This is a genomic window from Bacillus sp. AFS041924 (assembly GCF_002577195.1).
In the GTDB taxonomy this organism is placed as follows: Bacteria; Bacillota; Bacilli; order Bacillales; family Bacillaceae_G; genus Gottfriedia.
Window position 1 is genome coordinate 1 of the sequence record NZ_NULG01000002.1, and the last position, 57,671, is coordinate 57,671.

Here is a 57,671-nt window from a genome sequence, read left to right on the forward strand (position 1 = left end):
TTTATATTTCAACACTTTGAGCGTGTTTAAATAACACGCTTCTTTTTTATGGTTAGACTGTGCTATTTTTAAACGGTATGATAAAGATACTTACAAAATATATGTTCAGAATGGTCGTGGGAGAATGGACGATAAATATTATGATGATTTACTAAATATAAAAACTGAAGGTGATCAAAAAGGATTTAATGAATCATTTCATTATCATCGATATGAGCCAACACCTTATAGTGCTCTAGAACAATTATTTAATCAATACACTATTTCAAGCAATGATCGAATAGTTGACTTCGGATGTGGAAAAGGGAGACTAAACTTCTATATTAATAGCTTATTTAATGTTACTGTAGTTGGCATTGAGATGAATGAAAGTTATTTTGATGAGGCTATTGAGAATAAAAAGAATTACATAAAGAAAAAAAAGATGAGTGAAGCCAAAATCTTGTTTTATTGCTGCTTGGCCGAAGATTATCAAATTAATACACTGGATAATCGTTTCTATTTTTTTAATCCATTTTCAATCCAAATTTTTATGAATATCATTAAGAATATTTTAATTTCAGTCGAGCGATCAAAACGAGAAGTTGAAATTATTTTGTATTATAGTTCTGATGACTATGTTTACTTTTTGGAAAAACAAACCGCCTTTGAATTAAAGCAAGAGATTAAATTGCAAGCTGCTTATAAAAAAAATCAATATGAAAGATTTTTAATCTATCGATTAACTTACTAAATTTTTTAGATTCAAGGATTTATTTGCCTTTATGGAGAATTTTTACAGTAGTGTAAATTAAATTGTCGGAAGGAAGCGTACGCATTGTATAACAAAAACATTAATCCCTTTTTTGAATCATTTAAAAATACAAATCAACAATTAGCAGGTCACGGATTTAGAAATGTTCAAATACTAAAAGATGCACTAAATGACTTTAGTGGTAATGAAGAAAGTGATCAGTACGGAGCAGGTAATTTTATTGAAGATTTTCAAGTGAAAATGGCAGAGTTTTTAGGAAAGGAATCAGCAGTATTTTTTCCTAGTGGTACAATGGCTCAGCAAATCGCATTACGAATTTGGTGTGACCAAAAAGGAATTAATAAAGTCGCTTACCATCCTTTGTCACATCTAGAAATTCATGAAGAAGATGGATTGAAGAAGCTACATAATATACAGCCTATTTTACTAGCAGATAAAAGTCGTGTTATTGAGCTAGAAGATGTTTTAGCAATGGGTGAAGAAATCTCTTGTTTATTGCTAGAATTACCACAAAGAGAAATTGGTGGCCAATTACCAACGTATGAAACATTAGAATCAATTTCCTCATACTGTCGTGAAAAGGGGATAAAATTGCATTTAGATGGTGCTAGATTAATGGAAATTCTCCCATACTATAAAAAGACAGCTACTGAAGTTTGTAGCTTATTTGATAGTGTGTATATGTCATTTTATAAGGGAATTGGGGGGATTGCAGGAGCGATTCTGGCTGGCGATGCTAATTTTATAAATGAATCAAAAATTTGGAAAAGACGACATGGCGGAGATTTAATTAGTCTTTATCCTTATATAATTAGTGCTGATTATAATTTTAATCAAAGAGCAAATAGGATGGAACAATATTATAAGAATGCAGTAGAGTTAGCCGAATTGTTTAATAGCTGTTACGTAATTCATACAGTCCCTACTGTTCCTGTTTCCAATATGTTTCATGTACATTATAATGCACCGATTGAAAAGATTAAACATATCATCCAATCTATTCAGGAGGAAACAAAAATTGGCATTACTGGTAACTTAAGACCAGTTAATGAGGAAGTTTGTTATTGCGAAATTAGTATTGGAGATCAGTATTCAACAATCTCTAAAGAGGCTCTCCACGGTTTATTTAAGAAATTAAATGATGAAATGAAATCACTTTAAAATCCAAATAAAAATAAAAAGGAGTTTGAATTACATGCAGAAAATTACCACGTTTTTAATGTTTGAAGGACAAGCAGAAGAGGCAATGAATTTTTATATGTCTTTATTTAAAGATTCAGAGGTTTTAAATATCACACGCTATGGAGCAGATATGGGTGAGTTTGAAGGGAAAGTTATACATGCTACTTTCACATTAAATGGCCAACAATTTATGTGTATTGATAGTACTGTTAAACACAAATTTACGTTTACACCAGCTGTTTCATTATATGTGACTTGTGAAACAAATGAAGAAATCGAAAATGCATACGAAAAATTAAGTCAAGGTGGAGCAGTATTAATGCCTCTACAGTCATATCCATTCAGTGAAAAATTCGTATGGGTGAGTGATAAATATGGTGTATCTTGGCAATTAACTCTTGTGAAAAAATAAATAATAAGAACAAAAATCGTGTCGTTACTATGACACGATTTTTTTATACTCTTAACAAATCAGATAATATTTTTATAATTTCAAGTTTAAAAACAGAAGATTTATTGCAAACTTTTACTATATGAATTTTTATAAAGGTGAGAGTTTGATATGAATGAAGTAAATATGATTTGTGAGAATGAATTTGATCTACAATTAATGAATAAATACGCAAGTTTAATGGCGTTAGGAAATGGTTACTTAGGTTTGCGCTCTTGTCATGAGGAGGATTATGAAGGGCAAACTAGAGGGATGTATGTAGCAGGAATTTACAATCAGTTATCTCCAAGCCAAATGACAAAGATTGTAAATCTTCCTGATTTAGTTGGAATGGAAATTGAAATCAATGGTGATATTTTTTCAAATGAGAGCGGGCAATTTGAATTTTATGATCGTAAATTAAATATGCTGACCGGCGAATTAATCAGAGAAGTAATTTGGAAGAATAAAGACGGAAATCGTTTCCACTTTTTGTTTCAGCGTTTCGTTTCAAAGGATGATTTACATTTATTTGCTTCAAAAGTGACTGTTACAGCTTTAGATTGTAATGCCTTAATTAAAATAAAAACGGGCATTAATGCGGAGTGTGTCAGTCAAGAGAAGAATGAACTAACAGAAGAACTAGTAAAAATACTCGATAAAAGAATTATGCACGGTGTTTATCAAACAACTGAGAGTAACCATAAAATTGCGATTGCAACATCTTGTATTTCACCAGATCAGAGTGAAGTTTCATTTTTTGCGCTAAATAATCAGCTTCTGACTTCTATTACACAAGAGCTTGTCGTTGAAAAATCCGTTAAGTTTGAAAAAATTAGCTCAATATTTACTTCGAATGATATGTTACGCGAAGAACCAGCTGCAGCTAGTGTTAATACTGTACAGAAATATTTATCAGAGGGCTACGATAAATTGAGAGATAGTACGACAATCAAGTGGCAGGATTTTTGGAAACAAAAAAGAATCGAAATTACTTCGAAGGACAAGGCAGATCAACTAGGCATAGATTTTTCTTTGTACCATATTGAAGCAATGACTCCTATTCATGATGATCGTATGAGTATAGGCTCGAGGGGGTTAACTGGTGAAGGCAATAATGGTTTAATATTTTGGAATACGGAGATGTTTATTTCACCATTTCACTTATTTACTGAACCAGAAATTTCTAAAAAATTACTTAGATATCGGTATCATCATATTCAGGAAGCGAAAGCAAATGCATCCTTATCTGGTTATGAGGGGGCATTATTTCCTTGGGCAAGTGCTTTTACTGGAAAAGAAGAATCACTTAAAAGTAGAGAGAACAGTAAGCGCTCTAATATCGTTCAAAACGCAAAATTGGCCAAAGCGTGTGAGCACGTTGTAGCAGATATTGCATTTTCAGTTGTTCAATACTATGAAAATACGTTAGATGAAAGCTTTATGGCTAGTGATGGTCTTGAACTACTTAAAGAAACAGCGAGATTTTGGGTTAGTCGCACGACCGATAAAGGTGGTGATTTGTTTATTAAAAATGTCATTGGACCAGATGAATTCACAGAACTAGTAGATAATAACGCGTATACGAATTACATGGCTTTTTTTAATGTGCAGAATGCGATGAATTTTATGGATAAATACAATGATCAAGATGCAGAATTAGCCCAAAAATGCAAAGATTTTCTAAAACAATTGTATTTACCACAACCTAATGATGAAAATATCATTCCACAAGATGATACATTTTTAAGCAAACCTGAAATTGACTTAACGGAATATAGACAATCCATTACAAGTCGGGAAATTTTATTAGATTATTCGCTTGAGGATTTAAATGAGTTACAAGTATTAAAACAAGCTGATGTCGTTTTGTTGCTCTATCTTTTCCCAGATTTATTTTCAACTGAAATCGTTAAAAAGAATTTGGAATACTATGAAGAGCGTACTGTTCATGATACTCCTATTAGTAAATCAATTCACGCAATTGTTGCTGCAAGATGTGACTATCCAGAGGAAGCTTACCAATTATTTCAAGAAGGATGTTTAATCGATTTAGGGCCGAATCCAAAATCATCAGATGAAGGAATTCACGCTGCCTCTATGGGAGTTAATTGGTTAGTAACAATTTTTGGTTTTGCAAATATTTCAATGGACATAAATCGTCTAAAGATTGATCCGAAATTACCTAAGAATTGGGAGAAAATAGCTTTTCCTTTCTTATGGCAAGGATCAAGACTTGAGATCACAATTGCCAAACGTACAATTACCATCACAAAGGAATCAGGGCCCCCTGTATCAGTAGAAATTAATGGTGAAACATATAATGTAACAGAAAAGATAAAAGTTTCTCTATAAGTGATAGAGAAGGAATAGATTATTGTTATAAAAATAGGCTCTGTTAATATTAATTGTTAATTTTAGTTAAATTCTGGACTAATTGAAATGTAAGGTACGAAGACTCCTATGGGAAATGCGGGAAACTTGAGACCCCTAAAGGCTTGCTTAAGGAGACTCAAGTCACGCCCTATGGAAAGCGAAGTACCTGGAATGGAAAATCAACATTCTTTTTTAACAGGGCCTAAAAATAAAAAAACAAAACAGCAGTCTTTCATTAAGACAATGTTTTGTTTTTTTATTTATCAAAATCTACTCTTCATACAATTCCAAAGGTAACCCATCAGGATCATGGAAAAATGTAAATCTTTTATTTGTTATCTCATCCATTCGAATTGGTTCTACATATACACCATTTTGCTTTAAAAATTGAATGCTTTCTTCAATATTAGTTACAGTAAATGCTAAATGACGTAAACCAACTGCTTCAGGATTAGTTTGTCTCTTTGGAGGGTTAGGAAATGAAAATAACTCAATTTGTCCATTATTTCCAACTCTTAAGTCCAGTTTATACGAGTCTCGATCCTCTCGATACGTTTCCTTAATTACCTGACAACCTAATAAATCTATGTAAAAATGCTTAGACAATTCATAATTAGCGCAAATAATAGCGACATGGTGGATACTCTTAATCTCCATCTTAAAACTCCTTCTTACTTCTAACTTATTCAAACTTTTCCTAGTTTACCATGATTAGTATATTTTTGAAAAAGGAATAGGCTTGGCAGTATAGTTCATAGGTTTAAGTGGAAAAATGAAAGTTGAACTGTAAATAGATCTTCAAAAAAAATAATGGGAATCATCTCCCATTAAGTTTTATCAATTTATCTTCTTCTCTTTTTATCGTCTTTTGCTAAAATTTGTACTTTTTTAATAACCTCTAGTTCAACTAATACATTTACGTGCTTATCATTTATTTGATTAACACTTAATACTTTACCTTTGCGACCTTTAATGAAAATAGCATCACCTTCAGAGGGAACATTTTTGAGCAGTTGGTTTAATAGTTCAACGTTTTTCTCAATATAATGAACTACAATCATATAGCTTCAACTCCTCTAATCTTTCTTATCTTTATACAATATTTAAAATGAAATAAAATAAGAACAAATTTTAGCTGATTATTTAACAATAAAGATTCATATATTAAACAATATTGGATGAATGTTTTACTTAAAAAACTAATAAATACTTTCTATTTCAAAAATTATTTAATACAATTTAAGAAAATAGCAGATTGTGAGGGAGCCAATGCATAAGAAAATTTTATCTATAATTGTGATAAGTATGCTTCTTGTAGGATGTCAGCGTGGCGATAAGTCTGTAAAAACTGTTAAAAATGAAGATAAAAATCCTTCGAATGAACATGTGATTGATAAAGGAGAAATTGATACGATTTATGCTCCTTTAAATGGGTTACCAATCAGCCAAGCAAGCGAACAAAGACCCGTTGCTGTCATGGTTAATAATTATCATTTAGCTAGACCACAAAGTGGATTAAGTAATGCTGACGTTGTTTATGAAATTTTAGCAGAAGGTGATATTACAAGATTTCTAGCAATTTTTCAAAGCAATATACCTGATAAAATTGGTCCTGTACGAAGTGCTAGAGATTATTACATTGATTTAGCAAATGGATATCATGCATTATTTATCTGTCACGGAAATAGCCCTAAAGCAAAACAAATGATGGATTCTGGGATGATTGACGCTTTAAACGGACTGATTTATGATGGTACATTATTTAAAAGAGATAAAACGAGAAAAGCACCTCATAATTCTTATATTTTAAAAGAAGGTATAGAAAAAGGTGTTACTCAAAGACATTACTCATACACTGAAAAAGTAACTCCATTAGACTTTACGCAGACAGACTTGGTTTTTGATAGCTCATGGAAAAATACATCTGAGGTTTCTATAAGATACTCTCATGACGCTAGAAATAATGTAACTTATAAGTATTCAAATTCAACAAAACAATTTCAGCGAATTCAAAACGGAATTGTAGCAAAGGATGCCTTAAACGGCAAAGAGCTCCAAATTAAGAATATTGTAATCGTTGAAGCTAGCCATAAAGTGATCGATAAAACAGGCCGACGTGCAATTGATATCGAACATGGTGGAAAAGGCTATTATATTGTTGATGGAAAATACATGGATATTCAATGGAAAAACGTAGATGGGAGAGTCATTCCGTTTAGACTAGATGGAACTGAAATAAAGCTTTCTCCAGGTCAAACTTGGATAAACTTTGTCCCAGCATTAAAGGATGTAACAATCAAATAGAGCGATTTTATAGCAGATAATTGTTTAAGTTATCTGCTTTTTAATTTGAATGAAAAAGTCGAACAGTTTGTGAACATCGCTTGAATAATGAGGAAAGTGGCTTAATTAAATGGAGAAGTGGCTCAATTAATGAGGAAAGTGGCTTAATTATGATGAGAGCGGCTCCATTAATAGTAAATGTCGCATAACAATTCTATGTTTGACCAAAAAAATCTACGATGTTACGATAAAAATTATTATTCGTTTATTTCTAGCATGAAGGGGGGAGTGAATGTGGCTGAAAAATTTGAAAACATAGGATTAGTAGAAGATCGGTATAAAAATCTAAAAGCGGACTGTGAGAGCTGCTTTGGCTTATGCTGTGTTGCATTACCATTTGCTGCTTCGGCTGACTTTGCTAATGATAAAATTGCTGGAAAACCATGTTATAATTTACAATCTGACTATCGATGTGGAGTTCATAATAATTTAAGAGAATTAGGTTTCAAGGGATGTACTGTTTTTGATTGCTTTGGTGCGGGACAAAAAGTATCACAAGTAACCTTCAATGGAAACGATTGGCGACAAAATCCTGAATTAGCCAATGAGATGTATGAAGTATTTCCGAAAATGAAGCAGCTTCATGAAATGCTTTGGTATTTAAATGAAAGTCTGATACTTACTGCTGCAAGTGAGATTCATCATGACATAAAAACAATATTAGAAGAAACTGAAAGATTAACACAAATGGATGCTAAGTTCATATTAAACTTAGACATTATACTACACCGTACAAAAGTTAACTCTGTACTTTTACGTGCAAGTGAACAATCAAGGGCAGAGGCTTTAAATAAATTTAAAAACAATAAGAAGTTGCGAGATGCTAATTTGAGTGGAGCGGATCTTACGGGCTGTATCTTTCTAACTCAAGCTCAAATTAACTCAGCAAAGGGAGATTATCATACGAAAATACCAGTGACACTTAGAAGACCGTCACATTGGTGAAACAAAAAAAATGAACCTTTTTTTAATGGTTCATTTTTAATTTGTTCACATACCAGGTCATAGCAATGAAATAACTGATAAAAGGAGAGGTTCCATAGCCGATAATCGGTACTGGGAAGTTTCCAAAAAAGCTTGAAAGAATGCAAATTGCTAAATAAGTCCCTAGACTATACGATAACAATTTTGCATTATTTGGAGGAACAAAGAAAAATGGCATTAGTAAAATTAAAAGTGAGATGATTGCAATGACTAGCCATCCAACTCCCATATCCTTTACTAAACTTAAGATGTCTTCAACATATGGCACTGGTGCAAGTTTATCTAAATGAGACCAGCTAAAGACTATTAAAATAATAAAGATAATCAGTACTAGTAATTGAGTTTTTTTATATTTTTTTACACCTAATAATAAAAACGCAATCGCAAACGTAAAAGCAGTTAGTTGTGATGCATCCGGTTGAAAATATAGTAATAGTGCAAAACATAGTATGAAACTAAAATTGATCCTAATTGCATTAGACTTCATTAAATTTGATAGTTGTATAATTAATAATGGGACGAATGCAATGGCAATATTAAGCCTTATAGGGCCAATGGCCAACCAGCGGTGTACACCATGTAATCCTTCATCAAAGAAGGTTAATAAAAGTAATATGAATATGCATGTAATTACAATGATATTTGTTTTAGTCTTTATAGTTTTTGGACCTCGTAACAAAACTAAAAAAGAGACTATTCCTCCTACAATTGAAATAACAATATTTTGTCCGTATATAGATGGGGATACTTGATTATTAATCATAGCAAATACGCCAATGATCATAGCGGGTAAAGTTAATAAGAGTGGTAGTAGATTTATTTTTTTTGAATTTAGCATCTTGTTCTAAACGGCCTTCCATTACGAAAAATTATCTTGTTCTGATGATGTTACATAGCTTCTCTAATCCATCGGATAAGTCAATTTCGCTAACAAGCGAATAACTAATACGAAATGAAGAAACATCTGTTTTATTATTATAACAAGCCACACCAGGCAAAAATGAAATATTTTCTTTATTAGCTTTTCTTAATAACTCAAAAATATCTAGATTGGATTCATGAAATGTCAGCCACAAATTAAAGCCACCATCAGGAATCCGGCAATATAGTTGATCACTAAGTGATGATAGTATGTCAACACTTGTATCACGTCGGATTTGTAGAGCAATGCGTAGTTTTTCAACGTGATTCCGCATTCGATCGGTTCGTAAAAATGGTAAAATCGCCTTTTGAGTTAGTAAAGGGCTTCCTACGTCCATTGAAGCTTTTATCGCTAGTAGCCATTCTAAGACTGGTCCATTTGCCAGCAATGCAGCAATTCTAATACCGGGTGCTAACGTTTTACTGAATCCTTTCATGTAGATGACATGATCTGATTGATCGTAATATTTAATCGGGAAATATTGAATTGATTGATCAAAATAAATATCACTAAATGAATCGTCTTCAAGAATAAAGAAATGATACTGTTGTGCTAGTTGAATTAATTCTTTTCTTCGATCATTACTCATTGAGATTCCTGTTGGGTTTTGAAAGGCAGGGTTAACATAAATTAATTTTGGCATAAATTTAATGCACAAGTCTTCTATTAAATCTGATCGAATTCCTTCTTCATCCATCTCGACTGGTATTATATGAATCCCTTTATTTATAAAAATATCAAGTGCACCACCGTAGCATGGACTTTCTACGATAATTGAATCGCCAGGTTTTAATAATGCTTGAGCTACTAAATCAATTCCTTGCTGCACTCCGCTTGTAATGATTAGATGATTAGCGCTACAGCGTATTTTTTGAAATTCAAATAAGTGATTAATAATTTCCGTTCTTAGTTCGAAATCTCCTTGAACAGGTCCGTAAGTTGTTAAAATAGAGGCATCATCTCTTAATAGCTTTTGCATTTCGTCTGCTAAAAATTTATTAGGAAGTAGACGTGGGTAGACAACTGCTTTCGAAAAATCATATTTTAGCTGTTCTCTATTTATTAAATATTGGGACCGGACAATATTGATTCCTAAAGTCTGTTGCCAGTTAGAACTTGAATCTACTTGCACCATTTTATTCACTTTCTTTTTTATAAATACTCCTTTACCTTGTTCTACCGTGACATAGCCTTGTGACTCTAACCATTTATACGCCTTTCTAACTGTTAAAACGCTTATTGAAAGTTCATCAGCCAAAATCCGTATTGATGGTAATTTCTCGTTAGGCATAAGTAGACCACTTTGAATGCTACCTGCAATCTGGGTACTTATTTGTAGATAGATTGGAACTGTTGATTTTTTATGGACTTGAATTTTCATCATTTCACCACTAGTTTTTAAGTAATAAGTTATTAAAAAAAAGATCAATCGTCAATGGGGAAAACAGCTAACTGTTATATGCTCTATTATACTGTTATACTCCGACTTTAATATAATACTTTTATCAAAGGGGTGATGAAATGATTATTATTAATTATTTGGTTATTTGTATTATTTTCGGTACAACTTTTCTTGCAATAAAATTTGGCATTGAGTCAGGGGTTTCACCTTTATTTTCAGCCGGAATTCGATTTACTATTGCTGGACTGATTGTCATATTATATTTTCTTCTTAAAGGGCAAAACGTGAAGAAATTTATTTTGTCAAAACGACTAATGTATATTGGATTTTGCTTAACTTTTATGACATTTTCAACACTATATTGGGCTGAACAGTATATAACATCAGGGTTAGCTGCAGTTTTGTCTGCAACTGGTCCTATGATGATTTTACTTTTTCAATTAAGACGTAATAATAAGGGAATTGAACGTAAACAGTTAATAGCGTTAGTAATGGCTTTTGCTGGTGTGATATTCGTTTGTTTACCTGGGATTAGCCAGCATATCTCTTACTTATGGGTGGTAGGTTGTATCGCAGTATTAATAGGGGAAGCATTTTACGGATTAGGTTCTATTACTTCAAAGGAAGTCTTAACTGATTTTAATCGTATATCGCCATTTTTAATCAATGCTTTTCAAATGCTATATGGTGGAATATTTCTTCTTCTTTTTTCATTTGTAATAGAAAAACCGAAAATTTCAATTTTAAGTTCTTGGGATGCACAGTGGCCTATATTGTACCTTATTATTATAGGTTCAATTGGGGGACATGGTTTGTACAGTTGGTTATTAGCGAAAACGAACCCAGTCTTTCCATCAACATGGCTTTATGTATCCCCATTAATTGCAAGTGTATTAGGCTATTTCGTAATGGACGAACCAATTAAACCAATCATGGCAATTGGTGGAATATTAATCTTATCTGGTGTATTCATTGCAAATTGGTCTACTTTTTCTATGTATAGAAAGCAAGGGATGCTTTTAAAAAAAGAAGTGGAAGTTTCAAAGTAAGGTTTGCACCTTGGTGTGTAGTTTCTAGCGACCGCCTATTTGTGAGAAATACGAACAAAATATGTACTTTGTTCATAAACCTGTGAACTTGGTGCATAAAGTATTATTTTTTGTTCATAAACTGTAGATTTTTGTTTATAAGGCAGCGGCTTTTGTTCATAAAATGCTTGCCCGTTGAATATGGCTTCTTTAAGTAGTGGTAATCCTCTACATTTTTAAATGAACAAACAAAGAAAATCCACAAGGAAATTGAATATCTTGTGGATTTTTAAGCATTTTAATTTGGTTTTTGGACAAATGCCCATATGTAACCGTCTGGATCTCGTAAGCAAAATTCCTTATAGCCCCAAGGTTGAATAATAGGTTCTGTGATCACTTTTTCTCCATTTGAGAAATCTAATGGAGTCAATTCTTTTTCTATTATGTTTTCAAAAAGTGGCTCAACTTCTTTTACTACTAATTGAAAGACTGCATCAGTATTTGATTGTACATCAGTAGGATGGAGCATTATTTCGCCATCACCAACTTTGAACCAAAACATACCCTCGTGTTCCCTTAAATATTCAAATCCAACTTTTTCATACCAGTTCTTAGAAGAGTTTGTATCTTTGCAAAAAATTACAATATCTAAAACTCCGTTCATTTTAACTCATCTCCTTTAACTATTTACTCTATTACCTATTCTTTGTGGACAATACCCTGACCTTTTTTTATTTAGGCTCTGTTATAAAAGATTGTTGATTTTCTTATTCAAGTAAAGCAGTGCTTATATACAGTATCAACTCTAAAAAGATTGATAGAATGCACCTTTTATTTTTGTTTACATGAAAGCATTGATAAGTGGTTAAGGACTTGACTTGGAGCCTCTGTGGGCATGATTAGTTTTAAAGGCTGAAGCAGATGTTTCAGTTGGCGTACAAGCCTATCATACCCACCTCTCCAAATAAAGTCCTATCGTTGTTTACGTTAATAACTATAATTACTTACTGAATATAATAAGTAAACAAAGTTAGAAATAAGCTGATTTTGTTTCGTTATTTACTATGAATACGGTCAAAAATCATACTGTATATAATGGCAGAATAGTTCAACAAGGATAATGGTTATACGTGGTAAAATATAAAAGGAATGTTTGTTTAACTTACAAGGGGGTGTTAAAGTGCAAGATAACAAAGAAACTCCTGATCGAAAAAGAGAGAGATTAAGACAAAAAGAATTAAAAAGAAATCCGACAGTTAGTCTGAACGATGCTTTTAATAGAGCAAACAGTGGCAGTCTTGTGGATTTATTAGGTAGTATAGGTTGGAAAGGTACGGGGTTACTTATTCTTGTACTTATAATGGGAGTTATAATTGCTTCAATTTTCTTTAAGTAACGGGGGCTATAATTTCACAACAATTGGGACTGTTAGCGGCAGACCTTTTTTCAATACCGTTATACAACTTACACATTGATTTAGTTATACAAAATGATCGACGATTTGTCGGTCATTATTTATTCAACATAATGGCAGGTTAGTTCAAGAAGGAAAATCTTTACTCAAAGCGAATTTATTATAAATTCAATTGCCCATTTAGCATTGGTAAATGGGGGAAAAGGCGGATGTTCGAGTGATAAATATGTAGATACACTAATTACGCTATTCAATAACATTCCTGAACCAGACACACTAAAAAGGCTTAAAAAGCCTATTGAAAATATATTCGATAAAGGCAATTACAAAAAAGTACATATCACTTTTGGATACCCATATTTAAGACCAATATTAGAAGAATCTTTTTTCAAAATGGATTCTTTTTATTTTCCGTAAAATAAAGGCTTATTCAATATCTCGTTCTAACTATATTTTAAACCAACATGTACACCTTTTATTTATTCTTCTCCAGACTAATTTTCAATAGATTATGAAACTTTCTAACTATTTTACAATTATAATCAAACCGTTTATAACCTCCCTTCGTTTCCTTTAATAGTACTAATAAAAATCATGTATGAAATGGAGGAAGAATTATGAAGAAGACCGTGTTCCTATCAGCTCTACTGCTCTTTGTCATTATGGCTACAGGATTGTCAGCCTATGCAAAAATGGACCGAAAGCCAGCGTTCCAGGCGACACCAAATTCTAGCCAAAGTGATCATGTCATCCGGGTGTACGGACCAGGCGGACCACTTGGACCGATTAAGGAAGCTGCTGAACATTTTTCAGCTGAAACGGGAATCAAGGTGGAAGTAACAGCCGGACCAGAGGGCAATTGGATCGGCCAGGCAAAGCAAGATGCAGATATTATTTTCGGTGGCTCCGAGTATATGCTGCAGGACTTCATCTTTAACCACCCCGAAATGATCGACACTAAATCACGTACGGAGCTTTACCCGCGTGCCGTAGGAATATTGGTGAGGAAAGGAAATCCTAAGAAGATTGAAAGTCTGGAGGATTTGACGAAAAAAGGAGTAAAAATTATCGATGTGAATGGGGCCGGCCAGCTTGGCCTGTGGGAAGACCTGGCAGGCAGAAAAGGGCTGATTGAAGGCATTTCCCAAAATATTATCCTTTCTGTAAAGTCTAGTGCCGAAGCCATTGAACGATGGAAATCGAATTCCAGCCTGGACGCCTGGATTACCTATGAATCGTGGCGTTACCGGCTCCAGGATGTGACCGACCTGGTCGAACTGCCCGAAGAAGAAAAGCTCTATCGTGGAACGCCAATCGCCCTAACGAAAATCACCGATCAGAAAAAAGAGGCACAGCAATTTATTGATTATTTAAGAACGGAAGAATCTCACCAAATCTTTCAAAAATGGGGCTGGAAGTAAGGATGAGCCTTAAATCTAAAAAACTGGAAGGAAAGTTTGTGAAGAAATGTACTTAAACTAACGGGGTGCATTAGTTGAACAACGAATGGCTGCTTCGGCGGTCTTTTTTAACGAACTAAATGGCAGGTTAGTTTAAGTGCAAAGATTTACAAATTGAGTAGGATAGAATGAAATGTGGTAACCAAGCCACTCATATTAGACTGTAAATCACTATTGATAATATTTGCATTCGTGCTAAGATTTTAGGTACTAAACAGTATTTTAATAAAAAACTAAATACTTCTATTAAAAGATAGCAAGCAATTAATTTAAAAAAGAAGTTTGTTGTCTTTATTTAATTCTGCCTAAAAAAGTAACAAAACCTACTGTAAGTATAATTTTGAAGTAGTGGTTTGACAGTTTCGTTCATATCAGTTGAACAAGAAACGATGTTGTTTTATGTCCCGTGGTCAGGATACGCTAAGCTCATTTTTCATGATAAAGTCTTATTCGGTATGAAGGGCGATAGCATAACGTTGTTTGTCAATGACCGTTACTAGCGACAACATGGAAACTATAATAAGTAAATAAACAATTGAAATAATGATGAAAGACTAGCCGTAAGTTTGGGCTAGTCTTTTTCATGATTATAAGGTTTAACTTCTATTAGAAAAGTTAGAAGGCGAAGAAATACCAGTATTGGCACGGATTCTTCGTATCATGAATAGTTTTGATGCAATAACATTGACCGCTATTATCGTGAAAAAATAGACTTTATTGGTACGTTGGAAGAAATTGAACAATGTTCTAGTAACTTTATGATCCTTACTTTTCTGACCAATTCATTATATTACAGAATAGAAATGATGATGTTATTGAATAAAAAAGTTCTTTACTGAATTTAAAATATCCAGAATTAAATTGGTTAACTTATAATGCTATAAGTATTGGGGGTTTTTATTTAGCCTAAAATACCATTTTCTTATTCAATATAGTGTGGTGCATAAATCATAGCTTTGGACCTTTTTTTTAGACCATTTTTTCAATGAGTTTTTTTTCCAAGTTACCTGGTAAAATTCCTCACTTTCTATTCACCAGTGAATTTATAACATCTATAAGAAAATCCTCCTAATTACCCCAAAATTATAAGTAAGTATTTTTATTAGAATTATTATTTCGCCAATATTTATAACCTAATATTACAATATAATACTAATTTCATGGTAAATAATGTTTTTTTGACATTTTTCATCGTGAAATTGTCAAAAAATGTATGTATAGATTCGTGAGAAATCCCCCAATTTACTAACACTTAGGATGAATGTACGATTTAAGTTGTACTAACTACTATACAAGGGGGTAAGGAAATGAGCGAAGAAAAAGGCTTCAATCTATTTAAAATAGCTTTATCAGCAATAGTTTGCTCTTTACTTGTGTTTGGACTGATTCTGACTGGCATTAAAGTGAATGTAAAGGCGGATTCAAATGAGAAATACAATTACAATCGAGTTTTGAGTTCCTTTGATGATCAAGGGGCACAAGGTTTGGTAAAGCAGTATATTCAGTTTTTACAGGATCCTACATATAATCCAGGGATAGCAAATAAGAGTACTTATATGCCAAATCTTAAAAATGCAGCTACTTTTGTAAATTCAGATTTCAATATAAAACCATCTATTTTTGCTTCATTAAGGTCTGTGAACACATCGGTTCTAGACAAGACACGTAATTTTCTATGGGTCGGAACAGACAAAGGGGTTACGATGACTAATCTTAAGAGTAAAAAGATAAAAAGCTATACAAAGGCAGATGGGAGCTTACTTGATGATAAGGTCCTTCTTTTAATAAATGATGGGCATGAAGGGGTTTATGCTATAACTGAAACTGGTGTATCACATCTAATTCATAAATAGGAGGATAGCAAATCGATGAAGAAAATCTCAAAAAAAATGCTAGTAATTGGATTAACGAGTGTTCTACTCCCATTGCAAGTTTTTGCGCAAGATAATGCTCCAAGTAGCACTCCAACGAGTGCAAAATATAAACCTATAAAACTAGAAGCAGTTCGTACAAAAGAAACCACTTATTTTAAGATTGGGGATCCTGCTATCCCAACAAATCTGAATTGGATCACAAACTCTCAAGCACTAGACTTTCTTCCAACCTCGGTAATTGGAGACGTCAATAGCACAATCAAAGATGCGGACGGTGTTTATTGGATTGGGACAAAAACAGGTTTACAACGTGTTGATTTTAGTGAAAAAGATGAAAGAGATATTGTTCAATATTTTGCAGGTCCAAGATATCTTTATGGTGGAGACGACAATGTACTACAGCTTGCAACTGATGGAGACGGTGGCATTTGGGTAAAAAACGAGTTTGGTGTAACTCATATTGCAATGCCTAAGAAGACTTTGAAAGAAAAAGCAGACTATATGGAAAAGTTTGTATCAGTAGTTGATCGTCGTGGAAATATTGCAGATCCTTCATTCACTTTTACTGAAACTGATTCAAATAAAAAGTATGTAGATTACAATTCTCCTACAGGTACTTTTGCCGGTAATCCTGGGCCAGTTGATAATGATAATCTTTGGACAGCATATTATGGAATTGGAGAAACTTATCGTTACCTAACTTTAAAGCGTGAATACGGAAAAAATCCTACTTCGGCGCAAAGCGCAGAAATACAAGCAGCAAAAGATGCCGCTATTAGGGCTACAAAAGCTGTGCTTTTATTAAACTATGTTTCAGGACGTGACAATGGATTCCCAGTTAGAACATATGCATTAACGAGTGAATTGCCAGGTAGCACAGATTTTGGCTACCAAACACAGGGTGGCCTATGGTTTAAATACATCATGGATGGATCACCTAATCCAAACAGTATTATTCCAAGTATGCAAAGATCTGACAAACAACCAATTGGTTATTCCTTAGTTCGAGTGACAAAAGATGCACAAACAAAATTTGGGGATCAACTTTATACTGGTGCAGATCAAAATGATCCAAAGAGTTTTAACGGGTATCAATTAACTAAAGAAGCAATTGAAGAGCTTAATAAAACGCGTCCAGAAGGGCAAAAACTAGGTACAGATATTTATGTGCTTGACGCTAATGGAAATAAACAGGTGATGCCTGTAATTACAAATGCATCAAACAAAAATACGGCAAAAGATGATAAAACAACGAATGCAACAAATAAACCATTATTCCAATTAACCGTTCCAGTCTATGAAAAAATACCACAATTTTTTAATGATTTATTCCCAAAAAGTGCAATCGCAAATGATGGTTATATTGATTTAAACCAAATCGCTTACAAAGCCGACACGTCTTCTGACGGAATAGCAGGGGTTTATGCAATGTATTACACTGCTTATACTCTACTTTGCGACGATTCAACACCAGAGTTAATTCAAATGAAAGACCTAATTGAAGATGCAACGGTGAAAATGACAAATCTCCTATTAAAGAATGATAACTATTATATTGAGGATGCAACCGGAAAGAGTACGCAATGGGCGAAATGGTCAGCAAAATATGTCAATGATAACATTGGTCTCATAAAGCAACAGCCTCTTTGGAAGGACAATGTCGGTGTTTATCCAGATGGAACGGATGCATTGTCTTATGGCTTTGAAGATGGACCACTAAAGGCTTTAGATCTAATGGCTATTTTGAAAACAGCAGCTACTGTGTCAAAAGAAAAATATCCTACCGACCATCAGAAGTTCAAATCTGCTTATGATTTAACTTATGATTCAACATTTAGTTCTGAAGCACCTTATGTAAACGGGAAAGGCTATATAAATATGGCGCAAGAATATAAAAAGCGTCGTCTCATTCGTCAAGCAACATGGGGTTATAACCTCACTGGAAGTACAAAAGAAATAGTTACTTATGACAATATCTTTTCTTTATATACTGGTGACGTACAAGAAGATTCAAATCTTAACGGCACCGTACACAATGATTGGACACAATACATTAATTACTCCGATGAGCAGCTTTGCTGGTTCCCAGTCTATCAGCTGATTATGCAAGAAAAAGATCCAGTAAGACACAATCAGATTACTGATGCATTCAGTCAATGGTATGAAAACGAAAAACGTGAGGAGAATCCTTTCTATACGTTCTTGTATCAACTAGCAAAACCAGATGACACTACAGTTGATTTAAAATCAGCTGCGAGGTATTTAAATAGAACGCCTGCATTGAAGATAAATTTCGATTCTCAATACGATCGACAAGATGTTTTCTATATTGAACCAAATGATCGAGATGGCGGAAGGGCACAAACGAACTACCCATTGCCACTTGATGAAAAAAATGTTCATAAGAACAACATAAATCCGTTCCAACGAACTAAGAATGGTGTAATTTATTCAAAAAATCCGAACTATAACTATAAAGCTGGAACAATGTTCAGTAGTAGCACCTACACATTACCATACTGGTTTGGACGCTATTTTGAAATGATTGAAGAAGTGAAATAGTTGGAGTAGAGGTTGGGTCAATTCAGTATATAAAAAAATTAGCGAGAACTATCTAGGGTAGTTGTCTTGAAGAAGAAATTGTAACTCCATGAAAAGTAGGTGACTTAAAAACATATTTTTACTTTTCATACGTTTTTGTGGCGTCTTCCCTCGACATACCTTAGAGGAGGATTTCTCGCTTTTTTTTTAGAGGTGACAAATGGTGAATTGAACTCTTTTCCAATCATCTTTAATAAGATATTCCCCAAAGGTACTCGAATTGTGACCTAGCCTATAATTTGTATTAAGTGTTATTTCTCAATATTTTAAACTTTCAATTTAAACTAGATAGTTGAGAAATTTTAAAAGATTCATTTTGAAATACAGATTAGTGTACTAAATGTTGAAGTTAAGACATCAGTGCGAAACTTTAACATTTTTGCAAATATATTAGTTTACCATTTATTAGGAAAGGGAGAGGTTAGGTTACATGGGGAAAAATAGAAACAGAAAAATGTTAAGCGTATTAACCGCGAGCGTGGCTTCTGCAGTACTATAGGGAACAGGTACTATTGATTCTTTACCTTATAATGACAGGGGCAACTGTTACTTACGACCCGATATTTAAAAAAGATGTTCTCGTTCTTACTGGGGAAGGTCATCGAGGCGCCCCATCCTCTGAAGCAAGGGTAAGTGTGAATTCAAGTATTTTTAATGTCCAACAGCTTTCTATTGAAACTGCATTTTCTATTGATTCAGACATTCATCCTTGGACGTTGCCTGGTTCTACAAAAGGGGATAAAGTTCACGATAACGGCATAGAGGCGTACATTTTAAGCACTTATGAAAATGGAGGTTACGCACTATATTACAACTATACTGACAAGAAACTTCACTTTTCGATGTATGGAGCTAAGGCAGATGATTATGAGGGTCTAGCAGCACCAATCAGTTTAGGCGTTCCACACCATGTTGCGATTACTTTCGATCAAAATCAGTTAAAAATGTTCCTAGATGGACAACTTGTAGCTACCGAAACGGCTCGATACACGGATGACTCTCCAATGGGGCTACTAATGAATCCAACTATGGACTTGTTTATCGGAGCAGATTCAGAGGGGTTCCAAGACAGATACAATTTCTTCAAAGGTAAAGTTAGCTATGTAAATATTTTTGACAGAGGGATTAGTGATGCAGAAGTAGCAATTGATTACCAAAATTTTGTGGCGTCCTTAAATGGAATCACTCCTGTATTTGACCAGCAATAACAGAAAATCCAGCTCCAGCAACCTATTTGCAAAATAGTAAATTAGGATGATGGTTGACCCTTCCACCATCAAACACAGCGATACTTGGAGCTCTACTAGTATAATAGAAGAAGATATTCTAAGGTTGTTCAGTAGAGATACAGAGCTATGCGATAAGGTGTCCTATGGCAAAAGAAGCCATAGGACACTTGTCACATTTTGAGGAAGTTCCATTAGGTTCAAAATAAGTCAATTATATAGTTGAACTGAAGAAGCAATGAACAATCTTTGTCATATGTTATGCAACAAACTGGTGCGATAGTTGAAGATCACGAGTCACAAAAGTGGCTCGTTTTTTATGTGTGCCAGGCATGTTCATCAACTTGACGGTGAAAGTCCGTTATGGGCGTTGAGATATGCGAACAATTAGTTGAAGGCAAGGATGTTCATGGCGACATGAAATCTGAAGGAAGCCCTAGACAAAATCTCGGTCTGAGGTACACGAATCACATTCGAGGTTCCTATTTTAGGATGAGTCTGCATAACAAGACAAAACTCTCCGAATCATCAGGCATTGGTCAATAAAAGACCAAACTGAAAAGCTAAATCAAATTCTTAGAGGTCATTATAACTACTATGGAATGGCTGGTAATCTTTGGACAATAACTAAAATCTATAAAATAACGGAACGTTACTGGAGAAAAATGTTAAGTAGTAGAAGTCAAAAGAGTTATATAACTTGGGAGAAATTTAACTAGATTAAATCGGTTTTTCCTCTAGAGCGACCTAAATTTTCAATTCCATTTTCGGAATTGAAGATGTACGCAAAACTGTGAAGCAATCTGGGGCTGTTGACAAATAGCTGTTCAAAGCAAAAAGAAGACGAATCACTACTGCATATAGTGATTTGTCTTCTTTTCTATTGCTATATTTTGTATGAATAGGACTAAAAAGTAGTTTGTCAACAACCCCTTCTGTGGCTCTTTTTTTATTGATGACAAAAATATATATAATTAATTCACTTTCATTTGTTTGAATTTTGGTAAAATATATATATGTAAGGGAGGTATTCAACTTGATAGTATTAAAAGAAGTCACTATTCAAAACTGGTTTAACATCGTTATGCTGAGAAGTGGTAATGATCAAGAGAATAAAATTTTCGAAAAAAATATTGCATCCAATTGTTTTTCTTTAGCACAGTCTAGTATAGAAGGAAATTGGGTAACTAAAGCTATTTATTATAATGAAACACTAATAGGATTTACTATGTATGGTTATTCAGAAGAACTACAAGGATATGAAATTTGTAGATTTATGATAGATTTTAACCACCAAGGTAAAGGGTACGGTAAAGAAGGATTAAACTTAGTAATACGAGAAATGGTAAAGCATTTTAAATGTGAAGAGATACTATTAAGCTTCCATCCAGAAAATGAAAAAGCAAAAAAACTATATGTATCAGTAGGATTTCAGAATACTGGAAAGGTTGTTAAAGGTTTCGTTGATGAGCATATATATTCTATAAAAACTAAGTAGTACATTTAATATTTTCGAGAGTCTACTATATAAATAGTAATTAAGAAAACCAACATAATTTGTTGGTTTCTTTACATCCATCGAATTAGCTTATTCAAAACGCAGTGCGTTAGGTGAACAAGGTCGAAGGTATTAAGGATTTATGAACGAATATAAATAATAAGCTATTTGTTCATCATCATAAAAAAATTTAAAAACGAGGCTAACATGGATGAAAAAAAGCACAAAGCGCGTGATTCAAATTGGAGGGCTAGGAATTTTTATTCTTTTCCTAGGCATTACATGGTTTTATCCGTATTCGTTTTTTAGTCTGAAGAAGTCGGTAACCTATGAACCGTATGGTGTTGCGGTCAAAGACTACAAAAAAATGGTCAATGAAGTTAAACAAACGGTTGAACCAAACGACCCTATCCAACCAATTCTCAATTTATACGAGCAAAACTGGTTAATGAGCGAAAAAAACGTATCGATGACGGTTGAAGACATTGATGAGATGTTAAAAAAAGTGAAAGAAGCAAGAAGTAGTCTGATTCAATTGGATTTAGGGACGATTTCACCATATGAAGTAGAGGATCGAAACATTTTACTTGGTAATTGCGACTCATTTAAAAAACACATGGAAAACATCAAAAAACATAAGACGCATACGAGAATGAAAATAAACAGGGAATACCATAATCTAATGGCAGGGTTTATGACGAGTGTGCATGTCTTTGTTGAATTTTATGAGATCTATGAAAAAGACGAAGAACACACGGAATAAAAACATACATTTATTTGTAGATGTTCTTCAACGCATGCGCTTGTTGGCTAATGATCGATATATTCGTCGGTCATTTCTTATTTTGCTAACTGAGTGATTACAATAAAAACTAGGATTTTTTGAATAAGAATAGAATAGTATTAAATATTGATTTTGGAAGTAAGGAGAATGTATGAAAAGATTAATAACTTTTTACGTTTTAGCTTTATTTCTAATTGTGACTGTTGGCTGCGCTAAAGAAGATACACCTGTAACGAAAAGTAAAGTTGATACTGAAAATGAGAATAGTCACAAAAACCAACTATTTTATTTCGGTGAGGGTGAACATTGGTTTGGAACATATACAATTTCCAAGGTAAAATCATCTAATTTCGATTCTTTGTATATCCAATATATAACGGATCGCAATGCTTCTGTTGATGAGCAAACATCCCCAAAAATAGGTAAGATCGAATATGTATTAACGATAGGCGATGAGTCTAAGAAAAGTAGTTTTCCATTAGCTTTGAAAGGAATTGGTAATTATCATACAGCTAGTGAGGTTAATGCAAAAATATATGACCGTATCAGTGACGCACCAGACGAAATTACATTAGAGGTAAAATGGTTAAATCATAAAGAAACAATTAAACTCACAAAACAAAATTAATTATTAATACAAGTTTTCTTATTCAACTACCATGGGAGTACGATATAAACTTCCATTCACTGTTGTGAATCTGAGGATTCATGTTTGGCTAACGCAATGCATTAGTTATATAAGAAAAAGCAAAGACTACAATTTTTGTGGTCTTATTTTTTGTTCAAAAATCAACAATTTACTTTAACAGAGTCATTATTTAAAAATAAATGAGATTCGTCTTTGCCAAAAAAACGTCACAAGTTAGTAAAGAAAAAAGCTAACTTTACCGATATATAAATATAGACCAGTTATTTTAGATTCTATTAGAAATATTGTTCTCTTTTTTAGGTAGATGATTTTTCATTCTCATCTCTAGTATTTCATTTACTAGTTTTTCTGAACAGTCTCGTAGATTTTATTTTTATTTGATATTAACTTTTGCATTAACAAGTCTAAAAATGGGGGGTGGGCAGAAAATTAAATTTTTTATATTTTTTAAAGAAAGAAAGGAGGAACGTTGCCTAATTGATTGAAAAAATCGTTACTTTAACTGGAGACCAAACAGCAAATTTAATTGATGGCAACGGGATTGTTAGATGTTTTTGAAACTAAGGAAAAATGTATTTAAGATCGGTATGATTCTAGCTATACTAACTAGTAGTCTATTTTTGGGAGTAAATAGTAGTAAAGCTACTACTACAAAGACCGGTGAAGTTACGGCGACTTCTTTATATATGAGAAAAGGACCAAGTACTGCATATAGCAAAGTAATGACATTAAAAAAAGGATATAAATTATCAATCATTGAGAGTAAAAATGGTTGGTATAGGATTAAGTATAGTAATAAAGCGGGCTGGGCATCAGGTGCTTATATTAAAGTAGTTAAGTCTACTTCGTCAGCTCCGAAAGTATTATTCGCTGGTGAAACAACTGCATCATCTCTAAATGTAAGAACGAGTTCAAGTACAGCAAGTAAAGTATTAACAACTTTAAAAAAAGGTACAAAGATTTCTGTATTGGAAAAGAAAGGTACTTGGTACAGAATAAAAACAAGTAAAGGAGATGGATGGGTAAGTTCGAAGTATGTGAAAAAGACTGTTGCAGCAAAACCATCGGAAGAAAATATAGTTAAGCCTCCGACATCTGAGCCACCAAGTGAGGATACTTCAACATCAAGTAGCCAAGATAAAATGGGGATCGTCACTACTTCCGCATTAAATGTAAGAACTGGACCTTCGACTACTTTTGAATCGATTAAGACACTTACTAGCGGAACCGTAGTATCAATAAAAGCAGAAAAAGATGGATGGTATCAAATTGAAGTTGGTGCTATTACTGGTTGGGTAAGTGCAAAATACATTCAACAAGACAATGAGGATATGAAACTAGAAAACTTTATTCTAGTTATTGATCCAGGGCATGGTGGAAGTGATCCCGGTGCAACATTTAAAACTAGTAACGGTGATGTTTATAAGGAAAGTATGATCGTCTTAAAAGTATCACAGTTTTTAAAAAGTTACTTACTTGAACTACCAATCCAAACATATTTTACTCGAGAGACTGACGTTTATCCAACACTATCACAGCGAGTAACGTTTGCGAAAACTAAAAAAGCTAATGCCTTTATAAGTATTCATACTAATGCAACTTCCTCACATTCTGGAAATGGAACTGAAACGTATTATTATGGTGAAACAAAAAATTCTTCTACAATTTCTCCAACAAAACTAGAGGATAGTATGACACTTGCTGATACTATACAAAATAGACTAGTTGAAAAATTAGAGTTAAAGGATCGTGGCACGAAAAGCGGAAATTTCCAAGTAGTTCGCGAATCAACAATGGCTTCAATTTTAACTGAATTAGGCTTTATTGATCATCCAGCAGATAATATAAAACTAAGTGATGCTATCTGGCAGCAAGAAGCAGCAAAAGGGATTTATTTAGGAATACTAGATTACTTAAGTGTTCAAGGCTATAACGTAGATTCATATTATTTATACTAATTAATGGGGCTCTCCTTAAGTCGTTAAGTAACGAGTGGAGAGTCCTTTTTCTGTATTTTTTCATAAAAATTCTTAGAAATTGATAAGAATTGACAAAAATCATCAGAAATAAAATTATATCAAGTCTCGATATAATGAAATTGAAAAGTAATAACTCAAAGAGAATTAAATAAGAAAATAATTAGTAGGTGAGAAGAATGAACGCAGCTCTATTTGAAGAAATTCAATGTATATGCTGGGAGAATGGCTGGACAAAAACAGACTTAGCTCATAGGTCAGGTATTCATATTAGTGAAATAAGCCGTATATTAAATCATAAACGTTCGCTTACATTGAAATATTTGGATGCGATTACAAAGGCTATTGGGTTAGAGGAAGGAGCACTTTATTCGCATTTTACGGAAGAATGTTTTAATGAAGAAAAAATATTGAACAAGCATAAAAGTGTACAGTTTTTGTTTAAATGCTTCATGAATGGATATGAGGAACAGTGTCAAAACCTGATACAAATAATGACAACAGAAAAATTAGACATACGAACAGACTATTTGAATTACATTTTTTTCGTTGCTGAAGAGCTTTTTAAAGTTGGAAATGAAGAAAAAGCATTGATTTTGTACGAAGTCATGATTAAAAACGATTGCAAGGAAAATTTAGAACAGTTGGCAATTAGTTATTTTAGGCGTTTTTATATTTTAAGAATGACAGAGAATGGTCAGAATGCACTGACACATGTATTGGAGTATTTGTTTTGCCTGCCAAAAAAAGTAAGGATGGATGCTTATTTATGGATTGCAGCATTCTATTATAGACGTGAGAAATGGGAAGAGGTGCTATACTACGCTGAACGATTAAGAAAATTAATTAAAAGCGGAGAGTATTATGGGAGAGCTCTTATGTATAAAAGTTTTGCACTTGCACGTCTAGGGAGCTCATTAGAAGAAATAATAGAAATAACAGAACAATATGCTCAAGTTAATGATCATTTTGCTGATCTGGCAATCGGAAATCGATTTGCTTCTTATTTAGACTATGGACAGCTTGAATATGTAGATCAATATCTTAATTGGTTAGAAGATAGAGAGGATGTGTATGTTGGTTTACCAAAGGTACTTGAAGCATTTATTCACTTGAATCGATTAGATGATGCTAAAAAAATCTTAGTTTTATATAAACACACAATTGATGAATTGGCCGTAGATGTAGAACCATGGATAAAACAAAAGATGCATTTGGATTTTCGTTATGCATATGCATTTTATCAATGTGAAAGCTTACAGCTTCCAAATGGATTAGATGAATTACTGGATGTAGCTTTTACAGCAAATAAAATTGGAAATTTGGAAAGATTTAATAAGTGTTTATTAATTTACTGGAGATATAAGCAACATGCGACTTCCGAGCAGATCAATAAGTATATTCAATTATTAAGTATTAATGGAATTAAGGATCTCGTGTAATTTTGCGTAGTTTTAATTTATTTGAAGAATTTGAGATTGTGTGAAGAGAGTAAGAGAAATAAAAGTTCGAAAAAAAAATAAATTTGACGTAATTTTCAGAAAGTAAAATTGTATCAAGTTTCAATATAATGAACTTATTAAGAAAAGAAAGTAGGGATAGTAGTTGAAAAAGAAAATGTTTAGAAATGTTACAACATTAGCATTAACAACAGGACTTATAAGCACAACGATTACACCAATCTCCTTTTCGCACCAAGTTCATGCACAAGCAACTTCAAAGATTGAACAAGCATTAGCAAAACTTACTCCGCAACAGCGTGAGGCAATCAAACAATTGAAGCTAAGTGAGAAAGATGGGCTTCAATTGTCTCCTGACATCGACCAAACAAGTGATAAGCTTACTTCTGTCATTGTCGAGTTTAAGGACAAGCCTGGACAGACTGCAGTATTAGAAGCAGAATCTGATGGAGTTACTCTAACAGCAGAAGATGCAAAAGAAAAAGTAGATGCTTCTCATGAAACGTTCCAAAAAGACTTAAAAACAATTTTTAGCAGTGAATTAAAGGCGAAGAAAAATCCATATTCAATTAAACGATCATATAAAAAAGCATTTAATGGAGTTTCTATGACTCTACCAGCTAACAAAGTAAAGTCGCTACTTAAATCTAGCGCAGTAAAAGCTGTCTGGAGCGATATGCAGGTTCAAGTAGAGCCACCTTCAATTAAAGAGACGGCAACAAAGCAAGCAGCAACTCATACGATGGTTACATTCCCTGGCGTTGAAAAGCTTCACCAAGAAGGCTTTACAGGTAAAGGGGTAAAAGTCGGAATTCTTGATACGGGAATTGATTACAGTCACCCAGACTTAAAAGGTGCTTTTAAAGGTGGTTACGATTTCGTCGATAATGACAATGACCCGATGGAAACTTCATATGCTGATTGGAAGAAGTCTGATCAGCCTGAATTAGGCTCAAGCGGAGAAGCTTACTACACTGAGCATGGTACGCACGTGGCCGGGATTATTGCGGGGCAGGCGAAAAACAATGCAGATTTTGCTGTAGAAGGTGTTGCACCGGAAGCTGATATTTATGCTTATCGTGTTCTGGGACCTTACGGATCAGGTTCTACATCTGCAATTTTGGCAGGTATTGATAAAGCAGTATCAGATGGAATGGACATCATTAATATGTCACTTGGAGCAAATTACAATGATCCATTATATCCTACGAGTATTGCCGTAAACAATGCTGTACTTGCGGGAGTAACAGCAATTGTCGCAGCAGGGAACTCTGGGGACAGAATGTATTCACTTGGGGCTCCTGGTAATGCTCCATTAGCAATTACAGTAGGTGCAAGTGACACGTCTGTTACAATTCCAAGTTTTTCAGGTGCATTGCATCATTCAACAGGCGATATACCGGTGGATTTAAAGCTAGCTGCTCAAGGTTTAACTGATAATGTAGCTGACTTTGACGGGCAAACTTTACAAATGGTGAATGTATCATTTGGTGGTGAGCCAAGTTACCTTAAGCGTGAAGCGGATGGTAGTTATTTACCAATCGATGTAAAGGGAAAAGTTGTGCTTGCGCAACGAGGTAGCTTTGGAATTACTCAAATCATAGCGACAGCTAAATCGCATGGGGCAAAAGCTGTTGTTTTATATGACGCAGATCAACCATTGGGAGATGTATACCTTGGAGACGCTTATGGCTTACTTCCGACATTTTTATTGAGTAACGCACAAGGAAAAGCCCTCGCAGCTAAATTACCTCTAGGTGCATCAGCAGGTATACCTTTAGACTTTACATTTAGTAATATGAAACAAACAGTGACTGTGGGCGATAAATTAGCGCCATTTAGCTCTCGTGGTCCATCGCGTGTGTTATATGATATCAAACCTGAAGTAACGGCACCTGGTGTATCTGTTTTCTCTACTGTTCCTTCTTATATGCACGGGGCAGATCAAATTGGGAACTATCAATACGCATATGAGCGTTTATCTGGAACATCAATGGCAACCCCTAACGTTGTTGGAGTAGCAGCATTATTAAAGCAAGCTCACCCAGATTTGTCTCCTTCAGATATTAAATCAACACTTATGAATACAGCAGATCCATTATCTGATAAATACAGTGTATATGAAGTTGGTGCAGGGCGTGTAAACCCATATGATGCTGTTCATGCTCAAACGGAAATTCAAGTAAAAGATAAAACTTCAACTGTAAAAGATAATGCAAGTAATAATGGGTCAACTACTTTAGCAAGTAAAGGAATTAAACAAATTAAAAACATTACTGGTGCATTGAGTTTTGGAGAACAAGCTGTCTCTGGTAAAGATCTAACAGATCAACGCTCTATGACTTTATTTAATAAAAGCTCTGTTGATAAAACATATGATGTAAAAGTTCAATTCCAAAAATTGGACGGACGATTCACAAATGACTCTAGAGCAACCCAAGATGCTGCTGCAAATGGCGTTACATTAGATGTTGAATCATCTATAAAAGTAAAACGATATAGCAGTGCGAGTATGGATGCTACAATCAACATTCCTAAAAACGCGAAACTTGGAACGTATGAAGGGTATGTCGTATATACAAACCAAAAGGATCCTAATGAATCATATAAAATTCCATTTGCTATTCATACGGTAAAAGAAGGAATTGACCATGTTGCGGGAAATCCACCTACGTTTACGACTGCGGTAGAGGCGGGGTATAACGGAATAAGATGGTCAATCGGTCTTAACTTCCAATTAAATTCTCATATGCGTACGATGGATTTATTCCTTGTCGATCCGAAAACGAACAAAGAAATTGGCTTCCTTGGTACTTTGGACGGCATGGGTGCGGATGAGAATATTGAATATTATTTAAGGGGTGCAATGAACGAAGGTTTTTATTATCCATTAACGGGGAATCCAGATCAACCAATTGCATATGATAAGGAACAAACTGCACCAGGATTATACAAAATCAAGCTCGTAGGAACAAATGATCGAGGAAAAACCTTCAGCGCAGACGCTCCTGTTTACTATAGCGTTACCCAGCCTACACTCAATCTTAGCTCGGAATCTGGTATCTATGAATATAGCCCTGAACAGCAAGTTGTATCGTTAACAGGTTCCGTCTATGACCCTGATGTGGACGAGATGAAAGCCGGCGGTATCAATGCTTCTCAAGGAAATAATAAAGTTTTCTATTCGGTTCCTAGTAAACTATTAGGAGGGGGGACTGTTTCGGTTCCGGTGAACAGTGACGGCAATTTTACCGCACAAATCCCGCTGAACAAGACAATCCAACCGTTTAAAGTGGATATGTATGCGGAAAACATGGCGACAGTACAGAACTACTATGGCCATAAATCCCTATACTACGTGAAACAAGGCACACCGTATGGAACAGCTATCGCTGATAAACAAAATGTAAAAGCGGGCGAAACGGTGACAGTTACCCTTTCCATGAACAATATGGTAAATATGAAGCAAGCCGTGTATTCATTTTTCGATCAAAGCTTATCGAATGCTGAGTTAGTAAGTATTAAACTAAATGCAACATTGAAAGGAAAAGTAGATATTCAGACAGTGAATACAGATGTAGAAGTAAACGGAAAAATGGCAAATAGAACAGATATTACTGCAACATTAATTGGTGATGCAGCTCAAACAGGAGTTTCCGGAAAGGTTCCAATGGTAGATATAACATACAAAGTGAAAGATGACTCTGACAGTGTAAGCCTAGGTTTAGCACAGTTCAATGTATCGTACACAAATACGGATAGCACAACGAAATCCTCTTTTGGTATTAGTCTTCCTTATCAGGTGGAACGAAATTACTCCTTCATGAAATCATGGGTTTATGGAGAAGCATTTATGATTCCTCAACTTGATGAGCCATCAACATTGGATTATGTAAAGGCAGGCGCAAAAGTCAAAGTGACAGATGAAGCAGGAAAAGAATATCCAAACACGTTTGGAAGTAATAGTGGTTTCCCTTGGCATTTTTCATCTAATCTGCCGTTAACGGATAAACCATTTACACTAGAGGTAGATATTCCGGGACATTTCACTGTTAAGAAAACCTTTACGATCGGGCTCAAAGAAAATGGGAAAGTGAAACCTTACTCGAAAGCACTCTATTATGAAAATGCACCTGCTGGAGACGTAAATAAAGATAATGTCATAGACGTAAAAGATGCGATATACATCCAAACATATTGGGATACAAATAAGCGTGATGCTGACGTTAACTATGATGGCGTTGTTAATACTAAAGATATGCAATATGTTATCAATAACTATTTAATGCAAAATCCATGGAATGACAATTCACCAAAAGCAGCTACAAAATATAAGAGCAAAACATTGGATGATGTTTTAGAGGCACTTGGTTTGGAGTAGTTAATAGGAAAACTAGTAAATCGGTAATCATTAATTGGTTACCGGTTTTTTTAGTGCTGAATTTTCGTAAGGTAGAAATACGAACAAAGTGTGTACTTTATTGATAAAGTTGTGAACTTCGTTGATAAAGCACGTATTTTTGTTGATAAAGGAGTGAACCTTGTTGATAAACTGTTTATTTTCGTTGATAAAATAGTCAGAGACCTGTTTATTTCACTGAGAGAATGAGAAAAATAACTTGATGCAGGTTAATTCTGACCGAATTTACTAATTCAGTAAATAAGATTATTTTTATTGGATTAATAAACGTTGTGATACAATGGATAAGTCATTTTTGAACAAATATATGAAACAATCGTTAGTATTAATGATAGAAAATAGAAAGTAAGGTAAATTTAATGAATAAATTTTCTAGTTTAGGTTTAAGTGAAGAATTAACGGAGTATTTAACTGAATTAGGTATACTTGAGCCGACTCCAATTCAAGAAAAAGCAATTCCGATTGTATTTGAAGGCAAGGATTTAATAGGCCAAGCACAAACAGGGACTGGTAAAACATTTGCATTCCTATTTCCAATTCTTGAAAGAATTAATTTAGAACTACCACATACTCAAGCATTAGTAGTTGCTCCAACAAGAGAGTTAGCTCTTCAAATAACAGCTGAGGCTAAAAGGATTGTTAGTGAAGATTTCGGAGTACTTGCTGTGTATGGTGGACAAGACGTCGAACAGCAAGCAAGAAAATTAAAAAGTGGTGCACATTTAATCATTGCAACACCTGGTAGACTTTTAGACCATTTAAGAAGAGGAACAATAAAATTAGATAAAGTTGATTTCCTAGTACTTGATGAAGCAGATCAAATGTTACATATTGGTTTTTTACATGAAGTTGAAGATATTATCAATCAAACGCCGGCATCGAGACAAACATTATTATTTTCTGCTACGATGCCAGATCAAATCCAATCTCTTGCAAAACGTTACATGAAAAAACCAGAAGTTATTAAAGTAAAAGCGAAGAGAATTACACTAGATGAAATTGAACAATTAATCATTGAAACAACAGATCGTGGAAAATATAATGCATTATTGAGTCAAATAAAAGAAACAGAACCATTTCTAGCGATCATTTTCTGTAGAACAAAAAGAAGAGCTAACAAGTTAAATGAACAGTTAAAAGGAAAAGGACTATTATCAGAAGAACTTCACGGAGATTTAACCCAAGGAAAACGCGAAAAAGTTATGAAATTGTTTCGTGAAGCTAAAATACAATATCTTGTAGCAACAGATGTAGCAGCTAGAGGAATTGATGTTGATGGAGTAACTCATGTATTCAACTATGATATCCCGTTAGATACAGAAAGCTATGTACACCGCATTGGAAGAACTGGTCGTGCAGGAGATACTGGTACCGCGATAACATTTGTTACACCAAAAGACTTTCAGGATATGAAAATGATTGAAAAAGAACTTAATCTTTCAATTAAGAGAATAGAAATGGAAAGAGTTGAAAGAACAGAATACGAAGGAAGTTCTGGTAGAGCAGTAAGATCAAGAAGTGCAGGCAGAGCGGAAAGATNNGCAGAGCGGAAAGATCAGGAGATGCAAGCAGAGCGGGAAGAACAGGAAATACAGGCAGAGCGGAAAGAACAGGAAATGCAAGCAGAGCGGAAAGATCAGGAAGTGCAAGCAGAGCAGGAAGCTCAGGAAATGCAGGCAGAATGGAAAGATCAGGAAGTGCAAGCAGAGCGGAAAGAACAGGAAGTGCAAGCAGAGCGGGAAGATCAGGAAATACAGGCAGAGCGGAAAGATCAGGAAGAACGGGAAGTGCTGAAAGAACTGAAAGGTCCAGAAATGATGGGAAATCAAGAAGTGTAGGAAGAGCACGAAACGAAGGAAGATCTGGTAGGAGAGGGAGATAAAATTAAGAAGGCCTTCTCTTCTTTTAAACCTTAAAACTGAAATAAAGGTGATTTTATGACGCAAAACGGATTTCGTGAGGAAAAAGAAGTTAGCCATATGGAGGAATTGAAAGTCCTGATTGAAGAGGCAAAGGAATTTATTCAGTATGGAAAAGTAGCAAACTATATTCCTGCCCTTGCGAAGGCAAACAAAAAGGATTTATCGTTAGCTGTGTTTTTGCCTGATGGACGACATTTTGAAGCTGGTAACACAAGTACTCGTTTTACATTGCAAAGTATATCCAAGGTGATTGCACTAGCTTTAGTTTTAATGGATCGAGGAGAGGATTTTGTATTTGAACGAGTAGGGATGGAGCCTACGGGTGATCCGTTTAATTCAATTGCAAAATTAGAAGTTAGGTCTGCTGGAAAGCCGCTAAATCCAATGATTAATGCAGGAGCTTTAGCGGTCACAAGTATGATAAAAGGTCATAGTATAAATGACCGTTTTCATCGACTATTAAATTTTATGAAGATTTTAACGGATAATAAAGAACTTTCATACTCGAAAGAAGTTGCTAAATCAGAATTTGAAACAGCTCATTTGAACAGATCACTTTGCTACTTTATGAAGGAGCATGGAATTATTACTGAGGATGTCGAGTTGTTATTAGATTTATATACAAGACAATGCTCAATCGAAGTGAATTGTGTTGAGATGGCGAGAATAGGACTAATCTTCGCACTTGATGGATGGGATCCGATTTCTAAATCGCAGCTAATTCCAGAGAAAGTAGCGAAGATTTGTAATACATTTATGGTTACTTGCGGGATGTATAATGCATCAGGTGAATTTGCAATCAAAGTTGGAATTCCTGCCAAAAGTGGTGTTTCTGGCGGTGTTATGGGTGCGGTACCACGCCGATTTGGAATTGGTGTCTATGGCCCATCGCTTGATGATAAGGGAAACAGTATAGCCGGTATAAAATTATTGGAATTACTTGCTTCACGATATAATTTAAGTATTTTTTAAAGTTTTGGGGTGTCCTAAAAGTCAGGGAACTGATCTATAGGCACCCCTTTTTTAATTTGCTGATTTCGTTTGAACTGTTCCACTATATTGTAGCTAAAGTGGGGGTATATCGGCAGAGTTTTTCATTTTAAGTTGATTTTGGTGGGGCTTTCTATAGAAATTTAGCAGATTTCGATTCATTTTTAACCGTTTAGATAAAAATTTAGAGCAAGTTTGATTGTTGCCATTTGAGGAATCTATTTTGGTACAAATAGTAAGGTTTCATACCCTAACCTGTATGGGTAATATTAAATCTTATTTGCGATTCTTGGAAATTTAATTGCGGATTTGAAATTTTTAATTGCGATTTTCGTATTTTATTTGCAGTTCACTGTTTATTTGCGACCAAACATCCTTTAATTGCGCAAATGAATCCCTAATTTGAGAATTAAAAAGACTTAATTGCAGTACAGACTTTAATTTTAGCCCACACTTCTCTCATTGTAATTAAGGTAAACAACACTCCAATGTGTATTCAAAGGACTGAATTTCTATTATACTTTACCTATATACCTATAATTTTTTAAATTCTTTCATAAAGATCAAGCTGTTAAGTTTCCCTTTTTTCGAATAGTTTGTGTATAGTAAAGATAGAAGCAAAAAAGGGAGATAGGAAAATGGACTCACTATTATTACTTTTTATTTTAGGAATTGGTGCAGCGGTAGTTGGAACATTAGCAGGTGGCGGGGGATTAATTACACTGCCAATTATGATTTTTCTTGGTATTCCTATTCAAACAGGGATTGCCACAAATAAGTTTGCTTCAGGTTTAGGTTCATTTAGTAGCATACTTTATACAATTAAAAAGAAGGATTTTAAGGCATCTATCATTTTACAATTTATTCTAGTTTCAATACTAGGTGGAGGAATTGGAGCATTTGTCACAAGTATGTTAGATGAACATGTAATGAATATTGTCGCATTAGTTTTATTAACTGGCTCATTATGGTTAACATTTGCAAGTAAAAAGTGGAGCTATGAAACTACGAATAAAAGCGGTGTTGAAAAGCAAACATTACTAGATAGAGGGATCTTAACAGGTATTGGCGTTTATGATGGTGGATTTGGTCCGGGTTCTTCAACATTTGCAATCTTGTATTTTATTAAAAAAGGTTTTACTTATGTTAATGCAGTTCAATTAGCTAGGGTATTAAATTTTGGGAGCTGTTTATCTGCTTTTATTATATTTTATGTAACGGGTCACTTTCAGTGGAAAATTGCATTAACTATGGCTGCTGCTTCAATCGTTGGAAATCAAGTAGGGTTAAGATTTGCAGAATTTGTGCCAATGAAGCTTGCCAGAATTCTTTTGATTTCAGTTTCAGTTTTATTAATTGTTCAAGTAAGTTTGAAATTATTCGTATAAATAGTGAAGGTCTGTGTGTATTCACAGACCTTTTTATTATTTTAGTTAGAGGGAATTTTTACCACTTAGTAGAATAGCATAAATATCTATCTTTTAAGGGGTGAATGTTGTGAATCTGATGGAATATAAGTGGGTTAAAGAAAATCGTGAATCGTTATTAAATTTCTGTAGTGAATTAAAAAAAGAGGATTTTAACCGTAAATTAGATGGGTTCGGTTTTCAAAGTGTAAGGGAAGCATTATTGCATATTGCTGAATGCTATATTGCATGGATTGGATCTTTTATATTATTGAAAACGAAAAATCCAATTACGCCAAAGGAAAACATTATAAATTTCAGTCTAGATGATATTAAATTAAGATTTGAACAGGCTGATTTATTCGTGAATGAATTATTGGACATGACGGCCGATGATTTAAATCGACCAATTGTTAAAAAAATCCCATGGAGAGATAGTAGTGATGAAATAGCTATAACCCCAATGAAATTGTTAATACATGCGATAACTCATGAATATCATCACAAAGGACAAATTGTTGCTATGGCTCGCCAGATGGGGTATATTCCGCCAAATACTGATGTTTTAGGCACAAAGGATTGAGGGACAATCAAAATGAATTTGAGGTTAGCAAAAATAAATGATATTGATCAATTAATAAAGATGAGATGGGATTTTACTTTAGAAGACGACCGGTCGGGAAGAATGAAGGATTGTGATTATACTAGTTTTTACGATGAATGTCGTGATTTCTTATTAAGTGCAATTAAAAGTGAACAGTGGTATATATGGATAGCTGAAGTAGAAGGTACAATTGTTTCGCATATTTATATTAAACTTGTTCAAAAAGTACCTCGACCAGGTAGGGTGACTAAGCCATTTGCCTTTATGACAAATGTATATACGGTAAAGGAATATCGAGGGATCGGCATCGGAAGCAAATTAATATTACGAATAAATAAATGGGTCGACGAAATGAAATTTGCTTTTGTTATTGTTTGGCCGAGTGAGCAAGGAGTTAATTTTTATAAAAAAAATGGTTATAATCAATGTATTGAGGCGATGGAGTATATTTCAAATATAGAGTAATAATCTAACTTAATGCATAGGAGACCGATTGATGAATCAATTAGAAACAGCTTATATAGACACTCCTCTAGGTACATTGAGGATAGTGGGGAATGAAAAAGGAGTAGCATTTATTGATTTTGTGAAAGAAGAGAACGATGAAATCCATGAAATAGTACCTTCTTCTTTAAAAGATGCAGCGAAAGAATTAGTTGAATATTTTAATGGAACTAGAAAAGAATTTAGTATTCGATCAATTGCAAAGGGAACACATTTCCAAGAAAGTGTATGGAAGGAACTAGTTAAAGTTAAATATGGAGAAACGGCTTCATATGCAGAGATTGCTAATAGAATTGGGAACCCAAAGGCTGTCAGAGCAGTTGCAAATGCAAACGCAAGAAATCCATTGAGTATTATCGTTCCATGCCATCGAATTATTGGTTCAAATGGTAAGTTAACTGGTTATGCCGGTGGCTTGTGGAGGAAAGAATGGATGTTGAAAAGAGAACAGGGTAGGGAAGTATAGTTTAAACTTGAAAGAGCAGGAATAACAGAAGGGAAGAGTGAGTTTCGCTCCAACTTCAGTATTCCTGCTCTTTTTATTCTTTAGGATCTTTGTCGCTGTTAATCTTTATTTCGATATTCGTTTCAATTTCGTCTTCGATAATTTTATCTGCAAATTTGGCTTTTTTCCTTAAATTGATGATTCTAGTTATATTAACAATCACGACTTTACAAATTGCATAGGTTGGGACAGCTAAAACCATACCAAGTACACCTGCAAAGTTACCTGCGAATAATAATAATAGAATAATCGTTAAAGGATGGATATTTAACTTTTTCCCCATGATATAAGGAGAGATTAAGTTTGAATCAATTTGTTGAACAATTACAATTATTAGTACAACGAATAAAGCTATTTTTGGAGAAATTAAAGCAGCAACGATGACTGCAGGAGCTCCACCGATAAACGGGCCAAAGTAAGGTATAATATTTGTTACAGCAGCAACTAACGCTAGAATTAGAGCATTAGGTAATCCGATAATACTATAACCGATGAATGTTCCTATTCCAACAAAAATACAAACTATCGTTTGGCCTTGAATGTAAGAGGCCAATGTTTCACCTGTTTCATTAGCAATATGAATTGCTTCTTTCCTCAAGCTTTGCGGTAAAAAACGAGACATTGCAGTTGGAAATTTATGACCGTCCTTGAACATATAAAACAAGATAAATGGAACGGTTACTATGATTAAAGTTACATTGCTTAAAATATTAAAAAACGCTCCAATACCACCTGTAATTCCACCGATAAATACTAGGGCATAGTCAGCAACTTTCTTTTCTAAATCTTTAATTTCAACGTAATTTTGACTTCCTAACCATTTTTCTAATAGGCCAATTTTATCTGTTGCTTCATTTACAATTGTTGGCATATTATTTACCAAATCTTTAAATTGCTCGGTTAAGGTTGGGAATATATTAATGATAGCTACAACGGCAATAAGGATTAATCCGAGATAAAGAAGCAAAATGCCAATTGAGCGGGGCACCTTCTTACGTTCTAAAAAATCAACGATTGGTGCAAATAAGAAATATAAAAAGACTGAGACAAGGATTGGTGCAAATAAAGTACTTATTAAAATAGCAATTGGTTGAAATAAGAATGAAATTTTAGTTCCAACGAATAAAACTAAAAATAATAATAGTAATTCGATCGTCCAAAATAATAACTTAGAATTTTTATACAATTAATATCCTCCCTTACAATATTTTTTATAATATGAATTTTATTTCTCTATGTATAAATACCATATTATAACAAAAAGAGATGCTTGTAAAAGCATCTCTAGGTCAGTAGTCAAAGTCCAATAATTTTTTACTGGTTTGGTTCAGTTATTGTTTGCATTGTTCCTGTTTTGTACTTATTGTTGCTGTAGAAACGGAATAAATCACCATATACAATATTATCTGATAGTGTTAATTCTTTTTTAGCTTTATCAATTAATGATTTTGCTTCTTGCTCGTTAACTTCTACTTTTTCAGCCGTTAATCGATTATAGAATGTATTTGAGCCAGCTACATAATAATATTTACTTGTTACGAAGCTTCCGTCACGGAAAACAATAAATTCCGTATAATTTGGACTGAATAAATCTTTTCCAAATTCGATATCTGATTTTGTATCTACACCTAGTAAATGAAGAATCGTAGGTTTTACATCAATTTGACCAGCAGCCTTTGAAATTGTTTGACCTTTTTGTTGCTTAGGTAAATGAATAATTAATGGTGTACGTTGTAAGTCCATATGGTCGTATGGAGTAATTTCGTCTTTACCTAAGAACTGAGCCATTGCGCGGTTGTGGTTTTCAGAAATACCATAGTGATCACCATACATAACAATAATCGTATTATCATAAAGACCTGATTGTTTCAGACCTTCAATAAAGTGTTTAATTGATTCATCCATATATCGTACTGTCGTTACATAACGATCTAATGTTTCGTCATCAGAATTATATTGATCAATAAATTGATCCCCGGGATCAAGTACGAAAGGATAGTGGTTTGATAGAGTTAAAAATCTAGTATAAAACGGTTGTTTCACTTGAGATAGTAATGGAAGTGATTGCTGGAAAAAATCTTCATCCTTTAATCCCCAGTTTACCGAGTTTTCATCGGTAATAGTATAATCAACTTCATTAAAGTAGCGATCGTAGCCTAGCGTAGGGTACATCACATTACGATTCCAGAAGCTTTTATTGTTTGCATGGAAAACAGCTGAATAATATCCTTTATCTTTTAAAATTTCAGGTGTAGCCATATATTCATTATTAGCATGTGTAAAATATACAGCACCACGATCTAATGGATATAATGAGTTATCAATAATGAACTCGGCATCAGATGTTTTACCTTGACCAGTTTGATGGTAGAAGTGGTCAAAATAATAGCTTTCTTTAATGTATTTATTTAAAAATGGCGTTATTTCTTTACCGTTAATATTTGCTCCAATTGTGAAGGTTTGCATTGATTCTAATGAAATAACAATCACATTTTTTCCTTTATATTTACCGAAAAGCTTTGCATTTGCTTTTACGCCGTTGCTATTTACGTAGTTTTCGATTTCGGTTAATTTACTACTATCAGCAAAGGCCTTTTGTGTTGAAGTCTTTGTTTGAAGTGATAAATCATAACCTTGATAAACATATAATCCAAGATTTTTTACAAGCATTTCTCGGTCGAATGAACGAGTAAGCAATTCAGGTCTTTCCATTTCAGCTAAGCCTAAGTTTAAAACTGCAATAGCAATCGTGATTAAATAGTAAGTTGACTTCATAAATGAAGGGATTCGACCAGTGTGCGAAAATTTTGGAAATTTCTTTGAGATGAAATATAGGATAACGATATCCATGAACATAAAAATAATTTTCAAGCTTGCTAGCTCTTTTACGCTTGATCCTAAATCACCCATATTACTAGTTTGGAAAAGTACTGGTAAAGTTACGAAGTCATTAAAGAATCCGTAAAATAAAACGTTTCCACATAATATCAGCGTTAAGATGAAATTAATTAATAGAGCTATTGTATTCCGTTTGTTCCCTTTGAAAAAAAGCGCGACCCCCACAAGAAATAAAGAGGATGCCAATGGGCTAATAAATAATATTACATTTTGAAAGACTGTATCAATTTTTAAATCGAATCCTAAAAGAGTAACAATATACGTTTTTAGCCAAACTACTAACGCAACGAGTAATACGAATCGAACACGTGTTAATGTTGCTTTAAATGAAGTAGGCATAGTCTAATCCCCCTTAAACAAAACAAACTAGCAGTCATTCACTAGCTTTTTTTTAAATATGCATCTCTCTAAGTCGTCAAAATTTATCGTACTCCGTTTAATTTTAAAAATCAATAGGAAACACGATTTCGTTATGTAAATCTGTTCGACAAAATCTTCTAACTACTTATAAAATAAAAAAGAAATAGGTTCTGCATTTGATTGCTTTGCCTATTTCTTTTCATTTTATGGACAACTATCCTATTCTATGCTTCTTAATAATAATTTTTTTAACATTGGCTTTAATTGAAGTCTTAAATCTTCTGCATTTGAAGCGATTAAGTAATGGTGCTGATAAATATTTTTCATTAATTGTGAAGTTTCTTCTTGAGGATCGCCTTCCTCAATGAAAGTACCAATTACTTCAATACCAAGTTTTCTAGCTTGTTTAACCGCTTCATGCGTATCGATAATACCGTCCTGGAAATAATCTAATGCAGAGGGCTCACCGTCTGTAAATACGAGTAAAAATTTATGCTTTTCCGATCGTTTAGCAAGTGCTTCAGAAACTAAGCGAATCATTAATCCGTCACGATTATCTTCTTCTTCATGAAGCTGCATAATATTTGGACCTACCGAAGGAGATAAGGAACTTGAATACGGTATGACTTGATGTAATATATTTGGCTTATTTTCTTTAGTTGCATTTGAAGCATCCTCCCAAAAGCCACTAATACTATGAGAGATTTTTAATTGTTTTAATGTTTCATGGAATAGAATTACGCTCTTTTTCACTTCATCCATTTTATTAAACATTGATCCCGAGCAATCAACTAATAAGTAAAAAACAGCATCTAATTCTTTCGATTCGGTTTGTTTTTTATAAAACATTTTAGGATTTTCTTCTGTAAAAAGTCGTATCCATTTTTTATTTAGTCGGCCATAGTATTTATCTGAAGGCGAATTTTGTTTATTTTCTAATGATTTTTCAATCGTCTTTCTTAGTTCTTTAACATCCTTAGATACCATTGAAGATAGTGTGGAGTACTGTTTCTTTTCTGTTACTGTTTGCCCTATAGCCTCTTTATAGATAATGGTAACATTACTATTGTATTTGCCATATGGATTTTGCTGTGAAGAGGAAGAATTGGCAGCCTCATATGAATCAGTTTGTTTTGACTTTTTATTTTCTCCTTGTTGAGAGGAACCAAATGCATTGCCAATTGCCTGATCACCGGCTTCTTCTTCTCGTGCAAAATTTGCTTTAATAGAAGTTTTTGTGCCACTTTCAACTTCAAAACGTAAGAAATTATCATCTGTTTCATTATTTTTACTTTCTCTATGCCATGTTGATAATCTTTCATCTTCACTATTTCTTTCATCAAGATCATCTTGTTGATCGTCATTTTTAAGCTCTTTTACCTTGCTGTTACAAGAAGTTAATTCGTTAATTTTATTTAACGGAAGAAAACCAAAATATGTGTGAATCATGTCTTCTTTATATAATGAGAGTAGTCTTTGTTGCACTCTAAATATAATAGAAGAAATATCACTTGTTTTCTTAGCTTCAAACGTTTGAAAAAGAATTGGCAAAATATCTTCTAGCTGTTCATTCGTTTGATAAGTTAACTGAGTTGAAGTTAATGAAAGATAAATTAAACAAAATAATTGATCCAATTGAAAATTACGTATTTCATTAGCTTTAAATTGTGATTGAAAATAATGCCTATATATATTTTTTCTCGTAGAAAATATTTGTCTTGTACCTGGTCTATGGCGAATAATCAGTTCTTCAAGTCGGATATCTTCAAGTAAGACATATAGTTGCGTAAAAAAGCTTTTTAAATGAGTTTCTTGCAATTCCTTTACTGTATCTTTAAACTCATTAAAATCTGAATAATGTTTATTCCCTAAAGCTTTTAAGTATACGTCTGATTTCAAACCTTGTAACTGTGTACTATATTCCTGCGTATCCCAAAAATGACTAACGGTAAATTTTTGTTCTTCATCGTCGTAATATGCTTGAAAATCAAATTCTAAAAAAGAATTTCGATCTTTCGAAAGAGAAATCGATAAATTTTCCATTTGAAGAAAAGTGGAAGCATCGATTTTTTTATTGTTAAAAACGATTTGTTTCATTATTAATCATCACTCATTTCAAGAAAGAAAATAACTTTCAGCTAGTTCTCTAACAGTTTCACGTTCAATATCATCACTTAATTTCGCGATTATTGTACGTTCAATCGCACGAAGTACTGGTATATGAACAGATAAATCACATGCATCAAGAACACCACGAATACTAGCTGCATCTTCACTAATTCTTCCTTCACTAGCTAATGGAATTAAATCACTTGAAAAACTTGTGAATTTCTTTAGTAACTCTTCATCTTTTAGCTCAGATTCATCCTTTAATAATTGAAATAAAGATTCACCGTTAATATATGGAACATCTATTATAATGAAGCGATTTTTTAAAGCTTCATTTAATTCACTAGTTCCAACATATCCTTCATTAATTGCTGCAATTACTCTAAAGTTTTGATCACCTTTTACTACTTCTTGAGTAAATGGATTTGTAATCATTTTTCGATAATCAAGTGCACCATGTAATAATGGTAACGTTTCTGGCTTAGCCATATTAATTTCATCAATATATAAAATATGACCTTTCTTCATCGCTTTCATTAAAGGTCCATCGATAAACGTTACTTCAGATCCGTTCGCATTAGATGCGATTGTGTTATAACCAACAATTCCTTCCAAATCTAAATCAACTGAACAGTTAATGCTATGCATTGGTTGATGAAGGAGTTTTGAAAGAGTTTCTGCTAAAACCGTTTTACCGCTTCCTGTTGGTCCTTTTAATAATATATTTTTACCTAGAAGAAGGGCAGTAATCGCATCCTCTAAAATCGTTTTGTCTTGTGAAACGTATTGTTTTGTTCCTATTAATAATTGATCATCATTTAGTACTTTTTGAATTTGTTCGTTATATATTAAATCTAATTTTTCTTTAATCGAATTAGAAAGATTTAGTTGTGTATTCATATTTACTCCTTTAATTAAGCTTCGAATATTCATTAACCATAGTATTATCTCATATTCGGATTGTGATATCTTGTCTATATCTTTAGTTAAATTTGCTAATACAGTTACTATCATTTGAGTATAACAGTTTGTTGTTGAACAGGGAAGTTTTCAGTATGAATTACTATATATATGAAGCAACTGTAATTTAGTGGAAAGAATTAAGTGTTTATAATGTTAAGTTTAAGACTACTTTGTTCAATAGTTCACAATATGTTCATAATGTAAGTAAAAGTTTCAGTTCATCATATGATAAATTAGATGTGTAATCTGTTATATACTTAATTAACTTTCTGTATTATATACAGAAGAGGAGGAGTAATACGATGGAACAATGGAGACAATTTGAAACTGGACGATGGGAAAAATCGATTGATGTAAGAGACTTTATTCAAAAAAATGTTAAATCTTATGTTGGGGATGATTCATTTCTTGAGGGCCCTACAGATGCAACGAATAAGCTTTGGGATATAGTACTTAAATTATCTAAAGAAGAGCGCCAAAAAGGCGGAGTATTAGATATGGATACGAAAATAGTATCTACAATCACTTCACACGAACCAGGTTACTTAGAGAAAGAGCTCGAACAAATTGTTGGATTCCAAACGGATAAGCCTTTTAAAAGATCATTACAACCTTTCGGTGGGATTCGAATGGCTGAAGCATCATGCGAATCTTATGGATATAAAGTTGATGAAGAAATTAGTAAAATATTTTCAGAATATCGAAAAACACATAATCAAGGTGTATTTGATGCTTATACATCAGAAATGAAAGCAGCTAGACGTTCTGGAGTTATTACAGGACTTCCTGATGCATATGGTCGTGGAAGAATTATAGGAGACTATCGAAGAGTAGCATTATATGGTGTAGATCGATTGATTGAAGATAAAATCGATACGTTAAATAAAACAACGAGTGTGATGTCAGAAGAAGTAATTCGTGATCGTGAAGAACTAAATGAACAAATTCGTGCATTAAATGAATTAAAACAAATGGCTGCCAAACATGGATTTGATATTGCGGGCCCTGCTACTAATGCAAAAGAAGCTTTCCAATGGTTATATTTTGGTTATTTAGCTGCCATTAAAGAACAAAATGGAGCGGCAATGAGCTTAGGCCGAGTTTCAACATTTTTAGATATTTATATTGAACGTGACATTGAGGAAAATACTTTAACTGAACAAGCTGCACAAGAATTAGTCGATCATTTTGTAATGAAGCTACGATTAGTTATGTTCGCTCGTACACCTGATTATAATGAATTATTTTCTGGTGATCCAACTTGGGTAACTGAATCAATTGGTGGAGTGGGAATCGATGGACGTCCACTTGTAACGAAAAACTCATTCCGCTTTCTAAATACATTAGATAATTTAGGGCCGGCTCCAGAACCTAACTTAACTGTCCTTTGGTCAGCAAAATTACCGGTTGGATTTAAGCAATATTGCGCTAAAATGTCAATTAAAACTAGCTCAATTCAGTATGAAAATGATGATATCATGCGCCCGGAATATGGTGATGACTATGGTATTGCATGCTGCGTTTCTGCTATGACAATCGGTAAACAAATGCAATTCTTCGGTGCAAGAGCAAATCTTGCTAAGGCCTTATTATATGCAATCAACGGTGGTAAAGATGAAAAGTCAAAAGCACAAGTAGCACCTATGTATGCTCCGATTACATCTGAGTATCTTGACTATGAAGAAGTAAAAGTTAAGTTCGATGTTTTATTAGATTGGTTGGCAGGCTTATATGTGAATACATTAAATTGTATCCACTATATGCATGATAAATATAGCTATGAACGAATAGAAATGGCCTTACATGATGCAAATATTAAACGAACGATGGCAACTGGTATTGCAGGATTGTCAGTATGTGCTGATTCATTATCTGCTATTAAACATGCAAAAGTAAAAACAATTCGTGATGAGAATGGAATCGTCGTTGATTTCGAAATTGAAGGGGATTTTCCAAAATACGGAAACAATGATGATCGTGTAGATCATCTTGCTATTGAACTAGTTGAAAGCTTTATGGCAAAAGTAAGAAAGCATAAAACTTACCGTCATTCAATCCATACAACATCAGTGCTAACGATTACGTCTAATGTTGTATATGGTAAAAAGACGGGTAACACACCTGACGGACGAAAAGCTGGTGAACCTTTTGCTCCTGGTGCTAATCCATTACACGGACGAGATACAAACGGAGCTCTAGCTTCATTAAGTTCTGTAGCAAAATTACCTTACGAAGATGCACAAGATGGTATTTCTAATACGTTCTCAATTGTTCCAAAAGCTTTAGGTAAAGATGAAAGTACTCAAATATTAAACTTAGTAGCAATGTTAGATGGATATACAGAAAAAGGTGGACATCACTTAAACGTAAATGTATTCAATAGAGAAACATTAATGGATGCGATGGAACATCCTGAAGAATATCCACAATTAACGATTAGAGTCTCTGGATATGCAGTTAACTTCATCAAACTAACTAGGGAACAACAAATTGATGTAATAAATAGAACTTTCCACGGTTCTATGTGAAAAATGTAACAATGCCTGGTGGAGAGGTCATCTCCACTGGGCTTTCATTTTTCCTCTACGATCAATTTTTTGTTTTTTGAGCCAGACAATAATTTAAGAGGTGAAAGGCAATGATTTCAGGAAATATCCATTCAATTGAAACGTGTGGAACTGTCGATGGACCAGGTCTAAGATATGTAGTATTTACACAAGGATGTTTATTAAGATGCCAATTTTGTCATAACGCCGATACTTGGAAAATTGGTGCTGGAAAAGAAATGTCAGTGGATCAATTAATAAAAGATATTAAGACGTATATCCCTTTTATGAGAGCATCAGGAGGTGGGGTTACAGTTAGTGGTGGTGAACCATTATTACAGTTAGATTTTTTATTAGAAATGTTTAAATCCTGTAAGAAAAATGGGATTCATACAACGATTGACACATCTGGTGGATGTTTTTGTACTGATCCTAATTTTCTATCAAAACTAGATCAGGTTTTAGAATACACCGATTTAGTTTTATTAGATTTAAAGCATTTTGATGAAAAAAAACATATTAAGCTTACTGGTAAATCAAATGTACAGATTAAAAGTTTTGCTAAATACTTGGAAAGCAAAAATATTTCAGTTTGGATTCGACATGTATTAGTTCCTGGGATCACTGATTCAAAAGAAGATCTAATAAACCTAGGCGGATTTATTGATACATTGAGTAATGTAGAGAAAGTTGAAATCTTACCGTATCATCAACTAGGTGTTTATAAATGGGAAGCTCTAGGATTAAAATATCCATTAAAAGATATTCAACCACCATCAGAAGAAAGTGTTAACTATGCTTATCAGTTATTAACTCAAAGGAATGAATTGCAACCTTGTTAAATAAAACCAATCAAATTGAACTGACCTGTAAATGTTAGTAGGCATCTAACATTTACAGGTAAATTTATTTTTCACTTAAGTATAAATTTGCAACGACAAAAGAGGCACAATGAAGAGTGTTTTCGCCTAAAGTTCGCCAAGTTTTCTATCTTTTTGTGATTATTTAGACGTTTGCCTAAAATAAATTTGAGTTACGTGAATATAATGAAAAATAGTTATTTATAGTTTCATATTTAAAGGGTGAATGATTATGAAGGAGTTTCGGTTTTTCTGGTATGTTACACTAGACGATAAGAATGGAATCGAAGGGGGATCCTTTGTTCGAGGAGAAAAAATCGAAGACGAAATGCATCGAATAAAAGAAAAACTTAGTAAGGAATATTATGTTAGACCGTCTTCTGTTTATATTATGGAATCAAGTGAAATTAAATAAGGTATAGTAAATTTTAATGTAGTTAAAATTTGGTACATTTAGCCATTAAAAACAATCGGAAAAAATTATATTAATAAAATAAAAAAGGCTTCATAAGAAAGCCTTTTTAAATAAAATTATTTGCCTACGCCGTTAAATTTAGTATAACCTGCTGCACGATCTGCTCGTTTAAATTCTTTTGCATATAATACTTCTTGAGTAGAACTTAAATTACGTCTCGTTTTATCTTTTCGTTTATCCACAAAAAACACCTCGCTAAGTTATAAAATCCTTAGTAAGTCTCTCCATTTTTTGTGGCTGATATACTAAATTATGCTTCTTTTAAATGTGTAACTTCATGTTGTTGATAATCTTCACGCATAGTATGCAATAAATAATTGTCTTTCGTAATTTCAAATAGATCGTAAATTTCTTCATTTTGATTAATTTCATCATACAAGCTTTTACGTGATTCATTCGCTAAAGTTGCGTATGGTAGTTTACTTGCAGCATAAAAAGAGCGTTTATTAATCTTACGGATACGCATAAAAATAGAGTTTATTCCTAAATCGTGAAATAACTCGTGGAAGAAAGCGTCTTTTGCTGGTTTGTTATAACCCATTCCGTGAAAAGGTTTGCCTAACCATGTTCCTAAAAAGCCATATCCAGCTTCAATATCATGTAATGAGATGTTGCCAATAGGGTTACCCCACTCATCTAAGATTGTTCTTGAAATCATTTTTCCTTGTTCTTCTAGTTCGATTGCTTGTTTTGTGATAAATAAGAATTCCTCGTACGAATTTGCTTTATGGCGCACAAAGGGAAAGACATCAGGATGCACCATAAGTTCAAAAAGTACAGAACAATCTTGTAAATCTCGCTGTTTTAGCATCTCTACTCCTCCTAATCATAAGGGTAGCGAAAGAAGGTTACGCCACCCGCGAAATTTTTGTGAGGACTAAACAATAAAATTTAAAGTCCTGTGAAGTGCATTAACTATGAATAAATTGTGAATAATTTTTTAATGCACCCTAAAATTTCGGGGTGGGAATCGAACCCACTAGGACCAGCGATTTACTGGTGGCTCACCATTTGCCTTTCCCGTTAAAATACTATATAAGAAAAGTGTTTTTACACTTTCTATTTAATTTACCGCATAAGTTCTTACTATACTATAATAAACGATTTTCATCAAATTGCAAACTAATATTATTCGATATTTTTATACACAATTCTACCATCTATGACAGTGAGTAATGGTTTAGCCATATAGTGAAACGGATGATGGGACCATAACACTACATCACCATCTTTCCCGAGTTCCAAGCTACCAATTCTATGAGATAAATTAAGATTTTTTGCTGGATTAATCGTAATTGCTTTTAATGCTTCGAGTTCTGGTAAACCTTCTCGAACTGCTATCGCTGCACATACATTTAAATACTGTATTGGTGTATAAGGATGGTCGGTTGTGATTGAAATACTTACCCCAATATCAGCAAGAGCTTTGTATGTAGTCCAGGATTTATTTTTTAATTCGATTTTTGAACGTCTAGTTAATGTTGGACCAACAGATACTTGAAGGTTTCGATTTTTTAAGTGATCAACTATTAAATGACCCTCTGTACAATGTTCAATTCGTATATCTAAATTAAATTCTTCGCTAAAACGTATAGCTGATAAAATATCATCTGCACGATGAGCATGAATTCTTACTGGAATTTCTCTGTTTAAAGCTTTAATAATTGGTAAAATTCGAAAGTCATCTGGGTTATGCGAATTTTTAGCTTCATAGAAGGCTTCGCGAAGCATCCCCATAATTCCCATTCTAGTGATTGATTCTTTATTACCGTTACTGTGAGTTCTTTTTGGATTTTCACCAAAAGCAATTTTCAGTCCAGACGGCTCTTGAATAATCATTTTATCGACACTTTTACCATATGTTTTAATTGTACAAGTTGTTCCTCCAATTACGTTTCCACTTCCAGGCATGATATGAGCTGTTGTAATACCATGTTGGATCGCATCAGTAAATGCTACATCAAGTGGCAATATCCCATCCATTGATCGAATATGTGGAGTCAACACTGCAATCGTTTCATTTGCATCATTTCCAGCCCATCCAGTTCCTTCATCATATAGCCCTAAGTGAGTGTGTACATCAATAAAACCTGGAAAAAGGGGTTTACCTGCACATTCGATAACGATTGTTTGATCTTCTATAGAATAAATCTCAGGTGCAATTTCTTTAATTTTCCCATTTTCAATCAACAAATCATGGTTATATAAGACTTGAGATGTAATTGGGAAAATGGTTGCATTCTTAAATAATAAATTCATGATAAATCCTTTCAAAATACTAATTTAATAGCGATAAAGCTTCTTTTAAAGTTGGGAATTGAAAGTTATAATTAGTTTGAATAGCTATAGAAGGCATAACTTTTTGACCTTCCAAAATTAGCATACTCATTTCACCTAGTAGTAATTGAAGGGCAAAATCGGGAACTTTTAGTTTATTAGGTCGGTGTAAAGCTGATGAAAGGAGTCTACTAAACTCATTCATAGTTACTGGATTAGGTGAAACTAAGTTGATTGGTCCCCTGATTTCTGTATTTTTTATCATATGAAGAATGAGTCCAACTACATCCTTTTCATGAATCCATGAAATCCATTGAGTACCTTTACCGATTGGGCCGCCAATAAATAATTTATATGGCAGAATCATTTTTGGGAGTGCTCCACCGTTTAACCCTAAAACAAGACCAAATCTAGCGAAAATAGTCCGAATCCCCAGTTCTTCTGCTTTTATTGCAACAGTTTCCCATTCCCGTACAGTTGATGCTAAAAAATCATTTGAAATAGGCTTGTCATGTTCGTTAAAAGTAATAGATTGCGAGGTTCCATAAAACCCTATTGCACTCGCATTAATAAAAAGGTTTGGACGATGGGCTTGTCTTTCAAACCATGTAATTAGAATATTTGTTGATTTAATACGACTTTGTAGAATTCTGTCCTTTAATTGCTTAGTCCATCTACCGCTGTTTATTGACTCTCCAGCTAAATTTATCACTATGTCGATTGACTCCCCGAAAGAATTCGAGGTTAATTGATCCCAATTAATATAAGTAATAAATGGATTAGTTGATGTCTTTATATTTCTTGTGACGATATAACATTGATATTTATGTCGAATAAATTCATTTATTAATTGAGATCCAATAAACCCTGTACCGCCTGTAAGAAGAATTTTCATCCACGCATCTCCTAAATTCATAATATGATATTATTATTTTTATGTGTATATAAAAACAAAATTTCTTTTGAGGTAAATTATGTCTATTATTACGAAAATTCAAGTTCAAAAATTAAATAGTGAACGATTTAATATTTATACAGATAGTGGTAATGGTGAAGAATACGCATTTAGTGTAGACGCTGATACACTCGTTAAATTTAATTTGAAAAAAGGTCTTTCATTTGAGCAATACGAAATTGAAGAGATACTAAACGCTGACCAATTAAGGAAGGCTTATCTCTCAAGTATTGTTTATTTATCTAGAATGATGAGAACAAAAAAAGAAATAGAACAATATTTATCAAAACAAGAATTCTTAATTGATACAATTCAAACTACGGTAATTCGACTTGAAGAAGAAGGGTATATTAATGAAGAGAAATATGCTGAAAGTTATGTCCGTACTTCTATTAATACAACTTTAAAAGGACCAACGATCATTAAGAATGAACTATTAGCAAAAGGTATTCAACATTCTATCATAGAAAAAAGCTTAACTATGTTTTCAAATGAAAAACAAATTGAACATGCCATTTCACTTTGTCAAAAAAAAGTTTCTTCACTTTCAAAGTACTCAACAAACCAAAAAAAAGCAAAGCTTGAAGAATTACTTAGAAGAAAGGGATATTCTTCTAATATCATTGCAATCGCTATTGAAGAAACTCAGTATGAAAGTGAAGAAGATGATGAATTAGAGGCTCTATTAATACATGCTAGAAAAGCAAAAAAGAAATACGAAAAATTAAGTGGTTGGGAATATACTCAAAAAATGAAAACAGTATTATTTCGAAAAGGATTCCCTATTGATCTAATCGAAAAAGCAATTTTAATTTTAGACGAGGATGAAAACTAAATTAATTTAGACAAAGTTCAAAATCATTGATTTTCAGACTGATTGCNNGCAACGAAGAAAGCGAGCGTTTGTCAATTGTCTGAAACTAAATTAATTGGTTGTCTGTTATTAGCTTGATATAATAAATGTATCTAAATGATTTAGAGGAGACTTAAAATGCAAATTCCAAAACGATATAGTGACTTAACAAAAGATGAATTAGTTCAAGAAATCAGCAATTTAAATCACCAAGCTAGAAAAGCTGAACAAATGGATATGATTAATGAACTTGAAGTAATACTTCGTAAAAAAACAATGGCTCAATCTTATTTATTAGACGCAAGTCAGTTTATTCCTGGGGAGCAATATGAATTAATTGAGGAACCCGGTGTATTATTTATGATCACATATATGAATGGTGTTTTTGCTTGGGGTCATAAGAGCACTAGTGAAGAAGAAATAGGAATTCCAATTGCATTACTAAAGAAACAAGGGACGAATTGATTTAAACATAATTCAGACTGAGTAAAAAATGTAGTCTTTCGAGGATTAATATGACTCTTGTGTGAAAAAATTTGAAAAAAGCGTCTTTAACAGTCTCAAAACCAGGGACTAAAAAGACCCTGGCTTTTTCATTTTTATTGATTAATCATTACTAGGATCACTTTTTGCCATTCTTCTTTGTGGACTTGTATTTATTTGACCGTTAGGACGTTTAGATGCATTTTTTGATTTGTAATCAATCGATCCATCAATTTTCGCATCGTGCTTTTGTGCTGAAAAGCGTTCGCTTTTTGTTGTCATTCGAATACCCCCTAGTGATTAAAACGAATTGATGAAATAAACCATCATCCTTATGATGACCATTTTGAAATTAGATATGTTCATAATAGATGTTTAAAAATTGGAAGGTGTAATTTAATGGAGAAATATTTAGAGCAATTAACCGAGTTATTACTTAAAGAAAATAGTCATTTAACATACTCTCAAGCAAGAATTTGGGTTGAATGGCTTTGGGAAGATTTTGAAGCAACTTATGCAAAGGCTGGAGAATACCATGGAGAACAAATGTCTAAAAAAGTTGTTCAACAATTTATCTTCCAGTATGGGAAATATTTACATGAAACAGATATAAAAATAGCAAAGCCACCAGGTTTAGAAATGATAGAACCGAAAGAGAAGAATGACCTGTTGCATTAATTAAATAACCCTTAGCAAAAATTAAATTTGCTAAGGGTTATTTTTTGATTAATTAAGTTTCCACCTTTAATTTTTTCTGCAATTTTTTTTCGCTAAAAATCCAGCCTGTGAATGAACTGATGATATGATGTTCATAGTCGAATTTCACTACCGCAACGAATGGGTAGTATGTTTCAGTTCGGTATCTTAGGTCGATTAGTCGTAATTCCTTATGGTCGTCGTATCCAATTAATTCCCAAATGTAAACGGGTGAGAATGCTAGAAAGGATTTAACATTTTGGTCTTTAAAGGCTGCTTTTACATCTTCAATAACTGGTAAAGGGATTCTTTTGAATACGTCGTGTATTTTAAAGACCCTTTTCTTAATTTTACCAACGTAATGATGAGAATCTGTACTTGCTACAATATGATAATGAGTGTATTTTATAGAAGGCGAAACATAGACTCGTTTTACATCTGGTAATTTTTTTCGAACCGTTTGAATTACGATTTGTTTTTGTCGATATCTAAACGCATAGTAAAAAACCATTATTAAATAGAGCAAGACGCATACTGGACCAGACCTAAAATGAAAAATAACAAATGGAACGCCAATTAAATGGATTGCGAAAATAATTGGATCGAATGTGTTTATGATGCCAAATGCAATCCAGCGTTTTGAAAATGGCCTCAATGCTTGGGTTCCGTACGCGTTAAATAAATCAACAAAAACATGTACACTAACGGCAATGAACGACCAGAATAAATAGAGTCCAAAGTGTTCTCTATTATTAAATAGTGTCATAATGATGGAAAGTGATAACGTCCATAAAATGACTGCTGGAATTGAATGCGTAATTCCACGATGATGTTTTAAGTATTTTGCGTTGTTTCTTAGTTTTAATATCGTGTCACTGTCTGGTAATTGTGATCCGATAATCGTTGTTAATAAGAGTGAGTTTGTCAAATGTGGGTCATGTAGGACAATTGGACTCAGGGTTGCTAATCCGCCAAGTGTAAATCCCATTACAAGATGAGTACCAGTATCCATTTTGTTCCTCCCTTTACTTACCCTTTTAATTATAGTATTGACTACAAACCAAAACATATTGATGTTATAGAAAGGTATAAGTTATGAATGATGATTTAAATAAGACATTAGAAGTTTTCCCCAAAAATGACTTTAAAAATAATTTAGTTAATTGGTTTTTAGCAGAACAAAGAGATTTACCTTGGAGAAAGAATAAAGACCCATATCGAGTATGGGTTTCAGAAATAATGCTTCAACAAACAAGAGTAGATACGGTAATCCCTTTTTATAATAAGTTTATGCAAAATTTCCCTACTATTGCCGATTTGGCGAATGCAGATGAAGAAAAAGTACTAAAATCATGGGAAGGGCTTGGATATTATTCTAGAGCTAGGAATTTACAATCTGCTGTCCGCGAAGTGCACGAAGAATATTCAGGTAAGGTACCAGATACTCCTGAATTAATAAGCAAATTAAAAGGCGTAGGACCATATACTGCGGGTGCAATCCTAAGTATTGCATATGGTAAGCCAGAGCCAGCGGTTGATGGGAATGTAATGAGGGTTTTTTCTAGAATATTAACAATTTGGGAGGATATTGGTGTCCCTAAAAACAGAAAAATTTTCGAACAAGCTGTTAGAGCATTAATTAGTCATGAGGATCCATCTTCTTTTAATCAAGGCTTAATGGAACTAGGTGCATTAATTTGTACTCCGACAAATCCAGCCTGTTTACTTTGTCCTGTAAGGGAACAATGTTTAGCTTTCGATACTGGAGTTGTTTCTGAGCTTCCTATAAAAAGTAAAAAGAAAGCCCCGAAACCAGTTAATCTAGCGGTCGGAGTGATTAAGAATAAAAATAATCAATATTTAATTCAACAAAGACCTTCTAGTGGATTACTTGCTAATATGTGGGAGTTTCCAACTGCAGAGTTACAATCAACGATATTATCCAAAAGTGACACACTTAGCTTTTTCTTAAATCAAGAGGCTCAGTTAGAAGTTGAAGGGTTATCTTATCAATTTAATATTGAGCATGTTTTTTCACATCTTGTATGGAAAATGGATGTATATGTCGGTGAAGCAATAAATGAGGGAAGTTCATCAAGTAATCAAAAATGGGTTACGTTAGAAGAGTGTAAAGAACTACCATTTCCTGTAGTCCATCAAAAAATCTACCAGCAAATTGAAAAACTTCAGTAATTAATTTACAATAAAAAAAGTCCCAACGCTGTGTGTTGGGATTTTTTTCATTGTGTTGAAATATAAACTACTTCATAATGGGTGATCTTTGACCTATGAAATGAGCTGTCTAATTAGACAACCGTTAGGAACGCTTATTGAATAATGCATTTAATTGTGATGAAATCAATCTTCTTTTATTTAAAACCTATTGACGAGGAGTATTATCCGTATTAATGTGATTAGTTGTATATCTCCCAATTTCTTCATTCATTGTTTGATTATCACTTTTATTTAGTGCGCCAGTTCCAAACTTCTTTTCCATAAAAAATCCAAATGCAATAATAGCAACAATACCTCCTGCAATCCATATCACGTTCTAATTCACCCTCTCGTAGTAGATAATTTATTATATTTATTACTTACATTATATTTCCATTAAATTCCAATGAATCCTTTTTTTGAACTGTACTGCCAGTTTCTTCAATAAAAAAACTGCAATTAATCAGTTTGTGATTTGTAACTATAGCATGTAATACTTGAATAACAGGGAGCTTGTTTTGGCAATTTAGTATAGATGAGGAGAAACAAAAAAATGAAGAGATCGAATAAATTTTTAAAATGTATACAATATAGAAAGCTACAAATGATGGTTATTTTAAAAATATATTGTGATCAAGTGAGGTGGTATTTAAATGGAGTCAACTAAAAAAGTAACGGTAAAAGCAACTATTAATGCATCAATCGAAAAAGTATGGGAATTTTGGACAGAACCTACACATATAAAAAAATGGAACAGTCCTTCAGACGACTGGCACACACCAAGTGCAGAGAATGACTTACGTGTTGGTGGAGAATTCTGTTCAAGAATGGAAGCAAAGGATGGTAGTTTTGGTTTTGACTTTGGTGGGACTTATGATGAAGTAAAAAAATATGAGGTTATTGCATATACTCTAGGTGATGGACGAAAAGTTAATATTACATTTAGTGGAAAAGAAAACGAAACAGAGGTAATTGAAATATTCGATCCTGAAACAATAAATCCTGTTGAGTTTCAACAACAAGGATGGCAAGCAATTTTAGACAACTTCAAAAAATATGCCGAACAAACCAACTTATAATTAGACATTCAGAGAATGGTGATATTGAATCATTCTCTTTATTTGCCTTATCAGACAAATAAATAAAAAAATTTATGTTTACTTCTTTTGATAAAAAAGTTGATTAAAACTGAAGTGCTCGACACCTATGGGAAAAGAGGGAATACTAAAGACCCCAGTCGCACTGAGGATACTCAGATCGAGCATCCTGTAGTGGAAAGTAACAATATAGCTTCCTTTATATTGGATAATATAGATGAATTGACAAATTCTTTTGCAACAACGTAAAAAAATCCCAACAATGTATGCTAGGATTTTTTTGAAATGGACTATTCTTGGTTAAATCAGTTTAATCAATAGTAGGGCGAGTCCCATTTGTCCAGTCTGCCTCATTTCGATGAAGACCACCACGAGATTCAATTTCTTTTATTATTTCTTTTTGCATTGTGTTCCCTTCAACATTTAAATAACCAGTAATTTGTTGAAATGAATGATGATAATATTCTAATTCACTGTCTTTCCACTTAGTTTTTGGAGTCATTGATAATTCCGAAAGATCTCTCCCAACGTACATAAAAAACCTCCTCCTATTTACTGATCATAGTTTTCCACTCGAACGGTTCATTAAACAAAAAAATAAAGTTAAATTTTTTTACATATTACACCGGCTATTGGACATCATATTATTCGTGGAGGTGATAAATCATGAACAACAACAACAATCAATTCAATGCTGGAAAAACAGCAGCTGGTACTAACATTGGAAAAGTTAAACAACAAAACCAAAGTTTTGGACAAGAGTTTTCAAGTGAAACTGATGTTCAAGCAGTAAAACAAGCAAATCAACAATCTGCTCAAAAAGCTGCTTCTAAAAACTTTGGACAACAAAACCAACAATAAGAACCCTAAAAAAATTTTGCTAGAGGTGCGCTGTTGATGAGAGGGTAGTGAGCTATAGTAGCTAACTTTCTACAATCATCTTCCTGTCCGATGAGAGATCATGCAGTCTAGTTGTTATAAAGTACGTTCAAAAAGAGCACCCTAATCATATTAGGGTGCTCTTTTATTGTGTAAAAATTAAGTCCCCACATTAAAAATCCACATATTTACACATGAAATTTTTAATTTCTTCTCAATAGTCAAATATCGTCAAATGTAGTCAAAGGGATTATGTTAGTTTTCAAGAAATAGTGTATTAATGAAATAAGGATGGTGAATAGTATGCAAGTATTCGATGAATTGGTAAGTCGTCAACTTGAAACAATGGATCAATTAATAAAGATTCAAGAAGAAATTGAACGATGTCAAGAAATTGAAAACCAACTATTTGAATTAGAAGATTTATCAAAATTATCTTCTATCCAAGATGAAATACATATAATGCGAACTGAATTAAAAGCTATTCAAGACACTTTTTTAATACAGACTCAACAAATTATTAAATCTTTCTCAGATGAGAGAAAAATTGCGTTAAAATAAAAAAACATTGGGTCATATTACCAAATTGCACTCCCTTTTGTTTAAAAATGGATAAGAACTAGTTATAATATAAATGTAAAGTATAAATAAAGTGTTGAAATGCGTCCACACTAGAAAGAAGGGAGAAATCATGAACGTTCCCAAGCCGGGAGAAAAAATACAGATACATAGTTATAAACATAACGGACATATTCATCGTATATGGGAAGAAACAACCATTTTAAAAGGGACGCAGCAGTTAGTGATTGGCGCAAATGATCGCACGCTTGTAACCGAATCGGACGGTAGAACATGGGTTACACGAGAGCCAGCAATTTGTTACTTTGATATGGATTATTGGTTTAATGTCATTGGAATGATTAGAGAAGATGGAGTTTATTATTATTGTAATATTAGTTCCCCATTTGTCTATGAAGATGGTGCCATTAAGTATATTGATTATGATCTTGATATTAAAGTTTTTCCAGATATGACTTACGTGCTGTTAGATGAAGATGAATATGAGAATCATCGACAAATAATGAATTATCCTCCAATAATTGACCCAATCTTAAAAAAGAACTTAGGTTATTTAAAGGAATTAATTCATCAACGAAAAGGACCGTTTGCTACCGATTTTATTGATAATTGGTATGAGCGATTCTTAATGTATCGTGATTAATTGAAACTGTTGAGCGGACTTAGTCTTCCTGAGATTTAACCATCTAAGGAAAGATAAATTCGATGCTCAA

General features: G+C 33.5%; 52 protein-coding genes. 35 read left to right on the top strand and 17 right to left on the bottom strand.

All coding sequences use genetic code 11. The annotated features are described in order from the left end of the window. Nucleotides 1-124 precede the first annotated feature (124 nt). The 4 genes from COC46_RS00295 to COC46_RS00310 all read left to right on the top strand — a co-directional run bounded on the left by COC46_RS00295 (nt 125) and on the right by COC46_RS00310 (nt 4,721). The gene (locus tag COC46_RS00295; protein ID WP_098807789.1) at nt 125-733 is read left to right on the top strand and encodes a methyltransferase; all 609 of its coding nucleotides are present in this window, start codon (nt 125-127) and stop codon (nt 731-733) included. An 84-nt stretch (nt 734-817) separates the two neighbouring features. Next, on the top strand, nt 818-1,915 hold the full coding sequence (locus COC46_RS00300; protein ID WP_098807790.1) for a threonine aldolase family protein: 1,098 nt from the start codon (nt 818-820) through the stop codon (nt 1,913-1,915). 34 nt (nt 1,916-1,949) lie between these two features. Then, nucleotides 1,950-2,348, top strand: a complete 399-nt coding sequence (locus tag COC46_RS00305; protein WP_098807791.1) for a VOC family protein — start codon at nt 1,950-1,952, stop codon at nt 2,346-2,348. Nucleotides 2,349-2,498: 150 nt separating this feature from the next. Then, nucleotides 2,499-4,721 (top strand): glycoside hydrolase family 65 protein, encoded by a 2,223-nt coding sequence (locus tag COC46_RS00310; protein ID WP_098807792.1) that lies wholly within the window; start codon nt 2,499-2,501, stop codon nt 4,719-4,721. A gap of 291 nt (nt 4,722-5,012) precedes the next feature. Here the strand turns inward: COC46_RS00310 and gloA2 are convergent, their stop codons facing one another. Further along, the gene (gene gloA2, locus COC46_RS00315) at nt 5,013-5,399 is read right to left on the bottom strand and encodes an SMU1112c/YaeR family gloxylase I-like metalloprotein (RefSeq protein WP_098807793.1); all 387 of its coding nucleotides are present in this window, start codon (nt 5,397-5,399) and stop codon (nt 5,013-5,015) included. Nucleotides 5,400-5,584: 185 nt separating this feature from the next. Continuing rightward, a complete protein-coding gene (locus COC46_RS00320; protein WP_098807794.1) occupies nt 5,585-5,803 on the bottom strand; it encodes a hypothetical protein in 219 nt (72 codons plus the stop codon). A gap of 208 nt (nt 5,804-6,011) precedes the next feature. Between COC46_RS00320 and COC46_RS00325 the strand changes: the two genes are divergently transcribed. Both COC46_RS00325 and COC46_RS00330 read left to right on the top strand, forming a co-directional pair. Next, nucleotides 6,012-7,046, top strand: a complete 1,035-nt coding sequence (locus COC46_RS00325; RefSeq protein ID WP_098807795.1) for a DUF3048 domain-containing protein — start codon at nt 6,012-6,014, stop codon at nt 7,044-7,046. A gap of 255 nt (nt 7,047-7,301) precedes the next feature. After that, nucleotides 7,302-8,030, top strand: a complete 729-nt coding sequence (locus COC46_RS00330; protein WP_098807846.1) for a hypothetical protein — start codon at nt 7,302-7,304, stop codon at nt 8,028-8,030. Nucleotides 8,031-8,052: 22 nt separating this feature from the next. On the opposite strand, the gene COC46_RS00335 is transcribed toward COC46_RS00330, so the two are convergent. Continuing rightward, complete coding sequence (locus COC46_RS00335) at nt 8,053-8,907, bottom strand: FtsW/RodA/SpoVE family cell cycle protein (protein ID WP_098807796.1); 855 nt, start codon at nt 8,905-8,907, stop codon at nt 8,053-8,055. A 31-nt stretch (nt 8,908-8,938) separates the two neighbouring features. Further along, nucleotides 8,939-10,372 (bottom strand): MocR-like pyridoxine biosynthesis transcription factor PdxR, encoded by a 1,434-nt coding sequence (pdxR, locus tag COC46_RS00340; RefSeq protein ID WP_098807797.1) that lies wholly within the window; start codon nt 10,370-10,372, stop codon nt 8,939-8,941. A gap of 140 nt (nt 10,373-10,512) precedes the next feature. On the opposite strand from pdxR, the gene COC46_RS00345 reads away from it, so the two are divergent. Then, the gene (locus COC46_RS00345) at nt 10,513-11,442 is read left to right on the top strand and encodes a DMT family transporter (protein ID WP_098807798.1); all 930 of its coding nucleotides are present in this window, start codon (nt 10,513-10,515) and stop codon (nt 11,440-11,442) included. A 277-nt stretch (nt 11,443-11,719) separates the two neighbouring features. Here the strand turns inward: COC46_RS00345 and COC46_RS00350 are convergent, their stop codons facing one another. After that, nucleotides 11,720-12,085: a VOC family protein gene (locus tag COC46_RS00350; RefSeq protein WP_098807799.1), complete on the bottom strand. Its 366-nt coding sequence runs from the start codon at nt 12,083-12,085 to the stop codon at nt 11,720-11,722. 516 nt (nt 12,086-12,601) lie between these two features. Between COC46_RS00350 and COC46_RS00355 the strand changes: the two genes are divergently transcribed. The 17 genes from COC46_RS00355 to COC46_RS00440 all read left to right on the top strand — a co-directional run bounded on the left by COC46_RS00355 (nt 12,602) and on the right by COC46_RS00440 (nt 36,675). Further along, nucleotides 12,602-12,817: a DUF6366 family protein gene (locus COC46_RS00355; protein WP_098807800.1), complete on the top strand. Its 216-nt coding sequence runs from the start codon at nt 12,602-12,604 to the stop codon at nt 12,815-12,817. A 635-nt stretch (nt 12,818-13,452) separates the two neighbouring features. Beyond that, complete coding sequence (locus tag COC46_RS00360) at nt 13,453-14,256, top strand: extracellular solute-binding protein (RefSeq protein ID WP_098807801.1); 804 nt, start codon at nt 13,453-13,455, stop codon at nt 14,254-14,256. Nucleotides 14,257-15,602: 1,346 nt separating this feature from the next. Continuing rightward, on the top strand, nt 15,603-16,148 hold the full coding sequence (locus COC46_RS00365) for a hypothetical protein (RefSeq protein ID WP_098807802.1): 546 nt from the start codon (nt 15,603-15,605) through the stop codon (nt 16,146-16,148). Nucleotides 16,149-16,163: 15 nt separating this feature from the next. After that, nucleotides 16,164-18,731, top strand: coding sequence for a hypothetical protein (locus tag COC46_RS00370; RefSeq protein ID WP_098807803.1), 2,568 nt, complete (start codon nt 16,164-16,166; stop codon nt 18,729-18,731). Between the two features lie 551 nt (nt 18,732-19,282). Further along, nucleotides 19,283-19,978, top strand: coding sequence for a LamG domain-containing protein (locus COC46_RS00375; RefSeq protein WP_141550855.1), 696 nt, complete (start codon nt 19,283-19,285; stop codon nt 19,976-19,978). 1,054 nt (nt 19,979-21,032) lie between these two features. Then, on the top strand, nt 21,033-21,494 hold the full coding sequence (locus COC46_RS00385) for a GNAT family N-acetyltransferase (protein WP_255294769.1): 462 nt from the start codon (nt 21,033-21,035) through the stop codon (nt 21,492-21,494). 211 nt (nt 21,495-21,705) lie between these two features. Further along, nucleotides 21,706-22,257, top strand: a complete 552-nt coding sequence (locus tag COC46_RS00390) for a hypothetical protein (protein ID WP_098807806.1) — start codon at nt 21,706-21,708, stop codon at nt 22,255-22,257. Between the two features lie 172 nt (nt 22,258-22,429). Further along, nucleotides 22,430-22,906: a hypothetical protein gene (locus COC46_RS00395; protein WP_098807807.1), complete on the top strand. Its 477-nt coding sequence runs from the start codon at nt 22,430-22,432 to the stop codon at nt 22,904-22,906. A 569-nt stretch (nt 22,907-23,475) separates the two neighbouring features. Beyond that, nucleotides 23,476-24,885, top strand: coding sequence for an N-acetylmuramoyl-L-alanine amidase family protein (locus COC46_RS00400; RefSeq protein WP_098807808.1), 1,410 nt, complete (start codon nt 23,476-23,478; stop codon nt 24,883-24,885). 197 nt (nt 24,886-25,082) lie between these two features. Beyond that, nucleotides 25,083-26,345 (top strand): helix-turn-helix domain-containing protein, encoded by a 1,263-nt coding sequence (locus COC46_RS00405; protein WP_098807809.1) that lies wholly within the window; start codon nt 25,083-25,085, stop codon nt 26,343-26,345. A 163-nt stretch (nt 26,346-26,508) separates the two neighbouring features. Then, entirely contained in the window at nt 26,509-30,744 is a 4,236-nt protein-coding gene (locus tag COC46_RS00410; protein WP_098807810.1) for a S8 family serine peptidase, read from the top strand. 398 nt (nt 30,745-31,142) lie between these two features. Continuing rightward, nucleotides 31,143-32,621, top strand: coding sequence for a DEAD/DEAH box helicase (locus tag COC46_RS00415; RefSeq protein WP_098807811.1), 1,479 nt, complete (start codon nt 31,143-31,145; stop codon nt 32,619-32,621). A gap of 99 nt (nt 32,622-32,720) precedes the next feature. Continuing rightward, nucleotides 32,721-33,677, top strand: coding sequence for a glutaminase A (gene glsA / locus COC46_RS00420; RefSeq protein WP_255294770.1), 957 nt, complete (start codon nt 32,721-32,723; stop codon nt 33,675-33,677). Between the two features lie 656 nt (nt 33,678-34,333). Next, a complete protein-coding gene (locus COC46_RS00425; protein ID WP_098807812.1) occupies nt 34,334-35,083 on the top strand; it encodes a sulfite exporter TauE/SafE family protein in 750 nt (249 codons plus the stop codon). 118 nt (nt 35,084-35,201) lie between these two features. Continuing rightward, complete coding sequence (locus COC46_RS00430) at nt 35,202-35,684, top strand: DinB family protein (protein WP_255294772.1); 483 nt, start codon at nt 35,202-35,204, stop codon at nt 35,682-35,684. A gap of 12 nt (nt 35,685-35,696) precedes the next feature. Then, a complete protein-coding gene (locus tag COC46_RS00435; protein ID WP_098807814.1) occupies nt 35,697-36,170 on the top strand; it encodes a GNAT family N-acetyltransferase in 474 nt (157 codons plus the stop codon). A gap of 31 nt (nt 36,171-36,201) precedes the next feature. Beyond that, on the top strand, nt 36,202-36,675 hold the full coding sequence (locus tag COC46_RS00440) for a methylated-DNA--[protein]-cysteine S-methyltransferase (protein ID WP_098807815.1): 474 nt from the start codon (nt 36,202-36,204) through the stop codon (nt 36,673-36,675). Between the two features lie 73 nt (nt 36,676-36,748). Here COC46_RS00440 and COC46_RS00445 read toward each other — a convergent pair whose 3' ends face one another. From COC46_RS00445 to COC46_RS00460, 4 genes are all read right to left on the bottom strand, one after another. Then, on the bottom strand, nt 36,749-37,900 hold the full coding sequence (locus tag COC46_RS00445) for an AI-2E family transporter (RefSeq protein ID WP_098807816.1): 1,152 nt from the start codon (nt 37,898-37,900) through the stop codon (nt 36,749-36,751). Between the two features lie 128 nt (nt 37,901-38,028). After that, the gene (locus COC46_RS00450) at nt 38,029-39,951 is read right to left on the bottom strand and encodes an LTA synthase family protein (protein WP_098807817.1); all 1,923 of its coding nucleotides are present in this window, start codon (nt 39,949-39,951) and stop codon (nt 38,029-38,031) included. A 240-nt stretch (nt 39,952-40,191) separates the two neighbouring features. Continuing rightward, nucleotides 40,192-42,069 (bottom strand): vWA domain-containing protein, encoded by a 1,878-nt coding sequence (locus tag COC46_RS00455; RefSeq protein ID WP_098807818.1) that lies wholly within the window; start codon nt 42,067-42,069, stop codon nt 40,192-40,194. An 18-nt stretch (nt 42,070-42,087) separates the two neighbouring features. Beyond that, complete coding sequence (locus COC46_RS00460) at nt 42,088-43,014, bottom strand: ATP-binding protein (protein ID WP_369700002.1); 927 nt, start codon at nt 43,012-43,014, stop codon at nt 42,088-42,090. A 332-nt stretch (nt 43,015-43,346) separates the two neighbouring features. Between COC46_RS00460 and pflB the strand changes: the two genes are divergently transcribed. The 3 genes from pflB (at nt 43,347) to COC46_RS00475 (ending at nt 46,865) form a co-directional block, all read left to right on the top strand. After that, nucleotides 43,347-45,572, top strand: a complete 2,226-nt coding sequence (gene pflB, locus COC46_RS00465) for a formate C-acetyltransferase (protein WP_098807820.1) — start codon at nt 43,347-43,349, stop codon at nt 45,570-45,572. Nucleotides 45,573-45,685: 113 nt separating this feature from the next. After that, nucleotides 45,686-46,432 carry a pyruvate formate-lyase-activating protein gene (gene pflA / locus COC46_RS00470; RefSeq protein ID WP_098807849.1) on the top strand — a complete coding sequence of 249 codons (747 nt, stop codon included), beginning with the start codon at nt 45,686-45,688 and terminating at the stop codon, nt 46,430-46,432. A gap of 250 nt (nt 46,433-46,682) precedes the next feature. Beyond that, a complete protein-coding gene (locus COC46_RS00475) occupies nt 46,683-46,865 on the top strand; it encodes a hypothetical protein (protein ID WP_098807821.1) in 183 nt (60 codons plus the stop codon). A 116-nt stretch (nt 46,866-46,981) separates the two neighbouring features. Here COC46_RS00475 and COC46_RS00480 read toward each other — a convergent pair whose 3' ends face one another. From COC46_RS00480 to COC46_RS00495, 4 genes are all read right to left on the bottom strand, one after another. Then, nucleotides 46,982-47,107 (bottom strand): YfhE family protein, encoded by a 126-nt coding sequence (locus COC46_RS00480; RefSeq protein WP_098807822.1) that lies wholly within the window; start codon nt 47,105-47,107, stop codon nt 46,982-46,984. A gap of 68 nt (nt 47,108-47,175) precedes the next feature. Beyond that, nucleotides 47,176-47,736: a GNAT family N-acetyltransferase gene (locus tag COC46_RS00485; protein ID WP_098807823.1), complete on the bottom strand. Its 561-nt coding sequence runs from the start codon at nt 47,734-47,736 to the stop codon at nt 47,176-47,178. Nucleotides 47,737-48,053: 317 nt separating this feature from the next. Beyond that, on the bottom strand, nt 48,054-49,184 hold the full coding sequence (locus COC46_RS00490; protein ID WP_098807824.1) for an amidohydrolase: 1,131 nt from the start codon (nt 49,182-49,184) through the stop codon (nt 48,054-48,056). A 19-nt stretch (nt 49,185-49,203) separates the two neighbouring features. Then, nucleotides 49,204-50,097 (bottom strand): TIGR01777 family oxidoreductase, encoded by an 894-nt coding sequence (locus COC46_RS00495; protein ID WP_098807825.1) that lies wholly within the window; start codon nt 50,095-50,097, stop codon nt 49,204-49,206. A 79-nt stretch (nt 50,098-50,176) separates the two neighbouring features. On the opposite strand from COC46_RS00495, the gene recX reads away from it, so the two are divergent. Both recX and COC46_RS00505 read left to right on the top strand, forming a co-directional pair. Further along, nucleotides 50,177-50,992, top strand: coding sequence for a recombination regulator RecX (gene recX / locus COC46_RS00500; protein ID WP_098807826.1), 816 nt, complete (start codon nt 50,177-50,179; stop codon nt 50,990-50,992). Between the two features lie 156 nt (nt 50,993-51,148). Further along, complete coding sequence (locus COC46_RS00505) at nt 51,149-51,475, top strand: YfhH family protein (protein WP_098807827.1); 327 nt, start codon at nt 51,149-51,151, stop codon at nt 51,473-51,475. Between the two features lie 141 nt (nt 51,476-51,616). Here COC46_RS00505 and sspK read toward each other — a convergent pair whose 3' ends face one another. Continuing rightward, nucleotides 51,617-51,775: a small acid-soluble spore protein K gene (sspK, locus tag COC46_RS00510; RefSeq protein ID WP_098807828.1), complete on the bottom strand. Its 159-nt coding sequence runs from the start codon at nt 51,773-51,775 to the stop codon at nt 51,617-51,619. 117 nt (nt 51,776-51,892) lie between these two features. Between sspK and COC46_RS00515 the strand changes: the two genes are divergently transcribed. Then, nucleotides 51,893-52,171 (top strand): YfhJ family protein, encoded by a 279-nt coding sequence (locus tag COC46_RS00515; RefSeq protein WP_098807829.1) that lies wholly within the window; start codon nt 51,893-51,895, stop codon nt 52,169-52,171. Between the two features lie 52 nt (nt 52,172-52,223). On the opposite strand, the gene COC46_RS00520 is transcribed toward COC46_RS00515, so the two are convergent. After that, the gene (locus COC46_RS00520) at nt 52,224-53,201 is read right to left on the bottom strand and encodes a metal-dependent hydrolase (RefSeq protein WP_098807830.1); all 978 of its coding nucleotides are present in this window, start codon (nt 53,199-53,201) and stop codon (nt 52,224-52,226) included. Nucleotides 53,202-53,284: 83 nt separating this feature from the next. Between COC46_RS00520 and mutY the strand changes: the two genes are divergently transcribed. After that, nucleotides 53,285-54,382, top strand: coding sequence for an A/G-specific adenine glycosylase (gene mutY / locus COC46_RS00525; RefSeq protein WP_098807831.1), 1,098 nt, complete (start codon nt 53,285-53,287; stop codon nt 54,380-54,382). A gap of 187 nt (nt 54,383-54,569) precedes the next feature. Here mutY and COC46_RS22025 read toward each other — a convergent pair whose 3' ends face one another. Beyond that, nucleotides 54,570-54,737 carry a hypothetical protein gene (locus COC46_RS22025; protein ID WP_176545007.1) on the bottom strand — a complete coding sequence of 56 codons (168 nt, stop codon included), beginning with the start codon at nt 54,735-54,737 and terminating at the stop codon, nt 54,570-54,572. A 319-nt stretch (nt 54,738-55,056) separates the two neighbouring features. On the opposite strand from COC46_RS22025, the gene COC46_RS00530 reads away from it, so the two are divergent. After that, entirely contained in the window at nt 55,057-55,482 is a 426-nt protein-coding gene (locus COC46_RS00530) for an SRPBCC family protein (RefSeq protein ID WP_098807832.1), read from the top strand. A gap of 328 nt (nt 55,483-55,810) precedes the next feature. Here the strand turns inward: COC46_RS00530 and COC46_RS00535 are convergent, their stop codons facing one another. After that, nucleotides 55,811-56,035: a hypothetical protein gene (locus COC46_RS00535; RefSeq protein WP_098807833.1), complete on the bottom strand. Its 225-nt coding sequence runs from the start codon at nt 56,033-56,035 to the stop codon at nt 55,811-55,813. A 131-nt stretch (nt 56,036-56,166) separates the two neighbouring features. Here COC46_RS00535 and COC46_RS00540 point away from each other — a divergent pair, with 131 nt between their 5' ends. The 3 genes from COC46_RS00540 to ntdP all read left to right on the top strand — a co-directional run bounded on the left by COC46_RS00540 (nt 56,167) and on the right by ntdP (nt 57,601). Continuing rightward, complete coding sequence (locus COC46_RS00540) at nt 56,167-56,361, top strand: gamma-type small acid-soluble spore protein (RefSeq protein ID WP_098807834.1); 195 nt, start codon at nt 56,167-56,169, stop codon at nt 56,359-56,361. Nucleotides 56,362-56,682: 321 nt separating this feature from the next. Continuing rightward, the gene (locus tag COC46_RS00545) at nt 56,683-56,940 is read left to right on the top strand and encodes a YgaB family protein (protein ID WP_098121523.1); all 258 of its coding nucleotides are present in this window, start codon (nt 56,683-56,685) and stop codon (nt 56,938-56,940) included. A 130-nt stretch (nt 56,941-57,070) separates the two neighbouring features. Then, entirely contained in the window at nt 57,071-57,601 is a 531-nt protein-coding gene (ntdP, locus tag COC46_RS00550; protein WP_025671837.1) for a nucleoside tri-diphosphate phosphatase, read from the top strand. Nucleotides 57,602-57,671: the final 70 nt, after the last annotated feature.

Excerpts from the sequence above, each read along its gene's own strand:
- COC46_RS00295 (WP_098807789.1), top strand. The coding sequence starts at position 125 with ATGGACGATAAATATTATGATGATTTACTAAATATAAAAACTGAAGGT.
- COC46_RS00305 (WP_098807791.1), top strand. The coding sequence starts at position 1,950 with ATGCAGAAAATTACCACGTTTTTAATGTTTGAAGGACAAGCAGAAGAG.
- COC46_RS00310 (WP_098807792.1), top strand. The coding sequence starts at position 2,499 with ATGAATGAAGTAAATATGATTTGTGAGAATGAATTTGATCTACAATTA.
- gloA2 (WP_098807793.1), bottom strand. The coding sequence starts at position 5,399 with ATGGAGATTAAGAGTATCCACCATGTCGCTATTATTTGCGCTAATTAT.
- COC46_RS00320 (WP_098807794.1), bottom strand. The coding sequence starts at position 5,803 with ATGATTGTAGTTCATTATATTGAGAAAAACGTTGAACTATTAAACCAA.
- COC46_RS00325 (WP_098807795.1), top strand. The coding sequence starts at position 6,012 with ATGCATAAGAAAATTTTATCTATAATTGTGATAAGTATGCTTCTTGTA.
- COC46_RS00330 (WP_098807846.1), top strand. The coding sequence starts at position 7,302 with ATGAAGGGGGGAGTGAATGTGGCTGAAAAATTTGAAAACATAGGATTA.
- COC46_RS00335 (WP_098807796.1), bottom strand. The coding sequence starts at position 8,907 with ATGCTAAATTCAAAAAAAATAAATCTACTACCACTCTTATTAACTTTA.
- pdxR (WP_098807797.1), bottom strand. The coding sequence starts at position 10,372 with ATGAAAATTCAAGTCCATAAAAAATCAACAGTTCCAATCTATCTACAA.
- COC46_RS00345 (WP_098807798.1), top strand. The coding sequence starts at position 10,513 with ATGATTATTATTAATTATTTGGTTATTTGTATTATTTTCGGTACAACT.
- COC46_RS00350 (WP_098807799.1), bottom strand. The coding sequence starts at position 12,085 with ATGAACGGAGTTTTAGATATTGTAATTTTTTGCAAAGATACAAACTCT.
- COC46_RS00360 (WP_098807801.1), top strand. The coding sequence starts at position 13,453 with ATGAAGAAGACCGTGTTCCTATCAGCTCTACTGCTCTTTGTCATTATG.
- COC46_RS00365 (WP_098807802.1), top strand. The coding sequence starts at position 15,603 with ATGAGCGAAGAAAAAGGCTTCAATCTATTTAAAATAGCTTTATCAGCA.
- COC46_RS00370 (WP_098807803.1), top strand. The coding sequence starts at position 16,164 with ATGAAGAAAATCTCAAAAAAAATGCTAGTAATTGGATTAACGAGTGTT.
- COC46_RS00390 (WP_098807806.1), top strand. The coding sequence starts at position 21,706 with ATGAAAAAAAGCACAAAGCGCGTGATTCAAATTGGAGGGCTAGGAATT.
- COC46_RS00395 (WP_098807807.1), top strand. The coding sequence starts at position 22,430 with ATGAAAAGATTAATAACTTTTTACGTTTTAGCTTTATTTCTAATTGTG.
- COC46_RS00400 (WP_098807808.1), top strand. The coding sequence starts at position 23,476 with ATGTTTTTGAAACTAAGGAAAAATGTATTTAAGATCGGTATGATTCTA.
- COC46_RS00405 (WP_098807809.1), top strand. The coding sequence starts at position 25,083 with ATGAACGCAGCTCTATTTGAAGAAATTCAATGTATATGCTGGGAGAAT.
- glsA (WP_255294770.1), top strand. The coding sequence starts at position 32,721 with ATGACGCAAAACGGATTTCGTGAGGAAAAAGAAGTTAGCCATATGGAG.
- COC46_RS00425 (WP_098807812.1), top strand. The coding sequence starts at position 34,334 with ATGGACTCACTATTATTACTTTTTATTTTAGGAATTGGTGCAGCGGTA.
- COC46_RS00430 (WP_255294772.1), top strand. The coding sequence starts at position 35,202 with ATGGAATATAAGTGGGTTAAAGAAAATCGTGAATCGTTATTAAATTTC.
- COC46_RS00435 (WP_098807814.1), top strand. The coding sequence starts at position 35,697 with ATGAATTTGAGGTTAGCAAAAATAAATGATATTGATCAATTAATAAAG.
- COC46_RS00440 (WP_098807815.1), top strand. The coding sequence starts at position 36,202 with ATGAATCAATTAGAAACAGCTTATATAGACACTCCTCTAGGTACATTG.
- COC46_RS00450 (WP_098807817.1), bottom strand. The coding sequence starts at position 39,951 with ATGCCTACTTCATTTAAAGCAACATTAACACGTGTTCGATTCGTATTA.
- COC46_RS00455 (WP_098807818.1), bottom strand. The coding sequence starts at position 42,069 with ATGAAACAAATCGTTTTTAACAATAAAAAAATCGATGCTTCCACTTTT.
- COC46_RS00460 (WP_369700002.1), bottom strand. The coding sequence starts at position 43,014 with ATGAATATTCGAAGCTTAATTAAAGGAGTAAATATGAATACACAACTA.
- pflB (WP_098807820.1), top strand. The coding sequence starts at position 43,347 with ATGGAACAATGGAGACAATTTGAAACTGGACGATGGGAAAAATCGATT.
- COC46_RS00475 (WP_098807821.1), top strand. The coding sequence starts at position 46,683 with ATGAAGGAGTTTCGGTTTTTCTGGTATGTTACACTAGACGATAAGAAT.
- COC46_RS00485 (WP_098807823.1), bottom strand. The coding sequence starts at position 47,736 with ATGCTAAAACAGCGAGATTTACAAGATTGTTCTGTACTTTTTGAACTT.
- COC46_RS00490 (WP_098807824.1), bottom strand. The coding sequence starts at position 49,184 with ATGAATTTATTATTTAAGAATGCAACCATTTTCCCAATTACATCTCAA.
- COC46_RS00495 (WP_098807825.1), bottom strand. The coding sequence starts at position 50,097 with ATGAAAATTCTTCTTACAGGCGGTACAGGGTTTATTGGATCTCAATTA.
- recX (WP_098807826.1), top strand. The coding sequence starts at position 50,177 with ATGTCTATTATTACGAAAATTCAAGTTCAAAAATTAAATAGTGAACGA.
- COC46_RS00505 (WP_098807827.1), top strand. The coding sequence starts at position 51,149 with ATGCAAATTCCAAAACGATATAGTGACTTAACAAAAGATGAATTAGTT.
- sspK (WP_098807828.1), bottom strand. The coding sequence starts at position 51,775 with ATGACAACAAAAAGCGAACGCTTTTCAGCACAAAAGCACGATGCGAAA.
- COC46_RS00515 (WP_098807829.1), top strand. The coding sequence starts at position 51,893 with ATGGAGAAATATTTAGAGCAATTAACCGAGTTATTACTTAAAGAAAAT.
- COC46_RS00520 (WP_098807830.1), bottom strand. The coding sequence starts at position 53,201 with ATGGATACTGGTACTCATCTTGTAATGGGATTTACACTTGGCGGATTA.
- mutY (WP_098807831.1), top strand. The coding sequence starts at position 53,285 with ATGAATGATGATTTAAATAAGACATTAGAAGTTTTCCCCAAAAATGAC.
- COC46_RS00530 (WP_098807832.1), top strand. The coding sequence starts at position 55,057 with ATGGAGTCAACTAAAAAAGTAACGGTAAAAGCAACTATTAATGCATCA.
- COC46_RS00535 (WP_098807833.1), bottom strand. The coding sequence starts at position 56,035 with ATGTACGTTGGGAGAGATCTTTCGGAATTATCAATGACTCCAAAAACT.
- COC46_RS00540 (WP_098807834.1), top strand. The coding sequence starts at position 56,167 with ATGAACAACAACAACAATCAATTCAATGCTGGAAAAACAGCAGCTGGT.
- COC46_RS00545 (WP_098121523.1), top strand. The coding sequence starts at position 56,683 with ATGCAAGTATTCGATGAATTGGTAAGTCGTCAACTTGAAACAATGGAT.
- ntdP (WP_025671837.1), top strand. The coding sequence starts at position 57,071 with ATGAACGTTCCCAAGCCGGGAGAAAAAATACAGATACATAGTTATAAA.